The sequence below is a fragment of the Citricoccus alkalitolerans genome, from assembly GCF_039528175.1.
Taxonomy (GTDB): Bacteria; Actinomycetota; Actinomycetes; order Actinomycetales; family Micrococcaceae; genus Citricoccus; species Citricoccus alkalitolerans.
Window position 1 is genome coordinate 1722518 of the sequence record NZ_BAAALH010000002.1, and the last position, 42657, is coordinate 1765174.

General features: G+C 67.7%; 42 protein-coding genes and 1 pseudogene. 17 read left to right on the plus strand and 26 right to left on the minus strand.

The annotated features are described in order from the left end of the window. Window positions 1-10: 10 nt before the first annotated feature. The gene (locus tag ABD134_RS13830; protein WP_344230378.1) at window positions 11-205 is read right to left on the minus strand and encodes an MFS transporter small subunit; all 195 of its coding nucleotides are present in this window, start codon (window positions 203-205) and stop codon (window positions 11-13) included. Then, window positions 202-1563, minus strand: coding sequence for an L-lactate MFS transporter (locus ABD134_RS13835; protein WP_344230380.1), 1362 nt, complete (start codon window positions 1561-1563; stop codon window positions 202-204). The genes ABD134_RS13830 and ABD134_RS13835 overlap by 4 nt, the downstream gene beginning before the upstream one ends. Window positions 1564-1790: 227 nt before the next feature. On the opposite strand from ABD134_RS13835, the gene ABD134_RS13840 reads away from it, so the two are divergent. Beyond that, complete coding sequence (locus ABD134_RS13840; RefSeq protein WP_115931726.1) at window positions 1791-2360, plus strand: type 1 glutamine amidotransferase domain-containing protein; 570 nt, start codon at window positions 1791-1793, stop codon at window positions 2358-2360. Between the two features lie 95 nt (window positions 2361-2455). Here the strand turns inward: ABD134_RS13840 and ABD134_RS13845 are convergent, their stop codons facing one another. Together ABD134_RS13845 and xseA are read right to left on the minus strand one after the other, a co-directional pair. Then, the gene (locus tag ABD134_RS13845) at window positions 2456-2731 is read right to left on the minus strand and encodes an exodeoxyribonuclease VII small subunit (protein ID WP_344230922.1); all 276 of its coding nucleotides are present in this window, start codon (window positions 2729-2731) and stop codon (window positions 2456-2458) included. A gap of 29 nt (window positions 2732-2760) precedes the next feature. Next, the gene (xseA, locus tag ABD134_RS13850) at window positions 2761-4113 is read right to left on the minus strand and encodes an exodeoxyribonuclease VII large subunit (protein WP_344230385.1); all 1353 of its coding nucleotides are present in this window, start codon (window positions 4111-4113) and stop codon (window positions 2761-2763) included. Between the two features lie 113 nt (window positions 4114-4226). Here xseA and ABD134_RS13855 point away from each other — a divergent pair, with 113 nt between their 5' ends. The 4 genes from ABD134_RS13855 to ABD134_RS13870 all read left to right on the plus strand — a co-directional run bounded on the left by ABD134_RS13855 (window position 4227) and on the right by ABD134_RS13870 (window position 8423). After that, window positions 4227-5174 carry a hypothetical protein gene (locus ABD134_RS13855; RefSeq protein ID WP_344230387.1) on the plus strand — a complete coding sequence of 316 codons (948 nt, stop codon included), beginning with the start codon at window positions 4227-4229 and terminating at the stop codon, window positions 5172-5174. A gap of 143 nt (window positions 5175-5317) precedes the next feature. After that, window positions 5318-6376, plus strand: a complete 1059-nt coding sequence (locus ABD134_RS13860; protein WP_344230924.1) for a 4-hydroxy-3-methylbut-2-enyl diphosphate reductase — start codon at window positions 5318-5320, stop codon at window positions 6374-6376. Then, a complete protein-coding gene (locus ABD134_RS13865; protein WP_344230389.1) occupies window positions 6376-6906 on the plus strand; it encodes a gluconokinase in 531 nt (176 codons plus the stop codon). Before ABD134_RS13860 ends, ABD134_RS13865 begins: the two co-directional genes overlap by 1 nt. A gap of 113 nt (window positions 6907-7019) precedes the next feature. Next, window positions 7020-8423, plus strand: coding sequence for a GntP family permease (locus tag ABD134_RS13870; RefSeq protein ID WP_344230391.1), 1404 nt, complete (start codon window positions 7020-7022; stop codon window positions 8421-8423). Window positions 8424-8529: 106 nt separating this feature from the next. Here ABD134_RS13870 and ABD134_RS13875 read toward each other — a convergent pair whose 3' ends face one another. From ABD134_RS13875 to ABD134_RS13900, 6 genes are all read right to left on the minus strand, one after another. Continuing rightward, on the minus strand, window positions 8530-10260 hold the full coding sequence (locus ABD134_RS13875) for a DEAD/DEAH box helicase (protein WP_344230393.1): 1731 nt from the start codon (window positions 10258-10260) through the stop codon (window positions 8530-8532). A 318-nt stretch (window positions 10261-10578) separates the two neighbouring features. After that, the gene (locus ABD134_RS13880; protein ID WP_344230395.1) at window positions 10579-11133 is read right to left on the minus strand and encodes an NADPH-dependent FMN reductase; all 555 of its coding nucleotides are present in this window, start codon (window positions 11131-11133) and stop codon (window positions 10579-10581) included. A 127-nt stretch (window positions 11134-11260) separates the two neighbouring features. Next, complete coding sequence (locus ABD134_RS13885) at window positions 11261-12532, minus strand: DNA recombination protein RmuC (protein ID WP_344230397.1); 1272 nt, start codon at window positions 12530-12532, stop codon at window positions 11261-11263. A 673-nt stretch (window positions 12533-13205) separates the two neighbouring features. Further along, complete coding sequence (locus ABD134_RS13890; protein ID WP_344230399.1) at window positions 13206-13742, minus strand: hypothetical protein; 537 nt, start codon at window positions 13740-13742, stop codon at window positions 13206-13208. Between the two features lie 151 nt (window positions 13743-13893). Continuing rightward, window positions 13894-14511, minus strand: coding sequence for a TetR/AcrR family transcriptional regulator (locus tag ABD134_RS13895; protein WP_344230401.1), 618 nt, complete (start codon window positions 14509-14511; stop codon window positions 13894-13896). Further along, window positions 14504-16072 carry an MFS transporter gene (locus ABD134_RS13900; RefSeq protein ID WP_344230403.1) on the minus strand — a complete coding sequence of 523 codons (1569 nt, stop codon included), beginning with the start codon at window positions 16070-16072 and terminating at the stop codon, window positions 14504-14506. The genes ABD134_RS13895 and ABD134_RS13900 overlap by 8 nt, the downstream gene beginning before the upstream one ends. Window positions 16073-16542: 470 nt before the next feature. On the opposite strand from ABD134_RS13900, the gene ABD134_RS13905 reads away from it, so the two are divergent. After that, on the plus strand, window positions 16543-18159 hold the full coding sequence (locus ABD134_RS13905; RefSeq protein WP_344230405.1) for an SLC13 family permease: 1617 nt from the start codon (window positions 16543-16545) through the stop codon (window positions 18157-18159). Window positions 18160-18193: 34 nt separating this feature from the next. On the opposite strand, the gene ABD134_RS13910 is transcribed toward ABD134_RS13905, so the two are convergent. Genes ABD134_RS13910 through ABD134_RS13925 form a run of 4 tightly spaced genes read right to left on the minus strand, consistent with a single transcriptional unit; the run spans window position 18194 to window position 21867 of the window. Beyond that, complete coding sequence (locus ABD134_RS13910) at window positions 18194-18805, minus strand: response regulator transcription factor (RefSeq protein WP_344230926.1); 612 nt, start codon at window positions 18803-18805, stop codon at window positions 18194-18196. Window positions 18806-18807: 2 nt separating this feature from the next. Continuing rightward, the gene (locus ABD134_RS13915) at window positions 18808-20028 is read right to left on the minus strand and encodes a sensor histidine kinase (RefSeq protein WP_344230407.1); all 1221 of its coding nucleotides are present in this window, start codon (window positions 20026-20028) and stop codon (window positions 18808-18810) included. Between the two features lie 4 nt (window positions 20029-20032). Continuing rightward, a complete protein-coding gene (locus ABD134_RS13920) occupies window positions 20033-20866 on the minus strand; it encodes an ABC transporter permease (protein WP_344230409.1) in 834 nt (277 codons plus the stop codon). Beyond that, the gene (locus tag ABD134_RS13925; RefSeq protein WP_344230411.1) at window positions 20863-21867 is read right to left on the minus strand and encodes an ABC transporter ATP-binding protein; all 1005 of its coding nucleotides are present in this window, start codon (window positions 21865-21867) and stop codon (window positions 20863-20865) included. The genes ABD134_RS13920 and ABD134_RS13925 overlap by 4 nt, the downstream gene beginning before the upstream one ends. Window positions 21868-22047: 180 nt before the next feature. On the opposite strand from ABD134_RS13925, the gene ABD134_RS13930 reads away from it, so the two are divergent. Together ABD134_RS13930 and ABD134_RS13935 are read left to right on the plus strand one after the other, a co-directional pair. Continuing rightward, entirely contained in the window at window positions 22048-22578 is a 531-nt protein-coding gene (locus ABD134_RS13930; protein WP_344230413.1) for an O-acetyl-ADP-ribose deacetylase, read from the plus strand. A 22-nt stretch (window positions 22579-22600) separates the two neighbouring features. Continuing rightward, window positions 22601-24199 carry an amidase family protein gene (locus tag ABD134_RS13935; RefSeq protein WP_344230415.1) on the plus strand — a complete coding sequence of 533 codons (1599 nt, stop codon included), beginning with the start codon at window positions 22601-22603 and terminating at the stop codon, window positions 24197-24199. Between the two features lie 99 nt (window positions 24200-24298). Here the strand turns inward: ABD134_RS13935 and ABD134_RS13940 are convergent, their stop codons facing one another. Further along, window positions 24299-24862, minus strand: coding sequence for a hypothetical protein (locus tag ABD134_RS13940; RefSeq protein WP_344230417.1), 564 nt, complete (start codon window positions 24860-24862; stop codon window positions 24299-24301). 38 nt (window positions 24863-24900) lie between these two features. Here ABD134_RS13940 and ychF point away from each other — a divergent pair, with 38 nt between their 5' ends. After that, window positions 24901-25986 (plus strand): redox-regulated ATPase YchF, encoded by a 1086-nt coding sequence (ychF, locus tag ABD134_RS13945; protein ID WP_344230419.1) that lies wholly within the window; start codon window positions 24901-24903, stop codon window positions 25984-25986. 133 nt (window positions 25987-26119) lie between these two features. On the opposite strand, the gene ABD134_RS13950 is transcribed toward ychF, so the two are convergent. Then, entirely contained in the window at window positions 26120-26677 is a 558-nt protein-coding gene (locus ABD134_RS13950; RefSeq protein ID WP_344230421.1) for a TetR/AcrR family transcriptional regulator, read from the minus strand. 142 nt (window positions 26678-26819) lie between these two features. On the opposite strand from ABD134_RS13950, the gene ABD134_RS13955 reads away from it, so the two are divergent. Continuing rightward, window positions 26820-27569: an SDR family NAD(P)-dependent oxidoreductase gene (locus ABD134_RS13955; RefSeq protein WP_344230423.1), complete on the plus strand. Its 750-nt coding sequence runs from the start codon at window positions 26820-26822 to the stop codon at window positions 27567-27569. A 79-nt stretch (window positions 27570-27648) separates the two neighbouring features. Next, the gene (locus tag ABD134_RS13960; protein ID WP_344230425.1) at window positions 27649-28488 is read left to right on the plus strand and encodes an aldo/keto reductase; all 840 of its coding nucleotides are present in this window, start codon (window positions 27649-27651) and stop codon (window positions 28486-28488) included. 254 nt (window positions 28489-28742) lie between these two features. Here the strand turns inward: ABD134_RS13960 and ABD134_RS13965 are convergent, their stop codons facing one another. After that, window positions 28743-29105, minus strand: coding sequence for a hypothetical protein (locus ABD134_RS13965; protein WP_344230427.1), 363 nt, complete (start codon window positions 29103-29105; stop codon window positions 28743-28745). Window positions 29106-29216: 111 nt separating this feature from the next. Between ABD134_RS13965 and ABD134_RS13970 the strand changes: the two are divergent. Beyond that, a pseudogene (locus ABD134_RS13970) lies at window positions 29217-30098 on the plus strand (AraC family transcriptional regulator). 176 nt (window positions 30099-30274) lie between these two features. Here the strand turns inward: ABD134_RS13970 and ABD134_RS13975 are convergent. Next, window positions 30275-30904, minus strand: coding sequence for a TetR/AcrR family transcriptional regulator (locus tag ABD134_RS13975; protein WP_344230429.1), 630 nt, complete (start codon window positions 30902-30904; stop codon window positions 30275-30277). 92 nt (window positions 30905-30996) lie between these two features. On the opposite strand from ABD134_RS13975, the gene ABD134_RS13980 reads away from it, so the two are divergent. From ABD134_RS13980 to ABD134_RS13990, 3 genes are all read left to right on the plus strand, one after another. Then, entirely contained in the window at window positions 30997-31980 is a 984-nt protein-coding gene (locus ABD134_RS13980) for an ABC transporter ATP-binding protein (RefSeq protein WP_344230431.1), read from the plus strand. After that, window positions 31973-32776: an ABC transporter permease gene (locus tag ABD134_RS13985; RefSeq protein WP_344230433.1), complete on the plus strand. Its 804-nt coding sequence runs from the start codon at window positions 31973-31975 to the stop codon at window positions 32774-32776. The genes ABD134_RS13980 and ABD134_RS13985 overlap by 8 nt, the downstream gene beginning before the upstream one ends. A gap of 108 nt (window positions 32777-32884) precedes the next feature. Next, window positions 32885-34540, plus strand: coding sequence for an ABC-F family ATP-binding cassette domain-containing protein (locus ABD134_RS13990; protein WP_344230435.1), 1656 nt, complete (start codon window positions 32885-32887; stop codon window positions 34538-34540). Between the two features lie 41 nt (window positions 34541-34581). Here ABD134_RS13990 and ABD134_RS13995 read toward each other — a convergent pair whose 3' ends face one another. From ABD134_RS13995 to ABD134_RS14005, 3 genes are read right to left on the minus strand one after another with little or no spacing between them, the layout of a single operon-like run. Beyond that, entirely contained in the window at window positions 34582-35211 is a 630-nt protein-coding gene (locus tag ABD134_RS13995) for a M23 family metallopeptidase (RefSeq protein ID WP_344230437.1), read from the minus strand. Window positions 35212-35257: 46 nt separating this feature from the next. After that, on the minus strand, window positions 35258-35698 hold the full coding sequence (gene arfB / locus ABD134_RS14000) for an alternative ribosome rescue aminoacyl-tRNA hydrolase ArfB (protein WP_344230439.1): 441 nt from the start codon (window positions 35696-35698) through the stop codon (window positions 35258-35260). Between the two features lie 53 nt (window positions 35699-35751). Further along, window positions 35752-36327 carry a 1-acyl-sn-glycerol-3-phosphate acyltransferase gene (locus tag ABD134_RS14005; protein WP_344230441.1) on the minus strand — a complete coding sequence of 192 codons (576 nt, stop codon included), beginning with the start codon at window positions 36325-36327 and terminating at the stop codon, window positions 35752-35754. Window positions 36328-36467: 140 nt separating this feature from the next. Between ABD134_RS14005 and ABD134_RS14010 the strand changes: the two genes are divergently transcribed. Then, window positions 36468-36791 carry a 4a-hydroxytetrahydrobiopterin dehydratase gene (locus ABD134_RS14010; RefSeq protein WP_344230443.1) on the plus strand — a complete coding sequence of 108 codons (324 nt, stop codon included), beginning with the start codon at window positions 36468-36470 and terminating at the stop codon, window positions 36789-36791. Here ABD134_RS14010 and ABD134_RS14015 read toward each other — a convergent pair. From ABD134_RS14015 to ABD134_RS14035, 5 genes are all read right to left on the minus strand, one after another. After that, window positions 36763-36972: a dodecin gene (locus ABD134_RS14015; protein WP_344230445.1), complete on the minus strand. Its 210-nt coding sequence runs from the start codon at window positions 36970-36972 to the stop codon at window positions 36763-36765. The two genes, ABD134_RS14010 and ABD134_RS14015, sit on opposite strands and share 29 nt — an antisense overlap. A 152-nt stretch (window positions 36973-37124) precedes the next feature. Continuing rightward, window positions 37125-38279 carry a cysteine desulfurase family protein gene (locus ABD134_RS14020; RefSeq protein WP_344230447.1) on the minus strand — a complete coding sequence of 385 codons (1155 nt, stop codon included), beginning with the start codon at window positions 38277-38279 and terminating at the stop codon, window positions 37125-37127. Further along, complete coding sequence (nadC, locus tag ABD134_RS14025) at window positions 38276-39157, minus strand: carboxylating nicotinate-nucleotide diphosphorylase (protein WP_344230449.1); 882 nt, start codon at window positions 39155-39157, stop codon at window positions 38276-38278. The genes ABD134_RS14020 and nadC overlap by 4 nt, the downstream gene beginning before the upstream one ends. Beyond that, window positions 39154-40530 (minus strand): quinolinate synthase NadA, encoded by a 1377-nt coding sequence (gene nadA, locus ABD134_RS14030; protein ID WP_344230451.1) that lies wholly within the window; start codon window positions 40528-40530, stop codon window positions 39154-39156. Before nadA ends, nadC begins: the two co-directional genes overlap by 4 nt. Beyond that, the gene (locus ABD134_RS14035) at window positions 40527-41288 is read right to left on the minus strand and encodes an NUDIX hydrolase (protein ID WP_344230453.1); all 762 of its coding nucleotides are present in this window, start codon (window positions 41286-41288) and stop codon (window positions 40527-40529) included. Before ABD134_RS14035 ends, nadA begins: the two co-directional genes overlap by 4 nt. A gap of 119 nt (window positions 41289-41407) precedes the next feature. Between ABD134_RS14035 and ABD134_RS14040 the strand changes: the two genes are divergently transcribed. After that, the coding region (locus ABD134_RS14040) for a molybdopterin-dependent oxidoreductase (RefSeq protein ID WP_344230455.1) at window positions 41408-42657 on the plus strand (1250 nt) is incomplete at its 3' end.

Below are 42657 nucleotides of genomic sequence, written 5' to 3' on the forward strand. Positions count from 1 at the left end.
GCGCTGGGTCTCAGCCGGTGAAGAGCGCCGAGGCCTTGATGGCCGTCTGGACCAGACCGTACGCCAGTGCGGCGACGACGATCAGGGCGAGGACGACGGCCACTGCGCGGTAGACGCCGCCGGTGTCCATGGCCGCGTTGCTTCCGCCCGCCGCCGCCTCGGCGTGGGCGCGGCTGTCAGGGGTGCTCTCGTTGCGGGTGCTCACTTGGCGTGCTCCTTCTCGCGGATCTCGTCCTCGGAAACGTGGTGCTTCTCGGCCACAGGCCGGACCAGCAGGTTGGCGATGAAACCGATGGCCAGCAGGCCGACCATGATGTACAGCGAGGCCGTGTACAGGTCAGCCCCGGTCTTGCCGGCCGCGGCCTGGGACTCGATCAGGCTGTTGACGATCAGCGGTCCGGCGATGCCGGCCGCGGACCAAGCCGTCAGCAGGCGGCCATGGATGGCCCCGACCTGGAAGACGCCGAACATGTCTTTCAGGTATGCCGGGACCGTGGAGAATCCACCGCCGTAGAAGGAGATGATGACCATGGTGGCCACGATGAAGACGACCAGGTTGGCCCCGCCCATCAGGGCGATGACGAGGTACATGGCCAATCCGACGCCGAGGTACATCATGTAGTTGTTCTTGCGGCCCCAATAGTCTGAGGTGGTGGACCACACAATGCGGCCGGCCATGTTGGCGATGGACAACAGGCCCACGAAGCCGGCGGCGGCGGCCGGCGTGATCCAGTCGAAGTACCCCTGGATCATGGGGGCGGCGTTCTCCAGGATGCCGATGCCGGCGGTCACGTTGCAGAACAGCACGATCCACAGCAGCCAGAACTGCGGGGTCTTGATGGCAGACTGAGCGGACACGTTGGCCCGGGTCTGCATCGGCTTGGAGGCAGCCTGGGCCGGATCCCAGCCCGCCGGCTTCCACTCCGGGTGAGGGACCCGGATCACGATCGCGCCCAGGGCGATGACCACGGCATAGACGATGGCCAGGGTCAGGAAGGTCTGCAGCAGACCGCCCTGGAGCTGTTCCGGTTCGGAGCCGCCGCCATAGAACGCCATGAGGCTGTTGGACATGGGGCTGGCGATCAGCGCGCCGCCGCCGAAGCCCATGATCGCCAGGCCGGTGGCTAGGCCGGGACGATCCGGGAACCACTTCATCAGCGTGGACACGGGGGAGATGTACCCGATGCCGAGGCCGATGCCGCCGATCACGCCGTAGCCGAGGTAGACCAGCCAGAGCTGACCCGTGGCGATGCCCACGGTGGCGACGAAGAAGCCGACCACCCAGAAACTGCCGGCCACGACCATCGACTTGCGCGGCCCGGACCGTTCGACCCACGTGCCGCCGAAGGCGGCGGCCAGGCCGAGCATGGCGATGGCCACGGAGAAGATCCACCCGACCGCCACATCACCGGCCTCGAAATGTCCCATCATCGGGATCTTGAAGACACTGAAGGCATAGACCTGGCCGATGCACAGATGAATCGCCAGTGCGGCGGCCGGGATCAGCCAGCGATTGAATTCTCGAGGGGCGACGATGGCCTCTCGATTGAGGATGTTGGGCATGACGGTGCGGTCCCTCTCCTGGTCGCCATCGACCAGGGGTGATTGGTCAACTGGGCAGTATGGTGCATGAGTGATGCTGGTGATGTTTTTCCCATCCAGCCTTGCCGAGATTATCTCTGGGATATCAGCTGGTCAATCACGGCCCCATCGACGATTCGCCTCGCTTTCGGCGAACACAACGCCACAGACCTTGCACTGGCCCCGGGGGAACGTGCTTAGGGTGGGGCATGACTACTCAGCAGCTCCAGGGAAAGTCCATTGCCTTCCTCGCCACCCGTGGGGTAGAGCAGGTCGAGCTCACCTCACCGTGGGACGCCGTCATCGCCGCAGGGGGACAGCCCCGGCTCGTCTCGGTCGAGTCCGGCACCATCACCGCCATGAACGGTGACTGGGAGCACGGGGACACCTTCACCGTCGATCACACGGCCGGTTCCGTCTCTGCCTCAGATTTCGACGGCCTGGTCATGCCCGGCGGCACCTTGAACGCGGACGCACTTCGCGTGGACGCCAGTGTCCAGGGCTTCGTCCGCGGCTTCTTCGACCAGCACAAGCCGGTTGCGGCCATCTGCCACGCACCGTGGACCCTCATCAATGCCGGCGTGGTCCAGGGGCGCAAGCTCACGAGCTACCACTCACTGTCCGAGGATCTGAAGAACGCCGGCGCCACCTGGGTGGACGAGCAGGTGGTGGTGGATCAGGGCCTGACCACCAGCCGCAATCCCGGTGATCTGGACGCCTTCAACGCCAAGATGGTGGAGGAGTTCGCCGAGGGAAAGCACTCCGGCCAGACTGCCTGATACCGCCTGAACCGGTCAGATCGCCAGGCGTGGCCGGGCTGTCAGGGACGGCCCGGCCACGTCGCGCTGTCCGAGCCGACCGTAGTCCGAGAGGATCAGACGGTTCGGTCGGCCGTCTTGGCCCGGACTTCGTCGAGTTTCGCCCGGGCACCGTTCAACCACTCCTCACAGCGGTCGGCGAGGGCTTCGCCGCGCTCCCAGAGGGCCAGGGATTCCTCCAGGCCGGCGCCGCCGGTCTCCAGCCGGGCCACCGTCTCGACGAGTTCGGACCGGGCCTGCTCGTAGCTGAGGGTGGCGATGTCCGAGGTATCGGCCGCGGAGAAGCCCTCCACAGCAGCACCATCCACAGCAGTATTCTCCGGGCCCGGCATGGTGGGGTCGGTGTTCTCGGTCGGGTCGCTCATGCGTTCTCCTCGGTGATCTTCGTCGGGGTGTGTTCGGAAGGTGCAGCACTGTTGGCATGCTCGGCGCTGTCAGTGGACTCGCCTGGGTCGACAGAACCGACGGGAGCGGTGGTGTCAGTGACGGCTGCGCCGATCCGGCCGGCGGCCACCAGGATGTCCAGCCGGTCCCCGGCGGCGACCCGGCCAGCGTGGCGGACCACCTCGCCCTCATGCTGGACGACCGCATAGCCGCGGTCCAGGGTCTTCTGCGGGGACAGGGACAGCACCCTCGCGCGCAGGTGCCCTACGGCGTCGTGCTCCCGGTCCAACCGGCCGGAGAGCGACGTGCGGGACCGCCCCCGCCACCGCTCCAAGTCCTGTGCGCGCTCGTCCACCAGACGTTCCGGCTGGGCCATCACGGGCCGGGTGCGCAGGGCCTGGAGGGACTGGGCCTCCTGCAGTACCAGCCTTTCCACACCGGAGGCCAGACGCAACCGGGCCGCGGAGATCGCCTCCCGCTCGAGCGTGGAGTCCGGGACCACCCGCTTGGCGGCGTCAGTGGGGGTGGAGGCCCGCACATCGGCCACGTCGTCCAGCACGGGGCGATCGGCCTCATGCCCGATGGCGGAGACCACCGGGGTGCTCGTGGCGGCCACGGCGCGGACGAGAGCCTCGTCTGAGAACGGCAGCACGACCTCCTCGAGCGCCCCGCCGCCGCGCGCAATGATGATCACGTCCACCTGCGGGTGGGCGTCCAGTTCGGCGACGGCGGCCATCACCTCCCGCGGCGCGTTCGGTCCCTGCACGGCCACCTCTCGGACCTCGAAGCGGGCCTCGGGCCAGCGCAGGTGGGCGTTGCGCATGACGTCCTTCAGGGCGTCCGAGTTCCTGCCCGTGACCAGTCCGATGAGCTGCGGCAGCACGGGCAGCGGACGTTTGCGGGCCGCCGAGGTCAAACCCTCAACCTCCAGAGTGCGGCGGAGCTTCTCCACGCGGGCCAGCAGGTCCCCGATGCCGACCGGCCGCATGGCGGAGGCGATCATGTTCAGCCGGCCGGTCTTCGTGTAGAAGCTGGGCTTGACGCACGCCACCACGCGAGAACCCTGCTCGACCGCGCCCTCCAGAGTGGAGGCCACGTTCCGCCAGGCGGTCACGGGCAGCGAGTAGTCCTCGTCCAGATCACGCAGGGTCATCCAGGCATTGCCGCGGATCACCTTGAACTCGATCAGCTGCCCCTCGATCCACGCCTCCGGAGCGCGCTCGAAGTACTTCTTGAGATTCTCCGAGAGGACCCGCAGCGGCCACGGGGCGTCTGGAGCGGTCCCGGAGGCGGTGGCCGGGAGGGGTGCCGATGACGGCTGGTCGTCCATGCGTAGTGTGTCTCCTCGATGGCAAGGTCGTCAGGCCATTCTCTCTCTAGGCTAGGACGGGATACGCCCCACCTGTGCCAGCGAAGGCCTGATCCACCCGCACGAACGGAGCCATGATGCGCACGGTACTGTCCATTCTCCTGGCCGCGCTCGCCGGCCTGCTCGCCGTCCTGTCCTTGGTGGGCGCCCGGGCTGAGGCCCTCGTCTATACCCCGCAACCCCTGCAGCAGATCGCCGCCCCGATGTCCGAGGACCCACAGTTGCAGGAGGCTCTGCCCGGGGAGATCACCTCGCTCGTCCAGGACCAGTTGCCGGAACAGACGCCCGGATTCGCCCAGACCGCCGTCTCCGGGCTCGTGGAGGGGGTTGCCAGCGGACTGGTTGAGGACGACCGCTTCCCCACGGCCTGGTCCGCGGTCCTGGAGGAGACCCGACTGGACTGGGTCCACCGCATCGACCGACTTGCCGACGGGGATACAACGACGTCCGGGACCGTGCACCTGCAGGCCGCACCGCTCCTGGAGCTTGGTCTCGACCGATTGGCTGAGGCCCTCGCCGGGATGCCCGGCGGCGAGGCGGTGGCGGAGATGCTGCGTGAGGGCCTGGCTGACGGTCAGGAAGCCGGGAATGAGGAGGCGAGGGAATCTCCGCTGTCCGTGGATCTCGCCGTACCGGATCCCGACACGGTGCCCACGGACCAGGTCGTGCTGATCGTGGAGAACGTGTACCGCTGGCCCTGGTTGGCCGGTACAGCCGCCGTGGTGGCCCTGCTGGCGCTGTGGGCGGCACCGCGCCGCCGGAAGGGCACCCCCCTGTTCGTCACCGGCCTCACGGCCCTGGCTGCCGGAGGAGTCAGCCGGTGGGCTCTGGGACAGATGGAGCCGGCTGCCGACCTGGAGGGCATCGCCCGGGTTGCCGCGGATTCGCTGCTGGAGGGGATTCGCGACTACGCGATGCCGGACACCATGATCCTGATCGTCGGAGGCGGGGTGGTCGCCGCGCTCGGCCTGGTGGTGTCGCTCTCCTCCGGGCTCCGCTCCCGGGGCCACACCGGGCATTGAGGCCTGCCTCACTCCGGGTGGCCCGTGCCGGGTCCGCCGGTAGACTGGAACATATGTCCGCCGTTCTCTCAGCAGCCGCTCCCTCAGCAGCCGCTGCCACCACAGCCCCCACCGCCGCCGCCGGTTCGCCCGTCGCCATCGGGATGCCCCAGGTGCCCCGTGCCCGCCGCACCCGCGAGGATGTGGAGGCCGCCGCCGTCGTGAGCGGGGACAAGAAGGTCATACTGGCCGCACCGCGCGGCTACTGCGCGGGCGTGGACCGCGCCGTCATCGCCGTGGAGAAGGCGCTCGAGCACCATGGGGCGCCCGTCTACGTGCGCAAGGAGATCGTCCACAACCGGCACGTAGTGGACACCCTGGAAGAACAGGGCGTGGTCTTCGTGGAGGAGCTGGACGAGGTCCCGGAGGGCGCATTGACCGTGTTCTCCGCTCATGGAGTGTCTCCGGCCGTCGTCAACGAAGCCGCCGAGCGCAACCTCCAGACCATCGACGCCACCTGCCCGCTGGTCACCAAGGTGCACCGCGAGGCGGTCCGGTTCGCCAAGCAGAACCGCAGCATCCTGCTCATCGGCCATGAAGGCCACGAGGAGGTCGAGGGCACCTACGGTGAGGCCCCCGAGCACACCACCATCATCAACAACCCGGAGGAAGCCCGGACCGTCGAGGTGGAGGACCCGGACAACCTGATCTGGCTGTCCCAGACGACCCTGAGCGTGGATGAGACCCTGGAGATCGTCTCCATCCTGCGCGAACGGTTCCCGAACCTGCAGGACCCGCCCTCGGATGACATCTGCTACGCCACCTCCAACCGCCAGGCGGCCATCAAGAAGATCTCCCCGTCGTGTGATCTCGTGATCGTGGTCGGCTCCGCGAACTCGTCGAACTCTGTGCGGCTCAAGGAGGTCGCCGTTGAGTACGGGGCACAGCGGGCCGAACGCGTGGACTTCGCCAACCAGGTGGACGAGTCCTGGTTCGAGGGCGTGGCCACCGTCGGCCTGTCTTCCGGCGCCTCCGTTCCTGAGGTCCTGGTGCAGGACGTGCTCACGCTGCTCGCCGAGTATGGCTATGGAGTCGTGGAGGAGGTCGTCACGGCCGAGGAGGACATCATCTTCTCGCTGCCCAAGGAGCTGCGTGCCGAGATGAAGAAGGTCGGGGACAACGACCACTTCCTCGGCGGCCGCCGTACCAACACCGGCAACTGATGGCATCCGGTACACCAGCGGCAGTGCAGGAGCCTGTCCACCTGGTCCTGATGGGGATCTCGGGCTCGGGCAAGACCACGCTGGCCGAGCGCCTGGCCGAGGAACTGAACCGGTCCTACGCAGAGGCCGATGAGTTCCACCCTCGGGCCAACATCGACAAGATGGCCTCCGGGACCCCGCTGACCGACGAGGATCGCGGGCCCTGGCTGGAATCCATCCGTGACTGGATGGACGCCGCAACCAACGCCGGAGGAACGATCGTCACCTGCTCGGCGCTGAGGCGCACCTACCGCGACCTGTTGCGCCAGGCCTCCGGCCGGGTGATCTTCCTGCACGTCACCTGTGATCCGGCGGTCATCACGGACCGCATGGAACACCGCCTGGGCCACTTCATGCCGGCCGCACTGGTACCCAGCCAGCTCGCGACACTCGAGGGACTCGGGGCGGACGAGGACGGAGCGGAGCTGGTCAACTCCGGTAGTGTGGACGAGCTTGTCGACCAGGCGCTGACCATCGTCGCCGACCTCTGAGGCCGTCGGCCATTGGCCATCGGGTGCCGGGGCGGCAAGCGCTACCCCAACTTGCGTTGATGCCCCCGTCCTGACCGGGTCGCCGGGCTGCGCTCCGACCCGAAGGCCCACCCATGACCATCGAAGAATGGACCCCGACACTGGGGGCCGGACCGCTGCTCGGCATCGCCGCCGCGGCGATCGCGCTGTTGCTGTTCCTCATCATGTATCTGCGGATGCACGCGTTCCCGGCGCTCGTCCTCGTCAGCGTCCTGACCGCCTTCGCCGCGGGCATCCCGGCGAACTTGGTGGTCTCCACAGCGACGGAGGGTTTCGGCAGCACCCTGGCCACCGTGGCCCTGCTGGTGGGCCTGGGGGCCATGCTCGGCAGGCTCGTGGAGCTGTCCGGAGGTGCCAAGGTCCTGGCGGACACCCTCATCGGGTGGTTCGGTGAGAAGCGCGCCCCCTTCGCCCTCGGCGTCGCCTCCCTGCTGTTCGGCTTCCCCATCTTCTTCGACGCCGGCCTCGTCGTCATGCTGCCCGTCGTCTTCGCCGTGGCGCGCCGGCTCGGCGGCTCGGTGTTGTCCTACGGACTGCCCGTGGCCGGAGCCTTCTCGGTCATGCACATCTACCTGCCTCCGCACCCGGGGCCGGTGTCCGCCGCCACGTTCTTCGAGGCCAACGTCGGCCTGGTGATGCTCCTGGGTCTGCTCGTGGCCTTGCCCACCTGGTACGTGACCAGCTACCTCTTCGGCCGCTGGGCCGGCCGGCGCTGGAAGCTGCCGGTGCCCTCCCTGCTCGGACGGGCAGATGAGGAACAGGAGAAGAACCCGCCGCGGTTCGTGACCGTGGTCCTGGTTCTGCTGCTGCCGATGCTCCTGATCTTCCTCAACACGGGGCTGGACACCCTCAACCGTGGCGGCATGCTGCCCGAGGGGACGGGAGACTCCACCTGGTTCCAGGTCCTGCGCGTCCTGGGGGAGACCCCTGTGGCACTGCTCATCACGCTGATCGTGGCCACGATCGTCCTGGGACGGGCCCGCGGCACCGACAAGTCCGTCCTCGAGAAGACCCTCGAGGGTGCCCTCGGTCCGGTGTGCTCCGTCATCCTCGTCACCGGTGCAGGCGGCATGTTCGGCTCGGTGCTGCGGACCTCGGGCATCGGTGGTGCCCTGGAGGACTCCCTGTCCGATCTGGGCGTGCCGCTGATCCTCGCCGGATTCCTCATCGCGGCCGTGCTGCGCATCGCGCAGGGCTCGGCCACCGTGGCCCTGACCACCGCCGCCGGCCTGGTGAGTGCCGGAGTGGCCGCCGCGGACTACAACGCCGTCCAGCTGGCCGCCATGGTGCTCGCCGTGGGCGCCGGCTCCGTGGTGGCCTCCCACGTCAACGACTCCGGCTTCTGGCTGGTCGGCCGGTTCTTCGGGATGGACGTCAAGACCACCCTGAAGACCTGGACTGTACTGGAGACCCTGATCGGCGTCATGGGCTTCGTGATCGCCTGGGCGACCTTCGCCCTCGCCGGCGCCATCGGCTGACCCGGACACTGCCCGCACGTGGAGAAGCCCCCGCATCCGGTTGCTCGGATGCGGGGGCTTCTCCGCGTCACAGGCGGCTGGGGCTCAGCCGGATGTCAGTCCGGGATCAGCTGCGGGGCGAGCCCTGCGCGCTGGAGGAGCGGCGGCTGCGGCCACCGCGGGAGCGGCCGGCGCCACCACGGCCTTCGCGGCCGCCTTCATGGTCCCGGTTTTCCCGGAAGTCAGTGTTGCGTCCACCGGACTCCGAGGAGTACACCCGGCCGCCCGGCGTCGGCGTCCCGGCCGAGGAACCCGTGCGGCGGTTGCCCGGCCGGCCGGTTCCGCGTCCGCCCTGGCCGCCACCGTTGCCGGCGCGTTCCTGGGAGGGTCGCTCGTTGCGGGACCGTTCCGAACGCTCACCACCGGACGCGGAGGCGCCACGGGGCCGGCCGCCGTCGGGCTGGCCCTCGCGCTGACCGCCCTGACTGCCTTGGCCGCCGGAGCGGCCACCGTTGCGGCCACCCCGGGAGCCGTTGCGACCGCCGGAGCGGCCACCCCCACCGGAGGCTCCGCCGCCCTGGCGACCGCCGGGGCGACCACCGTTGCCTCCGCCGTTCTGGCTGGCCTGCTGGGTGCTGGGCGTGGAGACGGCGAGGAGCTTCTCGAGTTCAGCGGCCTCCAGGAAAGAGCGTTCACCGGGGGCCAGGGTCTCCAGCAGGGAGTCGTCGGCGCCGTCGGCATGGACGGTCGGGGTAATCTTGGCGGCGCGCATCAGCGTGCGGACCTCATTGCGCTGCTCGCGCCCGGCCAGGGTCACCACGGTGCCGGCCTGGCCCGCACGGGCCGTGCGGCCGGAGCGGTGCAGGTATGCCTTGTGCTCGGTGGGCGGATCGGAGTGGATCACCAGGGAGACGTCGTCCACGTGGATGCCACGGGCGGCGATGTCCGTGGCGACTAGGGTGCCGGCAGTGCCATCGTGGAAGGCGTCCAGGTTCCGGGTGCGGGCGTTCTGGGACAGGTTGCCGTGCAGCTCCAGGGCGGAGACGCCGCGCTGGCGCAACTGCTTGGCGGCCTTCTTGGCGCCATACTTGGTGCGGGTGAACACGATGGTCCGGCCCGGTGCAGCGCACAGGTCGGCCAGGGCGGCCAGCTTGTCGTCCCCGTCCACGGACACCACGTGGTGATCCATCTTCGCCACCGGGGAGACGGCCGAATCGGCCTCATGCACCACCGGGTTCTTGAGGTACTTCTTGACGAGCACGCCGACGCCCTCGTCCAGAGTGGCGGAGAAGAGCATCTTCTGAGCCTTGGTGGGCACCTTGTCCAGGATGCGGCGGACCATCGGCAGGAAGCCCATGTCCGCCATGTGGTCGGCCTCGTCGATGATGAGGATCTCCACGCCGGACAGGTCGACGTGCCCCTGACCCATGAGATCCAGCAGGCGTCCGGGGCAGGCGACGAGGACATCCACGCCGCGCGCCACCGCCTTGACCTGTGGGTTCTGGCCGACGCCGCCGAAGATCGTCAGGGAGGACAGGCCGCTGGCCGCGGAGAGCGGCTTGAAGGATTCCTCGAGCTGGAGGGCCAACTCGCGGGTCGGAGCCAAGATGAGCGACCGAGGCCGGCGGGCCGTGGCCGAGCGCCCGCCGCTCAGGCGGGAGGCCAGTGGCAGCAGGAAGGCGTAGGACTTGCCGGAACCGGTCCGGCCGCGGCCGAGCACGTCACGCCCGGTGAGAGAGTCCGGAAGGGTGGCCTTCTGGATCGGGGTGGGGGAGATGATGCCCTGCGGGGCCAGCGCGGCGGCCAGGCCGGCGGGCACCCCGAGCTCGGCGAATTCCGAGTCGGATGAAGTGGGCATGGTGGAGGAACCGCCGGAAACGGCGGCAGGCTGAAGAGAAGTCACGAAAAAGGAATCCGTCCGGGTGGAAGAAAGACCCGGCCCTGGCACTGGCGGCTGCGGCATCACAAGAGCCACTCAACGCGGTGCTGGCCGGCACCGGCGAGGAAGGATCCTGACCGGCTGGCTAGCGCACAGTCTACGGCATGGCGGATGAGATCCCGGCATCCGGTCCGAGGTGGTAACGCCAGCGAGCCCCTCGACCCTGGTGTTCGGGTCGAGGGGCTCGCTGGTGCAGCGTCAGAGGCTGCGGGCGATGTGTGGGGAGGGGACGCCGGGTCAAACGGCGACGCGGGCGTTGGCCTCCACATGGGCGACGAGGGCGTCCACGAAGCCCTGCAGAACCGGCAGGAGCGTGGCGTCCTGGACCTCGCCGGACTCGGCGAGGGCACCCTCGCGGGACTGGATGAAGGTCTCCGGCTGGCCCATGGTCCTCATATCCAGGTGGGACAGGATGTTGCGCAGGTGCTGCTGGGCCATGGCGGTCCCGGTGCCGCCCGGAGAGGTGCCGATGACAGCGGCGGGGACGCCGCCCCACACGGCCTGGCCCCAGGGGCGGGCGCCCCACTCGATGGCGTTCTTCAGGGCAGCGGAGATGGAGCGGGAGTACTCCGGGGTGAGGAAGAGGATGCCATCGGCCGAGGAGACGGACTCCTTGAAGTCCAGGGCGGCGGCCGGGTAGTCGGCGTCGAAATCCGAGCTGTACAGGGGCAGCTCGCTGATGGAGACCTCGAAGAACTCCACGCCTTCGGGGGCCAGTGCCGAGAGGGCCTTGGCCAGACGGCGGTTGATGGAGTTCTGGGCGAGGGAGCCGACGATGTAGCCGATGCGCATGGGTGTCCTTTCAGACAGGATCAGGGCGTAGACGTTAAGACGTTGAAATTTCAACTAGCCACCCGTCTTCAACCCGGAGGCCCTCTCACCTATTCCTCCAGACACCGTCGTTCCGGTGTGACCTCCGTCATGCCTGACGTCGGAGATCACCCGGCAGATCTGCTGGCAGGCCCGGATCCTCCAGCAGTTCTGCCGCGGACAGGACGCGCGGAGTGGATTCCAGGGGAGCGGCGGAGGATATCCCCTCCACGCTGGAAGGGTTCAACTCGCCGATGCGCCGGGCGGAGGGCAGCACTCGGGTCTCGAGCGTGCCGACCATGGAGTTGTACTTCTCCACCGCCGACTTCAGTGAACTCCCCAGTTTGGTGACATGCCCACCGAGGGTCCCGAGGCGCTGGTAGAGCTGCCGGGAGACCGCGAAGAGTTCCCGCGCGTTCTTGGTCAAGGTCTCCTGACGCCAGGAGTAGGCGACCGATTTCAGGGCGGTCAACAGGGACACCGGTGCCACCAGCGCCACATTCTTCGAGAAGGCGTGGTCCAGCAGGCCGGGGTCGGCCTCGAGCGCGGCGGCCAGGAAAGACTCGGCGGGAAGGAAGCAGACCACCAGCTCGGGCGAATCCTGCAATCCCTGCCAGTAGCCCTTGGCGGAGAGGGCGTCCACGTGAGCGCGCACGGCCTTGGCGTGGGCCTGTTGCAGCTCATAGCGCCGGCCGGCTCCCTCGGTCGTCGAATCGCCGGCCAGTTCCTCGGCCTCGAGGATGGCCGCCAATGGCGCCTTGGCATCCACGGCGAGCGACTTTCCGCCGGGGAGCCGCACGACGAGGTCCGGTCGAAGGATCTGGTCCTCGTCCCCGCGCAGCATCCCCTGTTCGGAGAAGTCGGTGTGGGGCAGCATCCCGGCTGCCTCCACCACTCGGCGCAGCTGTACCTCGCCCCAGTGCCCCCGCGCAGAGGTCGACTTCAGGGTGGCGACCAGGGTCTTGGTATTGACCAGCAGGGCCGAGTCCGTGGCGGCCGCGGTCTTGAGCTGCTCGGAGAGCTGCCCGTACTGCTCCACACGATCCCGCTCCAGCATTCCGACCTGCCTCTGCAGGGTCTCCAACCGCTGTCCCACGGGGGCGAGGGCGGTCAGCACCTTGGACTCGGCGGCGGAACGGTCCCGGTCCGCCGTCCGCTCGGCGGCCAGGACCCGGCTCTCGGCCTCTGCCGCGGCCAGTGCGGCCTGGACCTCGGACAGTTCGCTCCGGGCCGCCTGGGCCTCATCTCTGGCTCCCCGTTCGGACTCCGCCCACGTCCCCTGCCAGCGCGTCCACACCAGCCATCCACCCAACACCGCGCCCACGACCAAACCGGCCACCACGCACACCACGGCCACCAACACCACTGCTGAAGTCTCCATGCCCCCCAGATTGCCAAAGGCTACGGACACGATAGGTGTGCACCGCCGTGGAGAGGGGCCGGATGCTGGCCGATATGTACGGCGCGGACGACACCGTGGAGTCCATGGAAGCAGTTTTCGCTGCGACATGGTCAGCGTGGACTGGGCCCGCGTCGCGGTCAGTAGGAATCCCGGCGAACGTTGACGTTTCCACACCTCGGGACCTGGCTACGTAGCTCCGCAAAGCCAGTCTCGTAGCTCGCCGCATCGACAAACAGCTCCCAGCCCTGCCCCGCGCTGCCACCGTCCCCTGTGTTGTTCGCTGGCACGGGCTCTATGGCAGCAAGGACGTTCTCCTTACCAGCTCAGGTTCCGGAAGTCCGGATCAAGGTCAGTGGTGTTCCTCGCCTGCTTGAACCTCTACGCACGGAGGTCCGCAATCGGCCGACTATGGTTAGCAGCCGGTGTCGGAGGTGTGGTGCATCCTGGGCCAGACAAGATCGAAGAGCTGGCCGCAACCAACGAAGGGCGCAAGAGCCCAGCCTGATCCCGAAGGGGTTCAACATCTGCGCACGGCCGAGCCGGTGTTTTTGGGGTGCCAAGCCTGTGGATAACCCCGGTGCATTCCGGTACCAACCCGGAGCGACCCGCCGACCGTGAATCGATCCCAAGGTCACGGTCGGCCGCCACGGTGTCACAGCACGTGGTTGTTCAAAGCGTCCTGAAGGCTGCGGTTCTTCAGCTCTCGGTAGTGGACGCATTCACCGGAGGCGATCCTGCCGCTGTTCCCGAGGTAGTCCAGGACATTGGCGCGCAGGAGCGATCGCTGGGCGCTCGACTCGAACGCGAGCATGTTGATCGTGACATCGAGGCCGTGGAAGTTGGTCATTCTGGCGGTGGCCTCCTCGGCGATTCTGGAGAGATGCTCCAGGACGGATTCGAGGTGCCTGGCCGGAACGCCGATGAGCTGCACCAGGATCAGGACGATCCCGTTCTGGGAAATCAGATGCTCAATGTTGGTCAGGCTTCTCTTGAGCTTCAGTCGGGAGAGGGCATTCCCCACCCATCCGCGGCGCCATTTGTAGGCGACCCCCAGCAGGGTGCGCCGGTGAGTGCGGTGATGGTGGGGGTGGTGGGCCCGGATCACTCGGACGCCGTAGTTGTGGAGGTCATCCGCCAAGTGGTCCAGCAGTCCCAATCCGGTGCCGTAGATGGCGACTGTCCCGGTCATGGTTTTCTGTCTTTCGTGAGTGGTGATGGTGGGTGGTTACCCGGTTACGTTGGGGTCGGGCTCTGGGCTTCGGCCTTTGGGTATTCCGCGCCGAGAGGTTGACCGTTGTCGTTGATCTGCTCCTGCCTCATGGGCGGCTCGGGCCTAGGAGTTAGGCGAGCCGGCGGCCCACCATGCTGGCGGCATCTGCAAGTACAGCCCGGAACACGGCGTCGTCGCGCTGCTCGAGCCAGTTCAGTGCCGCCCCAGAAAGTAGCGTCAGCGCTTGTTCGGCCACCAAGGCGACGTCGGCCTCCCATCGCAAGCCTGCTTGCTCGGCCAGGTCGCCGAGCAGCCTCACCATGGTTCGGCGGTACTCCTGTTGGGACTGCGCGACCAGGTCGCGTAGCTGTTCGTCGCGGGCTGCCATGAGTGAGAGCTCAAAGTACGCGATCTCTATGTCCGGATCAGCCATGACGGAATCTGCGTAGGCGGCGAAGAGCTCGGCCACAGTGGCGACCACGTCCTCTGGCCCCTGCATTGGCCGGTCGTGCTGTGACGGCGCGAGGTCTGACAGGTGCGTCAGGTCCAACTGCATCACCGAACGGATTAACTCCTCTTTTGAGGAGAACGCGTAGTGCACGGATCCATGTGGCACGCCGGCCTCCTTGGCCAGAGCCCGCGTGGTGAGCGCCCGTGCTCCATCGCGTGCCATGATTTTCACCGCGATCTCGGTGAGTTCCCGACGGCGCTGCTCGATCGGCACATGTACCCGGCGCGACTCAGCCACGGGTCACTTCCGCACTGGCGGTGTCCGCGCTCTCGGCGGGAGTCCCGTCTGCATCTCGTTCGGTTTGGGCCGTCCGTGACTCCGAGCGCAGTCCACGCCAGGCCAGCATCACGGTGATGGCCGCCGTGCCGATGCCGATCGCGGCCACCAGGTCGATGCCCGCCATAAAGGCGGAATCCGCGATATCCAGGAGGCGAGCACCCCCGTCGGGCAGGGTCTCCGCAATCTCGTGTGCGCCTGCCAGTGTCTGGGACGCGGCAGCCGCGGAGTCGGCGTCCATGCCGGGCAGAGAGGCAGTGTCGATCACCTGGCTTGAGTACATGGCCATTCCTGCGGTGCCGAGCACGGCGGTGCCCATGGCCCCGCCGAACTCATACCCGGTCTCGGAGATGGCTGCGGCGGCACCGGCACGATCGCTCGGAGCGGCGGTGAGGATCACGTCGTTCGTGAGAGTTTCGGCGAGACCGATACCGATGCCAAACGCGGCTGAGAGAAGCGCAAACAGGACGATGGTCTCGGCCGATTCCAGCCGGGTGCCGATGACGAACGCGACGATCACGAGGGCCAGGCCCGTCATGATCGCGGTGCGCACCGACGCCATTCGCGCCACGACAGGGGCCAGCATGGTGCCGACCACCGTGGCCGCCGCGAACGGGAGCATCCAGAGTCCGGCCTCGGCCGAGCCCATGCCGCGCACGAGCATCAGGTACTGCGGGAGGAAGAACAGCAGTCCCATGAACGCGAACATGGAGATCGCGTTGATCGTGAGGGCCGAGGCAAACGCGGAGTTCTTGAAGAGGGAGACATCGATCATGGGGTTCTCGCGGCGGCGCTGGCGGTTGATGAACCACGTCATCGCCGCGATGCCGAGAACGAGAGCGGCAAGTACCGTCCAGTCGAATCCCTTGACACCCGTCTTGAGGGCGTAGACCAGCGAGATCATGCCCACGATGGAGAGGATTGCGGAAGCCGGATCGAACGGGCCCGGATTCGGGTCCTTCGCCTCAGGCATCAAGAACGGAGCGGCGAGTAGGAACAGCACGATGACCGGCACGTTCAAGAGAAATACCGAGCCCCACCAGAAGTTCTCCAGCAGCAGTCCTCCGACGACCGGGCCCACGGCGGCCCCTCCGGAAAGCGCGGCGGCCCACACAGCGATCGCCGTGCGCCGCTCCGTGCGGTCCGGGAAGATCGCGCGAATCAAGCCGAGAGTCGAAGGCATGAGCGTGGCGCCACCGATGCCGAGCAGAGCACGACCGAGGATCAGCATCTCCGGACTAGTGGCGAAGGCAGCCACGAGGGACGCCGCACCGAACAGGGGTGCACCGATCATGAGCATCCGTTTGCGGCCGATTCGATCTCCGAGTGAACCCGCGAAGACCAGCAGACCGGCGAGCAGGAACGAGTAGAGATCAATAACCCAGAGCAGCTGGTTCGACGTCGGCGCGAGATCGGCTGACAGGGCCGGCACGGCGATGCTGAGTACGGACATATCGATCGCGATCAATAGCACGGGAAGGACAAGCACGGACAGGGTAATCCAACGGCGCGCGGGGGACACGGGGCACCTCTTAAAGAGTGGTCGGGCTGCGGGCGGTGTGCACGGAGCGTCGCCGGAGAGTACTGCACCCGGCGAAAGCCATCCTGGCACTAAGTTGGCCACCTGGCCAAGTCATTTTGGCCGGATGGCCAAGAGTATGGGGAAGATCACAGAAATGGATGCAACCCTCGTCAGTGTCTGTGGAAGTGGTTGTGTCCAAAACCGACCGTTTGCCGACGTTCTGTTTTGACACAGGGCCATGAACCCCTGAGGTGGTCACAAGCCGTGTACGAAATCTGCACGCGTGCCTCGAGGGCCCGAGACGGGTTCTGCCCCCCAAGGGGGTCGCAAGCGTCCGCAACAACGCCCACCGGAGCTCATCGAGTCGAGGGCCTAGGAGGCTTCGTCAGGCCATCGATTCACGATCACGATGGCCTTAGTGTAATGCTAGTCACAGACGGTCTGACCAGGCCACGAAAGGACGGCATACGATGTCCGACACCACGGGACAGCCTCGCACGGAGACCTCCGACCGAACCACGAGGTACCCGGCAGAATCGGTGGGCCAGGAGCAACCCACCGACCATCGGTCCCCCGGGGAGAAGGCGCCGGCGGAGAAGCGGAACCTGCACCTGAGGAGATGGATCGGCTTCGCCGCGGGACTGGTCCTGGCCGCCGTCGTGTTCCTGGCGATGCCCGCGGACGTGGAGCACAACGCACGCCTGACGGCCGCCGTCGCGGTGCTGATGGCGGTCTGGTGGATGACGGAGGCCATCCCGATCCCGGCGACCGCCCTGCTGCCGCTCATCCTCTTTCCGGTGTTCGGCGTGGACATCGGCGTGGACGATGTGGGTGCGTCCTATGGGAACAACATCATCTTCCTGTTCATGGGCGGATTCATGATCGCACTGGCGATGCAGCGGTGGGACCTGCACCGTCGGATCGCCCTGGTGACGGTTCGGGCCATGGGCACGCGCCCGGGTGGTGTGGTGGCCGGCTTCATGATCGCCACCGGCTTCCTCTCCATGTGGGTGTCCAACACGGCCACCGCCGTGATGATGATCCCCATCGGTGTCTCCGTGCTGACGCTGGTCGTCGCCGCGGACCGGTCCAACCCTGTGGAGGAGTCCTCCGACCCGACATCCAGGGAAGTCAAGGACGCCGTGATCAAGTCCAACTTCGGCACGGCCCTGATGCTCGGCATCGCCTACGCCGCCTCCGTGGGGTCACTCGGCACGCTGATCGGCACGCCGCCGAATGCCCTGCTGGCCGGCTACATGGCCGAGTCCCACGGAGTGACCATCGGCTTCGGGCAGTGGATGCTCGTCGGCGTGCCCCTGTCCATCGTGATGATGGTCATCGTCTGGTTCCTGCTGACCCGCGTGCTGTTCAAGGCGGAGATCAAGGAGATCCCGGGAGGCCGCGAACTCATCACCAAGGAGCTCTCCAAGCTGGGACGCATGTCCTCCGGTGAGATCCGGGTCCTGGCGATCTTCGTGCTGGCCGCCGTGTCCTGGATCACCATCCCGCTGCTCTTCGAGGACCTCATCAGCGATGCGGGCATCGCCATGGTGGCCGGCCTGCTGCTGTTCCTGCTGCCGGCTGGCGCCGCGCGGGGCGTCCGGCTCCTGGACTGGGAATCCGCGGTCAAGCTGCCGTGGGGCGTCCTGCTGCTGTTCGGCGGTGGGCTGGCGCTGTCCGCCCAGTTCAGCGGTTCAGGGCTCGCGGACTGGATCGGCGAGCAGGTCGCCGGACTCTCCGGCATTCCCCTCTGGATGCTCGTGGCCATCATGGCGACGGCGATCCTCTTCCTGACGGAGCTGACCTCGAACACCGCCACGGCGGCGACGTTCCTGCCCGTGGCGGGTGGGGTGGCCATGGGTGTCGGGGTCGACCCGATGCTGCTGTGCATTCCGGTGGCGTTGGCCGCCACCTGCGCCTTCATGCTCCCCGTGGCCACACCGCCGAACGCCATCGCCTTCGGCTCCGGTTACGTGACCATCGGCCAGATGGTCAGGGGCGGACTGTTCCTGAACGTCATCGGCATCGTGCTGATCACGCTGGTCACCATGAGCCTCGGAGTGTGGGCCTTCGGCCTGATGTTCTGAGGCCGGTGATCTGTACCTGAACGATCCGCCTGCTCTAGAGCCAGCCGTTGTCCCGTGCCACGAGACCGGCCTCGGTCCGGTTGGTGGTGTGGGTCTTGCCGATGGCCGAGGACAGGTGGTTGCGCACGGTGCCGGGGGAGAGGAACAGGGCGGCGGCGATCTGCCGCACACTGGAACCGTTCTGTGCGGCACGCAGCACGTCCTGCTCACGTTCGGTCAGCGGATTCGATCCGGACACGAGGGTCTCCTCCGCCAGGGACGGGTCCACGACCCGGCGTCCCGCATGCACGGAGCGCACCGCCTGAGCCAGTTGCTCGGACGGGGTGTCCTTCACCACGAAGCCGCTGGCCCCGGCCTCGAGAGCTCGCCGCAGATATCCGGGCCGGCCGAACGTGGTGACGATCAGCGAACGGCATCCCGTCCCACCGGCCGCGATGGCCCGGGCGGCCTCGATCCCGTCCAGTCCGGGCATGTCGATGTCCAGCAGGGCCACGTCCACACTCAGCTCGTCCACGGTGGCCGCCACGGTGGTCCCATCGCCCACCTGCGCCACCACCTCGAGGTCGGGCTCCATGGCCAGCAGCGCGGCCAGGGCCCCGCGGACCAAGGCCTGGTCATCGGCCAGCAACAGGCGGATGGGTGGAATCGTCACAGGTGGACCTCCAGCGTTGTACCCGGTCGGTCCGACCCCGGATGGACCTGACTCAGTGAGAGGCTACCGCCGGCCTCCGTGACCCGATGGCGCATGCCGCTGAGCCCGTTGCCGGGCGAGGCCGACGCGCCGATTCCGGTGCCGTCGTCGGCCACGGTGAGCCGGTCCGCGGTGATGGTGACCGAACAGTGCGTGGCCCCGGAGTGGCGGATGACATTGGTGACGGCCTCGCGGAGGCACCACGCGAAGAGTTCGCGGCGCTCGGACCGGTATCCGGCGACGGAGGCAACCTCCGGCAGGCGGAACGTGATGCCGGCGGCCTGAAGGGCGGTGCGGGCGGAGGCGAGCTGGGCGCCCAGGTCGGGGGCGTGCAGCCCGCCTACGGTGGTGCGGACCTCGGCCAGGGACTGCCGGGACAACTCCAGCACCTCATCGAGCTCGGACTTGGCCTGCTCCGGGTTGGTGTCCACCAGCCGGCGGGCCAGCTCCGTCTTCAGGGTGATGACGGTGAGGGAATGGCCCAGGACATCGTGCACGTCCCGGCCGACCCGTTCGCGCTGACGGGAGAGGGCCAGTTCCTCACCGAGGATGCGGGAACGCTCCTCGCGTTCCATGGCCAGGCGCAACGCGAGCATGATGACCAGGGCCATGACGGTGGGTACGATCAGCCAGAAGCGGCTGCCGCCGGCGTCCACGCTCAGGGCCACCACGACCCAGGCCGTTGAAAGGGCCACGGAGACCGGGAGGCCGATCCTGAGCCGGTGCGGAAAGATCCAGATCGCCAACGTGAACGGCAGGAAGTTGAAGGAGTTGAGACCACTTGCCGGGATGGTGGCGAGGACGCAGAGGAGCAGGACGGCGGTGACCGCAGCGGTGTTCACCCAATGCGGCAGAGTGCGCCAGGGCCAGGGCCAGATGAAATGCCCCATGTAGGCCACGACGAAGGCCGCCAGGCCGGCGCAGCCGAGCACCTTCGTCCCGAGCGGAGCGTCCCCGGTGACCATGGCCACCAGCGGCACCACCAGGAAGACCAGCCAGACTCCGGCCGTGATGAGGACGGGCCCCCGTTCGTTGGCCTTCAGGGGGACCTCGGGCCATTCGCCGACCCCGTAGGGACCCGCCGGCTGGACGGTGATCCGACCGGCGGGCCCCTCGGACCCTTCAGGCGCCTCCGACCCCTCGGGCCCTTCCGGCCTGGTCCTGGCCCCGCGGGGCATCAGCTCAGCCTCGCCGGGTGGAACGGCGGGAGGCGATCAGGCAGATCGCGGCGAACAGGATGGTCCATGCCACTACGTTTAGCACGATGGCCCACAACGGGTCGCTGATCGGGGCACCGCCGTCTTCCATGCTGACGACCGTGCCCTCCAGCTGTGGCCACCGCGCCAGAGCGGCGATGCCGTACACGGGTGTGAATCGGGCGATCTCCAGCAGGGTGCCGGACAGCGGCATGAACAGGTTGCCGAAGAACGCGAGGACCACGAGGATGCCGGATGCCGCCGAGACGGCCGCCTCCGAGCGGAACAGCAGGGCCGCCGCGAGCCCGTAGAGCGCGAAGGGAACGGCCCCGAGCAGCGCCAAGGCGCCGGAAGCCGGCCACATCCACGCCTCGTCGAAGGCCGCACCCGTCAGGGAGCCGACGGTGAAGACCACCACGATCGGCAGCAGGGCGATGCCGAGGGCCACGAGGACCTTGCCGAGCATGTAGCCCGTGCTCGTCAGACCGGTCAGGCCCAACTGCCGGCCCCACCCCTGTTGGCGTTCCAGAGCGGCCGACCCGGCGATCACACTCGTCGCCATCGTGGCGCCGTACACGGTCATGGCGGTCATGTTGTAGGTGGCGATGGTGCCGTTGCCGACCTGGCTCTCCCCGAAGGCGGACAGGGCGCCGAACATCAGATAGAGCACGGTGGGCAGGACCACGATGAAGAAGGTGGACTCCACCATCCGGGCGTTGCGGAGGAATTCCCAGCCGGCGAAGGCGGTGATGATCCGCAGTCGGGACCTCCTCCGGCCGTGCTGGCTCTGCTGAATCTGGGGGGAAACGGTGGTGCTCATGTCAGGGTTCCTTCCGTGGCGACGTCGGACGTGAGATCGAGGAAGACCTCGTCCAGTGAGGCCGCCGCAATGGTGAGATCGTGGGCCAGTCCCGCGGAGAGCAGGAAGCCGGCGAGCCGGTCCGTGTCCTGTGCGGTGAACCGCACCCGACCGTTCTGGTGCGCGACGGCGTCGGGAAGTCCCAGCTTGACCGCGGCCTCCTCGGGCGTCCCGGGGCCGTCCCACACACACAAGACCGTGCGGTGACCAGTGTCGAGGACCTCCTCCACGGGGCCGTCCACCACCTTGCGGCCGGCGCGCATCAACACGATCCGGTCGGCGAAGTCCGAGGCCTCCTGAAGGAAGTGGGTGGCGAAGACGACCGTCCGGCCGCGTTCAGCCTCGGCCTGCATGGTCTCCCAGAACTCCTTGCGGGCCCGGACGTCCATGCCGGCGGTGGGCTCGTCCAGGAGCAGCAGGTCGGGGTCGGTCAGCAGGGCGAGGGCGAAGCGCAGCCGCTGCTGCTCGCCGCCGGAGCACTTGCGGACCTTGCGGCCCGCGATCTGTGCCGCGCCGGCCCGCTCGAGGGCTGTCTCGGCCGGGATGTGGCGGGGCTGGCAGGCGGCGACCATGGACACGGTCTCCTTGACCGTCAGGTCGCTTAGCAGGCCACCGGTCTGGAGCACTGCGCCGACCCGGCCCTCGAGCACGGCCTGCTTCGGAGGCATTCCGAGGACGGTGAGGGAGCCGGAGGTCGGGGCGGCGAAGCCGAGGACCAGGTCGAGGAAGGTGGTCTTGCCGGCGCCGTTGGGACCGAGCAGTGCCACGATCTCGCCTCGCTCGATCTGCAGGTCGACGCCGTTGACGGCCCGCACGGTGCCGGCCCCGCTGCCGAACTGACGGTGGACTCCGGTGGCGTGGAGGGCGGTGCCGGTGCCGGCAGAGTTGGCGCCGGCAGCGGGGGATCGCTGGCCGGAAGGGGGGACGGTGCCCGGGACGGTGCTGGGGGCTGTGGTGTTCATGCGTCCAGTCTGTGGAACCGGGCCTCACAGCGGATCTGCCGGGCGTCACCGATGCTCCATGACATCCGTCATGGGTGAGGGCCGGGAGTGCAGGGGAGTGCGGCAGGGATGAGCGGCAACGGTGAGTGCAGGACTCGGGACCTCTCGCGGCGCACTGAGGTGACATGTCACCATCGGGGCATGGAACTGCGCATCGAACCCGGGGACATCACGGAACAGTCCGTGGACGCGATCGTCAATGCCGCGAACTCCACCCTGCTCGGCGGCGGGGGCGTGGACGGGGCCATCCACCGCCGTGGCGGTCCGGAGATCCTCGCCGAGTGCAGGCGGCTGCGCGAGACGGAGCTGCCGGACGGTCTGCCGGCCGGCCAAGCCATCGCGACCACGGCGGGGCGGCTGAGTGCCCGCTGGGTCATCCACACGGTGGGGCCGGTGTACGCGAAGACGATCGACCACTCTGAGACGCTGGCCTCCTGCTACCGGGAGTCCCTGCGTGTAGCCGCCCGGCTCGGGGCCCGCAGCGTGGCCTTCCCCGCGATCTCCGCCGGCGTCTACGGCTGGCCGATGGATGACGCCGCCCGCATCGCCGTGCAGACCTGCCGCGAGATGACCGCGAAGGTCGGCCCCGACGCCGGCCCGGTCACCTCGGTCGTCTTCATCCCGTTCTCTGACACGGCAGCACGGGCCTTCCACAAAGCACTGGAGGGCTAGAGACGGACTATAGGATTCCGGGATGGACCCCTTGAGCCTGTCTGCCCGCGATCTGTCCGCCGCACTGCGTCATCGTCAGGTCTCCGCCCGGGAGGTGTTGGACGCCCACTTCGCTCGGATCGACGAGGTCAATCCAAGCGTCAACGTGGTGGTGACGCAGGTCCGAGAGGATGCCTATGAACAGGCCCGTGCCGCCGATGCCCTAGCCGCCGCCACGGCCCCGGAGGACCTGCCGCCATTGCACGGGCTTCCGATGACGCACAAGGACACCCACGCCACGGCAGGCATTCGCACCACCTCCGGTTCTCCGATCTTCGCCGACCTCGTGCCCCAGGAGAGCGACCTGGTGGTCGAACGGTTCCAGCACGCCGGAGTGATCTCCACCGGCAAGAACAACGTCCCGGAGTTCGCCGCCGGCTCCCACACCTACAACACGGTGTTCGGGACCACACTCAATCCCTACGACCCGGGCCGCAGCGCCGGCGGGTCATCGGGAGGGGCCGCCGTCACCCTGGCCACGCGCATCCAGCCCCTGGCCGATGGCTCGGACATGGGCGGTTCGCTGCGCAACCCGGCCGCCTTCAACAACGTCGTGGGCTTCCGCGCCTCGCATGGTGTGGTGCCCAGCGTCCCCGCGCGGGACCCCCGCGCCTGGCTCGGCCAGAAGGGCGCCATGGCACGCTCGGTGGAGGACGTGATCCTCGCCCTCTCCGTCATCGCCGGACCGGATGCCAGGGTCCCGGCGCCGTGCCCGACGCCGGCCGGAGACTTCGCCGCACTCCTCACCGAATCCGTGGGTCAGGTCGGAGCAGGGCGGGCGGGTGCCGGCCCGCTCGGAGACGGGAGGACCGGAGGCGGGCTGATTGAAGGTGGCCGCACGCGGAATGAGGCCACACCGGACCGGCCGCTGGCCGGGGTCCGGGTGGCGGTGACCACCGACTTCGGGCTGGGCGTGCCCGTGGAAGGCGAGGTGGCCGCCGTCGTGCGGGATCAGGCAGAGGTGTTCGCCGAGCTGGGCGCGACCGTGGAGGAAGCGTGCCCGCGGCTGCGCGAGGCGGACCGGGTCTTCGACGCGACGCGGGCCTTCGACATGGCGCTCGCGCTGCGGGATGTGGTGGCTGAATTCCCGGGTCAGGTGAAAGAAGAGATCATCTGGAACGTGGAGCGCGGGTTGGCGCTGACCTCGGCGGACCTCATGGACGTGGCCATCGCGCGGGGCCGGCTGGACCGTGACATCGCGCGCTTCTTCGGAACCGCCGGAAGCGCCGGAGGCCCTGCCGTTGAGGCTGGCAAGGGCGGTGCGGCGGGTTCAACCGGGTATGGCTTGTTCGACGTGCTGCTCGCGCCCACCTCGCAACTGGTGCCGTTCCCGGCCGCATGGGCGTGGCCGAGCGAGGTGGCCGGGGTGGCGATGGAGTCCTACGTGGACTGGATGCGCTCGGCGACCCTGATCTCGGCGACCGGCTGTCCGGCCATCTCGGTACCCGGCGGATTCACGGCGGCGGGGTTGCCGGTGGGCTTGCAGCTGGTGGGTGCGCCCGGCCGTGACGTGGACCTGCTGCGCGTGGCCCGGGCCTACGACGAGGCCACGCGCTACGCGGACCGGGCTCCAGCGATCTGAGCATCCTCCGTCACCGGAGCCCGGACGCGGGTCATGGGTTGGTGTGCCGATGGGGTGTCTTCTCGGCACACCAACTCACGACTAGCGCTCTGGTGACGATCAGGCGCGGAGGAGGTTCTCGCCGTTGGAGAACAGCTGCGGGGCACCGACGGCCTCGGCCCCACCGGTGGCATCGGCGGGGGAGTACAGCTGGATGACGGTGGCGGAGACGCCCTCGGCGTTGTCGAAGGCCTCGAGCACGAAGGCGTCGTGCGGCTGGCCCTCGACCTCGAGGCGGGCGTCGAACACGGAGACGGCCATCTCCGGACGGGGCTCCAACTGGGCGATCTGTGACCGCATCTGGTCTTCGTCGGCACCGGGGAGCTTCCACATGCCCTTCTGCTCCTCGTCGATGTAGCCCAGCAGGAATGGCGCCACGGCATCAGATCCCTCGGAGGCGAACTCGAGCGCCTGCTCGATGGCCAGGAAGACGAGAGGGGAGATGCGCTCGGAGGGCGGCTGGGGCTGCCCCTCGGGCAGCGGGGTTCCGGCGGCGACCAGGTTCGGGTCCGTCGTCGAGTCGGCGGTGTTTCCGCTGTCCCCGTTCTCTCCGTTCACCACGGGGCCGGGGACGGCCGCGGGGTCGGTGGTTGGGTTGGTGGTCTGTTCTGGTTGGTCAGTCACGCACTCGACGCTATCGGTCACCGGTACCATGGACAACCGTGGCTCTCTCTATCGGAATCGTCGGCCTGCCCAACGTTGGCAAGTCCACCCTCTTCAACGCACTCACCCGCCAGACCGTTCTCGCGGCGAACTATCCGTTCGCCACGATCGAACCCAACGTCGGGGTGGTGAATCTCCCGGACCAACGGCTTGACACCCTGGCGGGCATCTTCGGCTCGCAGAAGATCCTGCCGGCCACCGTCTCCTTCGTTGACATCGCCGGCATCGTCAAGGGCGCCTCCGAGGGGGAGGGGCTGGGCAACCAGTTCCTGGCCAACATCCGGGAGTCGGACGCGATCGCCCAGGTGGTCCGCGCCTTCGACGATCCGGACGTCATCCACGTGGATGGGAAGATCAACCCCGCCTCGGACATGGAGACCATCAACACCGAGCTGATCCTCGCGGACCTGCAGACCCTCGAGAAGGCGATCCCGCGCGTCGAGAAGGAAGTCAAGGGCAAGAAGCGTGAGGCGGCTGAGCTCGAGGCCCTGCAGGCCGCCCAGACCGTGCTCGAGCGCGGGGACACCATCTATTCGGCGATCGACTCCGAGAAGCTGGACATGGACCGCCTCCGCGAGGTCAGCCTGCTGACGGCCAAGCCGTTCATCTACGTCTTCAACGCCGACGACGGCGTGCTGGGTGACGCTGCCAGGCAGCAGGAGCTGCGCGACCTGGTGGCGCCGGCCGATGCCGTGTTCCTGGACGCCAAGCTCGAGTCCGACCTCGTGGAGCTGGACGAGGAGGAGGCCCGCGAGATGCTGGAGATGAACGGGCAGGAGGAGTCCGGCCTGGACCAGCTGGCTCGCACCGGCTTCCACACCCTCGGCCTGCAGACCTACCTCACAGCTGGCCCCAAGGAGGCCCGCGCCTGGACCATCCGCAAGGGCGATACCGCCCCGAAGGCCGCCGGCGTGATCCACACCGACTTCGAACGCGGCTTCATCAAGGCCGAGATCGTCTCCTTCGACGACCTGGTGGCCGCGGGTTCCATGTCCGATGCCAAGGCCGCCGGCAAGGTGCGCATGGAGGGCAAGGAGTACGTGATGCAGGACGGGGACGTGGTTGAATTTCGTTTCAACGTGTGAGCACTGGTGACGTGCTGGAGGCCCGCCGATCTTGTCCTTCGACAGGGCCCCGTCGCTTTGTGCTCCCGTTGTGCGGACTGTGCGATCAGTTGACGGCGAGCGCCCCGGCAGTGATATCCGCACGCGCGATTCCTTAGGGGCGCGAGAGAGCTTCAACCGCCGTCAGGACCGACACTCGCGTCAGTGCCTGATCTTCTGCATCGAAGTGGCGGTGCATCACACACCCTTCCACTACTGACGCGATTGCTCGCGCCGAATCGGGGCTGAAGTGATTCTCGAGCGTCACGTACACCTGGCGTTGCCAGTCCCGCAGCACCTGCGCGACCCTCTCGTTCTGAGTCGCATAGGCGTACATCTGCATCATGAGCACGAAGCGTTTGCGGCCGGACACGACTGGATCCATCACGAAGTCGGCGACGGCGTGGCAGGCGGCCTCGCGGTCAGTCGCTGCGGCTACACCGCTGCGGTGAACGCTCTCGATCGAATCGGCGAGTCGTGCGAACGCCTGCTCGAGGATGTCGGTGATCCCGCCGAAGTGATAGGTCAGCGACCCCAGTGGAACCCCCGCCTGTGTCGCGATCGCGCGATGCGATGCGCCCTGCACTCCTCGCTCCGCGATGACGTCGAGTGCGGCGTCGAGAATGCGCGCGCCACGCTCCGGATCATTCGCGGCGTTCGCCGGTCGTGCCATCTGGTCTCCTTGCGTCCCGGTCACTCGCCGACCGTCACCGTTGTGTCGTGGACCAGTTTACTTAATGTACGAAAGTACATATAGTGAGGTGGTCGCTCCGCCACGCGAGCGGCGCACCCACGACCCCGAAAAGGACCCCCACGTGTTGCTTGAACACCTCAACGGCCTCATCACGGGAGCTGCCGGCGGCATCGGGCGCGCCGCAGCACTCGCGTGCAGTCGCGAAGGCGCGACAGTCGTCATCGCCGATCTCCCCACCCAACGCGAACGCCTCGAGGAGACCGCGGAGGCGATCCGCGCCATCGGCGGTTCCGCGCACATCGAGTACATCGACGTCACGTCGCTCGACGACCAGCGTCGCGCCGCCTCCGCCGTCGTCACCGAGTTCGGCTCTCTCGATTTCACCTTCAACAACGCGGGTGTCGAGCAGGAGACCCCGTTCCTCGACATCACGGAGGCGGCGTTCGACTGGGTCATGAACATCAACACCAAGGGTGTCTTCCTCGGCATGAAGGCGCAGCTCGAGATCATGATCCCGCAGGGATCGGGCGCGATCGTCAACATGGCCAGCGCCGCCGGCATCCGCGGACTCGCCGGATACGCGGGGTATGCGTCGTCGAAGCATGCCGTCGTCGGGCTCACGAAGTCGGTCGCGGTCGAGTATGGCGACACCGGCGTGCGCATCAACGCCGTCGCCCCCGCTGCCATCGACTCGCCCATGCTCCAGGAACTCTCAGAAGAGGCCCGTGACGACCTCGTCGTGCTCCAGGCCATCAAGCGTCTGGGCGATCCCGACGAGGCTGCGCAGGCCGCAGTGTGGCTCGCCTCCCCGCGTGCGTCGTTCGTCACCGGTACCGTGCTGTCCGTCGACGCCGGGTCCTCGGCCTTCTGAGGCGGGCAAGGCCCATCCATATGCGCCTTGCTTCCCGATAACACCGCTCAAGCATCATCAGAAAAGAGACGAGAGATACATGAATTCGATTCCCGAAATCCAGATCGCCGAGGGCGTCAGCATTCCCCAGCTGGGCTTTGGCGTATACCAGATTCCGCCGGCCGACACCCAGGCCGCCGTCGAGGCGGCCCTCGAGGTCGGTTACCGCCACATCGACACGGCGCAGATGTACGGCAACGAGCAGGGCGTCGGCGACGCTGTCGCCGCCTCCGATCTCGCCCGTGGCGACATGTTCGTCACGAGCAAGCTCAACAATGGCTTCCACCGCCGCGGCGACGCACTGCGCGAGGCCGAGTCCTCGGTGAAACGCCTCGGTGGCGAGCCGATGGACCTCTTCCTCATTCACTGGCCTCTCCCCACGACCGACGTCGACTACGTCGAGACGTGGAAGGCCATGGTCGAGATTCGCGAGCAGGGCCTCGCTCGCGCCATCGGTGTCTCGAACTTCCAGGTTCCGCACCTCGAGCGCATTATCGACGCGACGGGCGAGAAGCCGGCCGTCAACCAGATCGAGGTGCACCCCTACCTGACCAATGAGGCCGTGCGCGCCTTCGGATCCGCCAACGGCATCACCACCGAGGCTTGGTCGCCCATTGCTCAGGGCGCCGTTCTGAACGACCCTGTCATCACGGCGATCGCCGAGCGCGTCGGCAAGTCGACCGCCCAGGTCACGTTGCGCTGGCACATCCAGCTCGGCAACGTTGTCTTCCCGAAGTCGGTCACGCGTGCCCGGGTCGAAGAGAACTTCCAGCTGTTCGACTTCGAGCTTACGGATGAAGACGTCGCTGCCCTGTCGTCGCTGAACAAGGGGCTGCGCACGGGCCCCGACCCCGACACGTTCGACTACATCCCCGCGTAAAGCACGCCGAACACGTGTGGTTGTGGAACAACGACCGCATCCTTGACGCCGGACGAATGGCACATGTTGTTGATATCGGATCAGACCGGTCAACACTCGCTGGGCGGTGAAATCGATAGGAACGAGGCCACTCGCTCTGCTTGTGATCCGAACGCGGTTCGTTCGGATCACAAGCAGAGGTTAGTTCGCGCCGGAACCGGGTCGCGTTCCGGTACAACGTCTCTTGCTCGCGTAAACCGACGCCGCGAATCTGCTCAGACGAAACGACATGCTTTGCGGAGCCCGATAGCAATCCCTGCGTCGATGATGAGCAGTGCACACATCGCGACAGCTTTGTGCCGACCATTGTTTCTCTTGTACTCGCGCGCGAACGCGAGGTGGAGCAGGGCTCGTATCGCCACGGCACGCCACTGCCAACGTGAAGATCGGCCGACGATGATCGTGATGCCGAGGGCAAGATCTGCGGTTCCGAGCACACGACGACGTTTGACGTCGGTGTCCGCCAACCCGAGCCATCGCCCGGCCCTGAGCGGTGTGATGGTCAGGAACCCACCGAGGGATGCGGAGACGGCCCCGACACCATCGGCGGCGATGGTGAGGATGGCGTTCTTGGACACTGGCATGGGGACACGCTATGACACCTGGCGTGACGGGGCGAGGTCGAAGTTCATTCCGTCAGACCGGGCACAGCTCCCTCGCGCCCTGGAGATGGCTCCGTCAACGGGCCGGTGCTCGGCTCCCGAACAGATGCCGATGCTAATCGCGTCGTCGACGAGATCGAGAAGCGCATCGTCGATGACATCGACGTGAACGCGCTCGCCGCGACGTTGGGGACAACGGGCTATCACGCTTGTCGCATGTTCTGATCGCTCGCGGGCCTGACGGTGTCCGAGCACGTACGTCGTCGGCGCATGACTGTCGCCGTTGCGGATGTGGTCGGTGACGAGGATTTCCTTACGATTGCTGTTCGGTACGGATACGGATCCACGGAAGCGTTCGGTCGAGCGTTCCGTGCCGTGCACGGTGTGAGTCATGGCGATGTCCGCCGGGACGGCGGCCCCCTTCTGAACTATCCACAGCTCAGGTTCCACCTGACCGGAGAAGGGAGCGCTCCCATGGACGCCCGAATCATCGAACGTCCGGCCTTCCGCTTGATCGGACACGCAGTCCGCGTGCCGCTGATCCACGAAGGTGTCAACCCCCACATTCAGCACTTCGTCGCGTCCCTGCCCGTCGCGGAGCACGAACGTCTGAAACAGCTCAGCGTGACGGACCCCGCATGCCTGTTGCAAGTGAGCGCGCAGGGCGATCCCGATTACGCGGAGGGTAGTGAGCTGACCTATATGCACGGTGTCGCGGTCGACGTCGGCGCCGACGTCCCTCCGGACCTCCAGGAGATCAAGGTTGCAGGGGGAACATGGGTGGTCTTACGTACTATCGGCGAGTACCCTTCGTCCCTTCAGTCCGCTAACGCGGCATCGGCGGCCGAGTGGTTCCCGTCGAACCCTTGGCGATTGCGGCCGGGGCCATCCTTCGTCGCGGTGCTCGGGCGAGCCGCGGACTTCAGCACGGCGACGTGTGACCTCTGGTTCCCTATCGAGCGTGCCTGAGCGCAGAATCGGGTTCGGTCTTCAGGTCATCCCGGCCATCTCCCAAGCGTGGTGCACGCACCGTCTCCGCACCGGTCCGCCTGAACGGCGGCGTCGAATACCTGGCGTGGAGTGGCTTCAACCCCTCTCCGGCCGCCACGGCCTTTTGCGACTGCGCAAGGCGGGGGAGGGCGGGGTCAGCCCCCGGTCCGTCCCTCGGAGGCGGCTCTCGCCGGGTCGATCAAGCGGCGCATCCCGGCATAGAAGACTGCTGGATCCGGAAGGACGTCGCCAGCCAACAGGATCAGGCCGGCACCCTGGTCGAGCGCGGCCAGGAGCTTCCCGACGTCGGAAGCGGGGAGCGTCTCGTCGTCCGGACGGGCCATCTGGGCGATCTCGCTGTAGTGGCTGAGGACAGTGGAGAGGCGATGGTGCAGCTGAGGGGCGAGTTTCGTGTCACGAGCTGCACTGGCGATGAATTCCAGTGTGGCCAGGGCGAAACCCTGGGTCGCTTCAAGCGGGTATCCCTCTCGCGCCGCCAGGTCCCGCCCGGTTGACGCTGGATTGGCCGGTTGCTCGAAAGGATCACGCACATCAGCTTTCGCGAGTTCCAGATTCTGGTCCATGACGGCCAGGAACAGGGAGGGTTTGCCGCTGAAGTTCGAGTACACCGCGCCCTTGGAGAAGCCGGCTTCGCGTGCGATCCGGTCAAGGCTCGCCCCGTGATAACCATCCTCAGAGAAGACGCCGCGGGCCGCGACGATCAACGCCTCCCGCGTCTGTTGCTGACGGTCCTGACGTGAAAGGGGGTCGCGGAGTTGTGCCATCTGCTCAGGATAGATCGGTTCGGGAGCTTGACGTACTCACGGTATCCCCATACTGTCGGTATTCACATACCAACGGTATTCGAGGAGTCGGCATGACCCGAGATGTCTTACGCATCACCGATCTCACCCGCCGCTTTGGTCACACCGTGGCGAATGACCAGATCTCCGTCCGGGTGCGGTCTGGGGAGGTCGTCGGCCTGCTGGGCCACAACGGCGCCGGCAAATCCACGCTGGTCTCCCAGGTCGTCGGGCTGCTGAAGCCTGACGCCGGTGAGATCCAGGTGGGTGGCATCGATGCTGTGCAGAACCCGGGAGTGGCGCGCCGGTACGTCGCCCTGCAGCCCCAGGCGCAGACCCCGCTGGACGGCCTGACTCCGCGATCGGCGATCGAGATCGCTGGCCGCATCCGGGGGCTCTCGTCACGCGATGCCCGTGCGGCCGCCACGGACCTGGGCGAGGAGCTCGACATCGGCCAGTGGATGGACCAACGGGCGCTGCCGGAAGGGGGAGGCCTGTCCGGAGGCATTCGGCGGCTGACGGGTTTCGCCATGGCGGTGGCAGCGCCAATTCCCCTACTCATCCTGGATGAACCGACGAACGATATCGATGCCATGAGGCGTCGCCTGCTGTGGGACGCTGTGCGCCGCCGTGGCGACCTCGGTAGCGGCGTCCTGCTGGTCACGCACAACGTCGCAGAGGCTGAACGGGTCGTGGACGAGCTGGTCGTCCTGGAGCGTGGTCGACTCGTCGCCCAAGGATCGCCGGCAACCCTGCGCGGAACGCAGGACAGTGACCTGCGGGTGGAACTGCAATTGATTCCTGACGGCAGGGACCCGTCCGAGGAAGGGTTGGGTCTTCCGGTGCGTCGGCGGGTGCGGACCGGGAGGCGAACGCTGCTCACGGTCGAGGCGGACAAGGCGGCCTCCGCCGTCGCCTGGGCGGCCTCGCAGCACGCCGGTGGCCGGATCGCAGGATTCTCGCTGTCGCCTGCGACACTCGAAGATGCCTATCTGGCTCTCACGGCTCCAGCCGGCCCCGATGCCCGATTGACCGGACAGGAGGCGGACCATGTCTGAACCAGTAGCCACGCCGGCATCGCCGAACCTCCAGGACGGGCCAGTCGCCCCAGCTCAGGTGAGCCTGTGGGTCGCCTTCCTGGCGATGATGCGGTGGTCGTTGGCATCCATCGGCTCGATGCTGCCGCTCATCGTGGTCATTCAAGCCATGCTGGCCGCCGGAATCGTGATCGGGTTCGGCTTCCTGATTCCCGAGATCACCGCGGAGAGCGCACTCTTCCTTTCCTCCGGAGCGCCGACCATCCTCCTGCTGACCATCGGCTTGGTCATCGTTCCGCAGGGTGTGGCCCGAGCCAGGGCGTCTGGAGCGTTGGACTACCAACGGGCCCTGCCGGTCTCCCGACCATTGGTGCTGACGGTCGATTTGGTGGTGTGGACACTCATCGCGCTGCCCGGGGTGGTCATCGGGCTCTTCGTGGCATGGTTGCGCTATGACTTGACCTACTCGTTCGACTGGCCGCTGCTCCTTCTCGCCTCGGTGCTGGTGACGACCATGGCGACGGCCGTCGGATACGCGATCGCGGTGACCTTGCCGCCGATGCTGGCCCAGTTGGCCTCGCAGGTCCTGGTCTTCTTCGTCTTGCTGTTCTCGCCGATCACGTTTCCCGCGAGCCAGCTACCTGACTGGTTTCAGGCCCTGCATGCCGTCCTGCCCATTCAACCGGCTGCGGATCTGATGCGTGCCGGTATCGCCTCGGACACCTACGCCGCGGACGGGCGTGACCTGCTGGTCCTGGCTCTCTGGACCGTGATCGGTCTGCTGGTCACCACTCGAGCTCTGGTGCGTCGCAAGTGATCCCCCGCGGGTGGACGGCCAGAGCACGTGCCCATCACGCTGCGGATTCTGGTGGAGACTTGATGGGGCGGTGGAATGGATGCTGCCCGCCTCGGACAGGAGTAAAAAATGACCGCAACACTCGTGGCCACGGGATTGGCCGGCGGCTACGGCCACCGCACGCTCTTCGACGAGCTGGACCTGACCGTCGCCCCCGGTGACGTGGTCGGGGTGGTGGGCGCGAACGGGGCCGGAAAGTCGACGTTGCTGAAGATGCTCGCCGGCGTGCACCAGCCGCAGGCGGGAACCGTGGCCCTGGCCCCGGCCGACGCCTTCGTCGGGTGGCTCCCCCAAGAGCATGAGCGGTTGGTCGGCGAGACCGTTGCCGACTACATCGCCCGTCGCACCGGATGCGCCGAGGCGACCCGCCAGATGGACGCGGCGGCCGAGGCCCTCGCAGATCCCGCAGCCGCCGAGGTGGCCGCGGAGGCGTACTCATCGGCGCTGGACCGCTGGCTGGCCAGCGGCGCGGCCGACCTGGACGAGCGGATTCCCCTGGTGCTGGCGGACCTCGGACTCGACCTCGGCGACACCTCGGCCGGGCAGGCACCGATGACCTCTTTGTCTGGAGGCCAGGCCGCCCGCGTCGGCCTGGCGGCCCTGTTGCTGTCCCGTTTCGACCTCGTGCTGCTGGACGAGCCGACCAACGACCTCGACCTGGACGGTCTGGAGCGACTCGAGGACTTTGTGCGCGGTCTCCGCGGCGGTGTGGTGCTGGTCAGCCATGATCGCGAGTTCCTGGCGCGCAGCGTGACGAAGGTGCTCGAGCTCGATCTGGTGCAGAACTCGAACCGCGTGTACGGCGGCGGCTACGACTCGTACCTGGAGGAACGCGCGACGATCCGCCGGCACCTGCGGGAGCAGTATGAGGAATTCGCCGGGCAGAAGGCTGACCTGGTCTCGCGTGCCCGGACCCAGCGGGAGTGGTCCAGCCAGGGTGTGCGCAATGCCCTGCGGAAGGCGCCGGACAATGACAAGATCCGGCGCAGGGCCTCCACGGAGTCCAGTGAGAAGCAGGCCCAGAAGGTGCGGCAGATGGAGAGCCGGATCGCGCGGCTCGAGGAGGTGGCAGAACCGCGCAAGGAGTGGCGTCTCGAGTTCACCATCGGTGCGGCACCTCGTTCCAGTTCCGTGGTCGCGACGCTCAGTGCAGCGGTGTTCCGGCAGGGGAGCTTCACGCTCGGGCCGGTCTCGCTCCAGGTGAATGCGGGGGAGCGCGTCGGCATCACCGGGCCGAATGGCGCCGGTAAATCGACGCTGCTACGCGGACTGCTCGGCCATCAGCTCCCCGAGGAGGGTTCCGCGAGCCTGGGGGCGAGCGTGCGGATCGGGGAGGTCGACCAGGCACGTTCCCTGCTGGCGGGGCCCCAGCCGCTCGCCGCCACCTTCGAGGAGCTCGTCCCCGACCAGACTGCCGCGGAGGTGCGAACGCTCCTGGCAAAGTTCGGGTTGCGGGCCGAGCATGTGAACCGCCCGGTGGACGATCTCTCACCGGGGGAGCGTACGCGCGCGGGGCTGGCCCTCCTCCAGGCACGGGGAGTCAACCTGCTGGTCCTTGACGAACCGACGAACCACCTGGACTTGGAGGCCATCGAGCAGCTCGAACAGGCCCTCGAGTCCTACGAGGGTGCGCTGCTGCTGGTCACGCACGACCGGAGGATGCTCTCCACGGTCAGGACCGACCGACGGTGGAACGTGGACTCGGGCCGGGTCACCGAACTCTGACCCCGTGCCGGGACCCGAGCACGATCCTCAGGGACGTGTGGTCAACCCGCGTCCACGATCTCACCATTGCGGGGGAGGCTGCCATGGAAAGAGATCGGCACGGCCCTGGCCTGGCTGATGTCCCGCCCGTCCACGGCGTGGACGTGCACGTGTGGCTCCGTGCTGTTCCCGGAGTTCCCACACCGACCCACAACCTCTCCTCGTTTGACCGACTGTCCCGGCCTGACCACAGGACTGCCCAGCTGGAGATGGCAGAGCACGACGACGGCCACACGGCCGTCGGCACTCCGGGTCTCGATGAGCACATGGTTGCCGCTCAACCCCAGCCACCCGCCACTCAAGCGCCGCCGCTGGGTCACGGCGTATCCGATCGACGGGAGGCCACGGTGTGATCGGTGGTCCGGCTCCTCGCCGTGCACGCCGACCACGATGCCGTCGACCGGGGCCATCAGCGGCCGGCCGAACCCCGGGAACAACGCCGCCGGTTCCGGCCGCAGGAAGGAGGTGAGCGTGTACGGGGCTGACCGGCCGGCGTCGTCCACCGGGACGAAATCGATCGCGTGGGACAGGCCGAATTGCGCGGTGCCGTGGCTTGGCACCCGATTCGCCGGGCTGTTCTGGACCAGCCACCGGCCGGTGAAGGGGTACTCGAGATCGAATGGCGTGGTCATCGGGCTGCTCCTGTTCAGGGGTGGACGCCTCAACCAGCGTGAGTGGTCAATCGCGGTCAGGACGTCTGCGGTGGCGCTTCGTCTCCCCGCGCTGACGTTTGGCCTCGATCCGGCGCCGCTGTGAGCCTTGGGTGGGCCGGGTCGGTCTTCGTGCGATCGCCGGCACCAGCGCCTCGCGCAGCAGTGCCGAGAGGCGCTGCCGTGCTGCCGCGCGGTTGCGCCGCTGCGACCGGTGTTCCGCCGCGTTAATGGTGAGGACGGTGCCCGTGAGCCTACCGGCGAGCCGGTCAAGGGCACGTTCGCGCTGGGCCTCGTTCAGGGCCGTCGTCGTGGCCAGGTCCAAGCTGAGCTGCACCCGGGAGTCGGTGGTGTTGACGCCTTGACCACCGGGGCCGGAGGCATGGGAGAACTGCTCGAGCAGCTCCCCCGCGGGAACTCGGAGACCGCGGGGCACGCCCGGTCCGGGAGGTATATGCAGGTCGTCCACACCACGAGTGTGCCGGATCGAGGCCGTGGGCGCTGCCACGTCGGGGGTGGCGGTCAGTCGGCCTCGTCTTCCTCGCGCAGCCGCGGTTCCACACGCAGCTCGGGATGGAAACCGGTCTTGTCCTCGTAGAAGGCGCGGATGCGTTCCATGTCAGTGCCGACGTCTCCGGTCAGTTCGAAGCTCGGGCCCAGGCCGGTGGTCATGGTAGAACGGTCGACGAAGCCGAGGGTAACCGGCATTCCCGTCTCGAGGGCGATGCGATGGAAACCGGACTTCCAGTACGCGTGTGCACTGCGGGTGCCGTCCGGAGTCACCACCAGGCCGAAGACCTCCCCGGAGCGGACCCGTTCGACCACTTCGGAGACGACGCGGCCGGGATCGGCGCGGTCCACAGGAATGCCGCCGAGGCGGCGCATGATCGGTCCGCGCCAGCCGTGGAACAGGCTCTTCTTCCCGAGCCAGCGCACCTCGATGCCCAGTTGCCAGGCGATGGCGAGCATGAACGCGAAGTCCCAATTGGAGGTATGCGGGGCGCCGATGAGGACGGTGGGCCGGTCCGGCGCGGGCTCGGAGACCAGCTTCCACCGGCTGAACGTCCAGAACGCGCGGGCGGTGAGGCGTTGGAGCATTCCACCACGGTAGGGCACTATCCCGGTGCCGCGGACACGAAGACGCCCGGGCTGGCGCTGCCGCTGCCGCTGCCGTCAGTGTTCTGGCCGCTGACCGGCCAGAGGTGGATCTCGGCCCGGGCCGGCGGCAGGATGGGTCCATGAGTGATCCGAAGCAGAAACTGACCCCGTCCGAGATCGCCGACGCCGGCCTCACCGGCTGGCACCTGGTGGAGGAGACCCTGACGGCACAGTTCGCCACCAAGAGATTCACCACCGGTCTGGAATTCGTGAACCGCATCGGGGCCTCCGCGGAGGAGGCCGACCACCATCCGGACCTGACCCTCACCTATCCCGAGGTGGCCGTGACGCTGTCCAGTCACGACGTCGGCGGCATCACCAGCCGGGACATCGACCTCGCGCGCGTCATCAGCGAGCACGCGGAGGAGCTGGGCGTCAGCCCTCGTGACGGAAACCGATCTTGAGGGTGACCTGCCAGTCGGCGACCTTGCCGTCCGAGAGGTGACCGCGCACCGACTGGACCTCGAACCAGTCGAGGTTTCGCAGGGTCTTACCGGCCTCCGTGACGGCATTCGTGACGGCGGCGTCGATGCCGTCAGGGGAGGTGCCGACGAGCTCGGTCACGTTGTAGACGTTATTGGTCATGGTGTTCTCCGTTCATCGCTCCCGAGCCGGGGCGGCCTGTGATGCGCGACACGCTACGGGAGGCTCATCCCGGCCGGTAAGGGCTGACGGTTCGCTGACCACGGTGGTTGCTGGACGCCTGCTGGAGAGCGCTGGAAGGTGCTGGTGGAGCGTCAGTTCGTGAGCCGGTGGGAGAGTCCGCGGATGGCCGCCACGGACTCGGCCACCGCCCGAGCGGCCCCCTTGGCTTCAGCCTCCGTGGTCTCGGGCCCAAAGGTGAACCGTACGGCGGTCCGGGCCAGATCGTCCGGTAGGCCCAGGGCCGTCAGGACGTGGGAGGGGTCGTCCGAACCGGCCGCACAGGCCGATCCTGAGGAGCAGAGGATGCCCCGGCGTTCCAGCTCCAGCAGGACGGCTTCGCCGCCGGTCCCCTCGAAGACGAAGGACGCCGACGCCGGCAGGCGCCGTTCCGCGGGACCGGTCAGCTGGGCGCCTGGCACCTGGGCCAGCACGGTAGAGGTGAACCGGGTGCGGAGCCCGGTCAGCCGTGTGGCGACGGCCTCGCGCTCGGCCTCGGCGGCGGTGAGGGCGGCGGCCAGGGCCACGGCTCCGGGCACGTTCTGGGTGCCACTGCGGCGGCCCCGTTCCTGCCCACCACCGTGCAACACGGGCTCCAGGGCGAAGCGCCCGCGGACCCAGAGCAGGCCGATGCCCTTGGGAGCGCCGAGCTTGTGCCCGGACAGGCTCAGGGCATCGACGCCCAGCGCAGCCACGTTCAGGGGCAACCACCCGGCGGCTTGGACGGCGTCGGTGTGGAAGGGCACCCCGGCTGCCCGAGTCACCTGCGCCAGGTCGGCCAGTGGCTGGACGGTGCCGATCTCGTTGTTGGCGTACTGCACGGACACCAGGGTGGTGTCGGACCGGATCAGTCCGGCCAGCTCGTCGGCGGACACCGATCCGTCCCGCTCGGGTGTGAGGTAGTCGACCTCGAAGCCGTGCAGGCGGACGAGGTGGTCGGCGGAGGCCAGGACCGCCTCGTGTTCAAGCGGGCTGGTGATGAGATGCCGACCGCCGGGGCGGCCGAGGGCGATCCCCTTGACTGCCAGGTTGTCCGCCTCCGTCCCGCTGCCGGTGAAGACCAGATCACCGGCCCGGACTCCCAGGGACTGGGCGATGGAGGACCGGGCTGCCTCCAGCCCTGCAGCTGCCGCCTCACCCACCGTGTGATGGCTGGAGGGGTTGCCGAACTGCCCCGTCAGATACGGCCACATGGCCTCCATCGCCTCTCGGCGCACCGGCGTGGTGGCGGCATGGTCCGCGTAGATCATGGCGCGATGGCCGGCTCGCGCGAGGCCTCCCCCGGGGCGACGTCCAGTCCCAGATCCAGGGACCGGACCGAGTGTGTCAGTGCGCCGACGGAGATGACGTCTACGCCGGTGGCCGCGATCCCGGCCACGGAATCCAGGTCCACCCCGCCGCTGGCCTCCACGAGGGCAGCGCCACCGATCATGGCCACACCCTGGCGCAACCCGTCGAGGGTGAAGTTGTCCAGCATCACGGTGTCCACCCCGGCCGCCACGACGGCCGGGATCTGGTCCAAGCGATCCACTTCGACCTCCACATGCGTGGTGTGCGGGAGACGGGCACGCATCTGCACCAGTGCCTCGGTGACGGACAGTCCGGCACCGGCCACCGCCGCGAGGTGATTGTCTTTGACCATGACCGCGTCCGAGAGCGTCGTGCGGTGGTTGTGCCCGCCGCCGTCGCGCACGGCTTGACGTTCCAGCAGGCGTAACCCGGGGGTGGTCTTGCGGGTGTCCACGATCCGCGCCCGGGTGCCGGCCACGGCGGCGACGAAGCGGGCGGTCTGCGTGGCGATGCCGGACATGCGCTGGACGAAATTCAGTCCGATCCGTTCCGCCCGGAGGATGCCGCGGGCCGGACCGGCGAGTTCGGCCAGTACGTCGCCGGACTGGAAGCGCTCGCGGTCCGCGGCCAGCAGTCGGACACGGATCCGCGGATCGACGAGCCGGAAGGCTGCCGCGAACACCTCGGAGCCGCTGAACACGCCAGGTTCACGGGCCACCAGCCTGGCTTCGAGGGTGGCATCCGCCGGGAGGAGAGCCTCAGACGTCAGGTCACCCCAGGGAGCGTCCTCATCGAGAGCCGCGGTGACGAGGGCGTCGATGTGCCGGAGACCCGTCATCGTCCCGCCCCAGCCGGAACCACGGACAGCATCCGTTCCAGGGCCAGGCGTGCCGGCTCGGCCACGTCCTCGGACACGGTGATCTGGTTGACGACCTCGCCGTCCAGGAGTGATTCCAGCGCCCAGGCCAGATAGCCGGGGTGGATGCGGTACATGGTGGAGCACGGGCAGATCACCGGGTCCAGGCAGAAGATCGTGTGCTGCGGGTACTGCGCCGCCAGCCGCTGGACCAGGTTGATCTCTGTGCCGATGGCGAAGGTGGACCCGGCGGTAGCCGCCTCGATGGCCTTGACGATGAAGTCCGTGGACCCCGAGGAATCAGCGGCGTCCACCACAGGCATGGGGCATTCCGGGTGCACCATCACGTGCACGTCGGGGAAGTCGGCCCGGGCCTTCTCGATCTGGGCGACCGTGAAGCGCTTGTGGACCGAGCAGAAGCCGTGCCACAGCAGCACAGTGGCCTGCATCAACTCGTCCTCGGTGCTGCCGCCCAGCGGTTTGCGCGGATTCCACAGGGGCATCTGCTCCAAGGGGATACCCATCGCCTTCGCGGTGTTGCGGCCGAGGTGCTGGTCTGGGAAGAACAGCACGCGCTGGCCGCGCTCGAAGGCCCACTCCAGCACCTGTGCCGCGTTCGAGGACGTGCAGACGATCCCGCCATGACGGCCCACGAAGCCCTTGAGTGCCGCGGAGGAGTTCATGTAGGTCACCGGGATGACCGGCGCCCTGCCATCAGCGTCCGGTGCGGTCCCGTAGATCTCCTCGAGCTGCTCCCAGCAGTCCGTGACGGAATCGAGGTCGGCCATGTCTGCCATGGAACAGCCAGCGGCGAGGTTGGGCAGGATCACGGACTGTTCGGGCGTGGAGAGCAGGTCGGCGGTCTCGGCCATGAAGTGCACGCCGCAGAAGACGATCGCCTCGGCCTGGGGGCGAGTGCGCGCGGCCTTGGCCAACTGGAAGGAGTCACCCACGAAATCGGCATGGGCCACCACTTCATCACGCTGGTAGAAGTGGCCCAGTACCACCACGCGGTCACCGAGTTCTGCCTTGGCCGTGCGGATGCGCCCGTGGAGTTCCTCCTCGGTGGCGTCCCGGTAGGAGGCCGGCAGCAGACCCTGACGGGGTGCCGCCCCTGGCAGCGGATCGTCTTGCGAGGCCCCGGGGCCATAGCCGGGCTCGGGCAGCGATCCGGCCGGGCCGGCGTCGAGGGTCCAGGGTGCGGAGTCCAAGGTGGGTGCGCAGGAGGACCCGCTGGCGGAGCCGGCGGCGATGAGCTTCAGGGTCCGGTCCACGGAGGCGTTGATCGGAGATCCGACTGAGGAGGGCGCCTCGGCGGGGGAGTGCTGGCGGACGGTGGTGGGATGGGCCGTCATGGTCGGACCCTTTCTTCGGTGGGGTTCTCGGGCTGGATGTCACGGTGCCGGGTGGCGTGCGTCTGGTAGCGGTAGAGCTTGGGCGGCCGGTGCGGGGTGCCGGCCATCAGTTCACCGGTGGCCACGATGTCGGAGGAGGCGGCCATGGAGCGGCGGAAGTTCGCGGCGTCGAGCTCTTGTCCGAGCACCGCCTCGTGGACGGACCGGAGCTGGGCGAGGGTAAACGTTTCACCGAGGAAGGAGTGGGCGATGTGCGCGTACTCGACCTTGGTGCGCAGGCGCTCCAGGGCGTAGTCGACGATCCTGTTGTGGTCGAAGGCGAGACGGGGCAGCCGGTCGGCGCGGAACCACCGGACGTTCTCCCCGGGGGCGGACCGTTCCACCTCGTCTGTGCGGACCAGGGCGGAATAGACCACGGACACCACGCGGCCGGTGGGGGAGCGGTCCACCCCGCCGAAGGTGTAGAGCTGCTCCAGGTAGCTGGGATGCAGCCCGGTCGTCTCGCCCAGGGTTCGGGCGGCGGCCGTCTCCAGTTCCTCGTCTGCCGGAAGCCACCCCCCGGGCAGAGCCCAGCGGTCCAGGTGCGGTTCACGCGTGCGCAGCACGAACGGAGTCCACAGCGATGGTGTGGAACCAGCGGCGTCGCCTTCCGGTCGCAGCGCGAAGATGACGGTGGACACGGCGATCGCCGGCGAAGAGCCCGGCCGCCCCGCCCCCTGGGGCCCTGGCGAGCTCGACGGATCCGGCTCCTGCTCCATCGCTGTACCCCTTCTGGTCAACTGGACTTTAAGATCCTTTGCATCTTAGGGTCGAAACGACTGGAAGGGAAGTGGGGTGGTTCCTGACATGGGGGCTGATATCGACTAGGGTGGGGCGCATGTCACGGAAGACTTCAATGGGATGGCCGGTACTCCGGCAATTCCTGGGCGGTGACCCTCTGGGCCGCAGTTCTTCCGTGGTGTCGAGGAAGACCACGGATATCGCCCCGCGTACCACGACGGCGGACCGTGCCGTCCAGAGTGTGTGCCCCTACTGCGCCGTCGGCTGCGGTCAGAAGGTCTTCGTCACCGACGAGAAGGTCGTCCAGATCGAGGGTGATCCGGAGTCACCGATCTCCCGCGGGCGGCTGTGCCCCAAGGGCTCGGCCAGTGAGCAGCTCGTCAACTCGGACACCCGACAGACGACGGTCCTGTACCGCGCCCCACGTGCCACGGACTGGCAGGAGATGGATCTGGAGACGGCCACGGAGATGGTGGTCGACCGGTTCCTGGAGTCACGCCGCAACAAGTGGCAGGACGTGGACGAACACGGCCGCCATCTCGGGCGCACCATGGGTATCGCCTCCCTCGGCGGGGCCACTCTGGACAACGAAGAGAACTACCTGATCAAGAAGCTCTTCACCGCGGCCGGAGCGATCCAGATCGAGAACCAGGCCCGTATTTGACACTCCGCCACGGTTCCCGGTCTGGGGACCTCCTTCGGGCGCGGCGGCGCCACCCAAACGCTGCAGGACATGGCCAACGCTGACTGCATCATCATCCAGGGCTCCAACATGGCCGAGGCCCATCCGGTGGGCTTCCAGTGGGTGACCGAGGCGAAGGCCCGCGGCGCCAAGGTCATCCATGTCGACCCCCGTTTCTCCCGGACCTCGGCCGTGGCGGACAAGCACGTCCCGATCCGAGCCGGCTCGGACATCGTCCTGCTGGGCGCGCTGATCAACTACGTGATCGAGCACGAGAAATGGTTCAACGAGTACGTGGTCGCGTACACGAACGCCGCCTCCGTCATCAATGAGGACTTCCGGGACACCGAGGATCTGGACGGCCTGTTCTCCGGGTTCGACCCGGAGACCGGTGGCTATGACATGTCCAGCTGGTCCTATGAGCCGGACCGCGCCGCGCACGCGGCACCAGCCGCAGTGAACGACGGCGACGGCCCGGCCGAGGAGGACGGTGCCGAGGAGACCACGGAGGCCGCCGGACAGCAATACGGCATGGGCGGCCCCGAGCTCGACGTGAGCAAGCCGCGGCGTGACGAGACGCTGCAGCACCCGCGTTCGGTGTTTCAGATCCTCAAGCGGCACTATTCCCGGTACACCCCGGAGATGGTACGGGACGTCTGCGGCAT

Bases quoted from the DNA above. Each gene is read 5' to 3' on its own strand.
- ABD134_RS13835 (WP_344230380.1), bottom strand. From the start codon at position 1,563: ATGCCCAACATCCTCAATCGAGAGGCCATCGTCGCCCCTCGAGAATTC.
- ABD134_RS13840 (WP_115931726.1), top strand. From the start codon at position 1,791: ATGACTACTCAGCAGCTCCAGGGAAAGTCCATTGCCTTCCTCGCCACC.
- ABD134_RS13845 (WP_344230922.1), bottom strand. From the start codon at position 2,731: ATGCCGGGCCCGGAGAATACTGCTGTGGATGGTGCTGCTGTGGAGGGC.
- xseA (WP_344230385.1), bottom strand. From the start codon at position 4,113: ATGGACGACCAGCCGTCATCGGCACCCCTCCCGGCCACCGCCTCCGGG.
- ABD134_RS13855 (WP_344230387.1), top strand. From the start codon at position 4,227: ATGATGCGCACGGTACTGTCCATTCTCCTGGCCGCGCTCGCCGGCCTG.
- ABD134_RS13860 (WP_344230924.1), top strand. From the start codon at position 5,318: ATGCCCCAGGTGCCCCGTGCCCGCCGCACCCGCGAGGATGTGGAGGCC.
- ABD134_RS13865 (WP_344230389.1), top strand. From the start codon at position 6,376: ATGGCATCCGGTACACCAGCGGCAGTGCAGGAGCCTGTCCACCTGGTC.
- ABD134_RS13870 (WP_344230391.1), top strand. From the start codon at position 7,020: ATGACCATCGAAGAATGGACCCCGACACTGGGGGCCGGACCGCTGCTC.
- ABD134_RS13875 (WP_344230393.1), bottom strand. From the start codon at position 10,260: ATGCCCACTTCATCCGACTCGGAATTCGCCGAGCTCGGGGTGCCCGCC.
- ABD134_RS13880 (WP_344230395.1), bottom strand. From the start codon at position 11,133: ATGCGCATCGGCTACATCGTCGGCTCCCTCGCCCAGAACTCCATCAAC.
- ABD134_RS13885 (WP_344230397.1), bottom strand. From the start codon at position 12,532: ATGGAGACTTCAGCAGTGGTGTTGGTGGCCGTGGTGTGCGTGGTGGCC.
- ABD134_RS13890 (WP_344230399.1), bottom strand. From the start codon at position 13,742: ATGACCGGGACAGTCGCCATCTACGGCACCGGATTGGGACTGCTGGAC.
- ABD134_RS13905 (WP_344230405.1), top strand. From the start codon at position 16,543: ATGTCCGACACCACGGGACAGCCTCGCACGGAGACCTCCGACCGAACC.
- ABD134_RS13915 (WP_344230407.1), bottom strand. From the start codon at position 20,028: ATGCCCCGCGGGGCCAGGACCAGGCCGGAAGGGCCCGAGGGGTCGGAG.
- ABD134_RS13920 (WP_344230409.1), bottom strand. From the start codon at position 20,866: ATGAGCACCACCGTTTCCCCCCAGATTCAGCAGAGCCAGCACGGCCGG.
- ABD134_RS13925 (WP_344230411.1), bottom strand. From the start codon at position 21,867: ATGAACACCACAGCCCCCAGCACCGTCCCGGGCACCGTCCCCCCTTCC.
- ABD134_RS13930 (WP_344230413.1), top strand. From the start codon at position 22,048: ATGGAACTGCGCATCGAACCCGGGGACATCACGGAACAGTCCGTGGAC.
- ABD134_RS13935 (WP_344230415.1), top strand. From the start codon at position 22,601: ATGGACCCCTTGAGCCTGTCTGCCCGCGATCTGTCCGCCGCACTGCGT.
- ABD134_RS13950 (WP_344230421.1), bottom strand. From the start codon at position 26,677: ATGGCACGACCGGCGAACGCCGCGAATGATCCGGAGCGTGGCGCGCGC.
- ABD134_RS13960 (WP_344230425.1), top strand. From the start codon at position 27,649: ATGAATTCGATTCCCGAAATCCAGATCGCCGAGGGCGTCAGCATTCCC.
- ABD134_RS13975 (WP_344230429.1), bottom strand. From the start codon at position 30,904: ATGGCACAACTCCGCGACCCCCTTTCACGTCAGGACCGTCAGCAACAG.
- ABD134_RS13980 (WP_344230431.1), top strand. From the start codon at position 30,997: ATGACCCGAGATGTCTTACGCATCACCGATCTCACCCGCCGCTTTGGT.
- ABD134_RS13985 (WP_344230433.1), top strand. From the start codon at position 31,973: ATGTCTGAACCAGTAGCCACGCCGGCATCGCCGAACCTCCAGGACGGG.
- ABD134_RS13990 (WP_344230435.1), top strand. From the start codon at position 32,885: ATGACCGCAACACTCGTGGCCACGGGATTGGCCGGCGGCTACGGCCAC.
- ABD134_RS13995 (WP_344230437.1), bottom strand. From the start codon at position 35,211: ATGACCACGCCATTCGATCTCGAGTACCCCTTCACCGGCCGGTGGCTG.
- ABD134_RS14005 (WP_344230441.1), bottom strand. From the start codon at position 36,327: ATGCTCCAACGCCTCACCGCCCGCGCGTTCTGGACGTTCAGCCGGTGG.
- ABD134_RS14010 (WP_344230443.1), top strand. From the start codon at position 36,468: ATGAGTGATCCGAAGCAGAAACTGACCCCGTCCGAGATCGCCGACGCC.
- ABD134_RS14015 (WP_344230445.1), bottom strand. From the start codon at position 36,972: ATGACCAATAACGTCTACAACGTGACCGAGCTCGTCGGCACCTCCCCT.
- ABD134_RS14020 (WP_344230447.1), bottom strand. From the start codon at position 38,279: ATGATCTACGCGGACCATGCCGCCACCACGCCGGTGCGCCGAGAGGCG.
- nadC (WP_344230449.1), bottom strand. From the start codon at position 39,157: ATGACGGGTCTCCGGCACATCGACGCCCTCGTCACCGCGGCTCTCGAT.
- nadA (WP_344230451.1), bottom strand. From the start codon at position 40,530: ATGACGGCCCATCCCACCACCGTCCGCCAGCACTCCCCCGCCGAGGCG.
- ABD134_RS14035 (WP_344230453.1), bottom strand. From the start codon at position 41,288: ATGGAGCAGGAGCCGGATCCGTCGAGCTCGCCAGGGCCCCAGGGGGCG.